56 protein-coding genes, 1 tRNA gene, 1 pseudogene and 1 riboswitch (2 of these 59 cut by a window edge) are annotated in these 55565 nt (G+C 63.4%); of the genes and pseudogenes, 10 read left to right on the plus strand and 48 right to left on the minus strand.

Translation table 11 applies throughout. The annotated features are described in order from the left end of the window. Nucleotides 1-1432 carry the 3' portion of an MFS transporter gene (locus ABQJ48_RS23750; protein ID WP_367840450.1) on the plus strand. The gene continues 44 nt to the left of window position 1, outside the view, so 1432 of the gene's 1476 nt are visible here — the last part of the coding sequence; its start codon lies off the left edge, out of view; the stop codon is at nt 1430-1432. 64 nt (nt 1433-1496) lie between these two features. Here the strand turns inward: ABQJ48_RS23750 and ABQJ48_RS23755 are convergent, their stop codons facing one another. Both ABQJ48_RS23755 and ABQJ48_RS23760 read right to left on the minus strand, forming a co-directional pair. Further along, nucleotides 1497-2090 (minus strand): nitroreductase family protein, encoded by a 594-nt coding sequence (locus ABQJ48_RS23755; protein ID WP_367840451.1) that lies wholly within the window; start codon nt 2088-2090, stop codon nt 1497-1499. Between the two features lie 178 nt (nt 2091-2268). Then, the gene (locus tag ABQJ48_RS23760) at nt 2269-3552 is read right to left on the minus strand and encodes an MFS transporter (protein ID WP_367840452.1); all 1284 of its coding nucleotides are present in this window, start codon (nt 3550-3552) and stop codon (nt 2269-2271) included. 152 nt (nt 3553-3704) lie between these two features. Here ABQJ48_RS23760 and ABQJ48_RS23765 point away from each other — a divergent pair, with 152 nt between their 5' ends. Both ABQJ48_RS23765 and ABQJ48_RS23770 read left to right on the plus strand, forming a co-directional pair. Then, the gene (locus ABQJ48_RS23765) at nt 3705-4355 is read left to right on the plus strand and encodes a TetR/AcrR family transcriptional regulator (protein WP_367840453.1); all 651 of its coding nucleotides are present in this window, start codon (nt 3705-3707) and stop codon (nt 4353-4355) included. 103 nt (nt 4356-4458) lie between these two features. Next, complete coding sequence (locus ABQJ48_RS23770; protein ID WP_367840529.1) at nt 4459-5013, plus strand: DUF1415 domain-containing protein; 555 nt, start codon at nt 4459-4461, stop codon at nt 5011-5013. A gap of 62 nt (nt 5014-5075) precedes the next feature. On the opposite strand, the gene ABQJ48_RS23775 is transcribed toward ABQJ48_RS23770, so the two are convergent. After that, nucleotides 5076-5918, minus strand: coding sequence for a class I SAM-dependent methyltransferase (locus tag ABQJ48_RS23775; protein ID WP_367840454.1), 843 nt, complete (start codon nt 5916-5918; stop codon nt 5076-5078). Between the two features lie 379 nt (nt 5919-6297). Between ABQJ48_RS23775 and ABQJ48_RS23780 the strand changes: the two genes are divergently transcribed. Then, the gene (locus tag ABQJ48_RS23780) at nt 6298-6618 is read left to right on the plus strand and encodes a type II toxin-antitoxin system HicA family toxin (RefSeq protein WP_367840455.1); all 321 of its coding nucleotides are present in this window, start codon (nt 6298-6300) and stop codon (nt 6616-6618) included. Between the two features lie 105 nt (nt 6619-6723). Here ABQJ48_RS23780 and ABQJ48_RS23785 read toward each other — a convergent pair whose 3' ends face one another. Next, complete coding sequence (locus ABQJ48_RS23785) at nt 6724-6933, minus strand: DUF1059 domain-containing protein (protein WP_367840456.1); 210 nt, start codon at nt 6931-6933, stop codon at nt 6724-6726. Nucleotides 6934-7319: 386 nt separating this feature from the next. Here ABQJ48_RS23785 and ABQJ48_RS23790 point away from each other — a divergent pair, with 386 nt between their 5' ends. Further along, nucleotides 7320-8606 (plus strand): TIGR03862 family flavoprotein, encoded by a 1287-nt coding sequence (locus ABQJ48_RS23790; protein WP_367840457.1) that lies wholly within the window; start codon nt 7320-7322, stop codon nt 8604-8606. Nucleotides 8607-8669: 63 nt separating this feature from the next. On the opposite strand, the gene ABQJ48_RS23795 is transcribed toward ABQJ48_RS23790, so the two are convergent. The 8 genes from ABQJ48_RS23795 to ABQJ48_RS23830 form a co-directional block, all read right to left on the minus strand. Then, nucleotides 8670-9794, minus strand: coding sequence for a methyltransferase (locus ABQJ48_RS23795; RefSeq protein ID WP_367840458.1), 1125 nt, complete (start codon nt 9792-9794; stop codon nt 8670-8672). A gap of 821 nt (nt 9795-10615) precedes the next feature. Further along, nucleotides 10616-10691: transfer RNA gene (locus ABQJ48_RS23800), tRNA-Thr, on the minus strand. Nucleotides 10692-10710: 19 nt separating this feature from the next. Continuing rightward, nucleotides 10711-11223: a ClpXP protease specificity-enhancing factor gene (locus ABQJ48_RS23805; RefSeq protein WP_367840459.1), complete on the minus strand. Its 513-nt coding sequence runs from the start codon at nt 11221-11223 to the stop codon at nt 10711-10713. 63 nt (nt 11224-11286) lie between these two features. After that, nucleotides 11287-11898 (minus strand): glutathione S-transferase N-terminal domain-containing protein, encoded by a 612-nt coding sequence (locus ABQJ48_RS23810; protein ID WP_006052302.1) that lies wholly within the window; start codon nt 11896-11898, stop codon nt 11287-11289. Between the two features lie 95 nt (nt 11899-11993). After that, nucleotides 11994-12749: a cytochrome c1 gene (locus ABQJ48_RS23815; protein ID WP_367840460.1), complete on the minus strand. Its 756-nt coding sequence runs from the start codon at nt 12747-12749 to the stop codon at nt 11994-11996. Nucleotides 12750-12770: 21 nt separating this feature from the next. Continuing rightward, a complete protein-coding gene (locus ABQJ48_RS23820; protein ID WP_367840461.1) occupies nt 12771-14150 on the minus strand; it encodes a cytochrome b in 1380 nt (459 codons plus the stop codon). Continuing rightward, on the minus strand, nt 14150-14770 hold the full coding sequence (gene petA / locus ABQJ48_RS23825) for a ubiquinol-cytochrome c reductase iron-sulfur subunit (protein WP_367840462.1): 621 nt from the start codon (nt 14768-14770) through the stop codon (nt 14150-14152). The genes ABQJ48_RS23820 and petA overlap by 1 nt, the downstream gene beginning before the upstream one ends. A gap of 221 nt (nt 14771-14991) precedes the next feature. Beyond that, nucleotides 14992-15738 (minus strand): Nif3-like dinuclear metal center hexameric protein, encoded by a 747-nt coding sequence (locus ABQJ48_RS23830; RefSeq protein ID WP_367840463.1) that lies wholly within the window; start codon nt 15736-15738, stop codon nt 14992-14994. Between the two features lie 19 nt (nt 15739-15757). Between ABQJ48_RS23830 and ABQJ48_RS23835 the strand changes: the two genes are divergently transcribed. Next, nucleotides 15758-16975 (plus strand): Do family serine endopeptidase, encoded by a 1218-nt coding sequence (locus tag ABQJ48_RS23835; RefSeq protein WP_367840464.1) that lies wholly within the window; start codon nt 15758-15760, stop codon nt 16973-16975. A 128-nt stretch (nt 16976-17103) separates the two neighbouring features. On the opposite strand, the gene tatC is transcribed toward ABQJ48_RS23835, so the two are convergent. The 28 genes from tatC to ABQJ48_RS23975 form a co-directional block, all read right to left on the minus strand. Continuing rightward, entirely contained in the window at nt 17104-17886 is a 783-nt protein-coding gene (gene tatC / locus ABQJ48_RS23840; protein WP_367840465.1) for a twin-arginine translocase subunit TatC, read from the minus strand. Nucleotides 17887-17920: 34 nt separating this feature from the next. Next, nucleotides 17921-18439 (minus strand): Sec-independent protein translocase protein TatB, encoded by a 519-nt coding sequence (gene tatB / locus ABQJ48_RS23845; protein ID WP_367840466.1) that lies wholly within the window; start codon nt 18437-18439, stop codon nt 17921-17923. A 39-nt stretch (nt 18440-18478) separates the two neighbouring features. Beyond that, the gene (gene tatA / locus ABQJ48_RS23850; RefSeq protein ID WP_367840467.1) at nt 18479-18721 is read right to left on the minus strand and encodes a Sec-independent protein translocase subunit TatA; all 243 of its coding nucleotides are present in this window, start codon (nt 18719-18721) and stop codon (nt 18479-18481) included. A gap of 245 nt (nt 18722-18966) precedes the next feature. Further along, the gene (locus ABQJ48_RS23855; RefSeq protein ID WP_367840468.1) at nt 18967-19332 is read right to left on the minus strand and encodes a histidine triad nucleotide-binding protein; all 366 of its coding nucleotides are present in this window, start codon (nt 19330-19332) and stop codon (nt 18967-18969) included. Nucleotides 19333-19415: 83 nt separating this feature from the next. After that, a complete protein-coding gene (locus tag ABQJ48_RS23860) occupies nt 19416-19811 on the minus strand; it encodes a DUF4870 family protein (protein WP_367840469.1) in 396 nt (131 codons plus the stop codon). Between the two features lie 70 nt (nt 19812-19881). Next, nucleotides 19882-20277 carry a phosphoribosyl-ATP diphosphatase gene (locus ABQJ48_RS23865; protein WP_367840470.1) on the minus strand — a complete coding sequence of 132 codons (396 nt, stop codon included), beginning with the start codon at nt 20275-20277 and terminating at the stop codon, nt 19882-19884. Next, complete coding sequence (gene hisI / locus ABQJ48_RS23870) at nt 20274-20684, minus strand: phosphoribosyl-AMP cyclohydrolase (RefSeq protein WP_367840471.1); 411 nt, start codon at nt 20682-20684, stop codon at nt 20274-20276. Before hisI ends, ABQJ48_RS23865 begins: the two co-directional genes overlap by 4 nt. A 1-nt stretch (nt 20685) precedes the next feature. Beyond that, on the minus strand, nt 20686-21459 hold the full coding sequence (gene hisF, locus ABQJ48_RS23875; protein ID WP_367840530.1) for an imidazole glycerol phosphate synthase subunit HisF: 774 nt from the start codon (nt 21457-21459) through the stop codon (nt 20686-20688). A 213-nt stretch (nt 21460-21672) separates the two neighbouring features. Beyond that, nucleotides 21673-22425: a 1-(5-phosphoribosyl)-5-[(5-phosphoribosylamino)methylideneamino]imidazole-4-carboxamide isomerase gene (gene hisA / locus ABQJ48_RS23880; protein ID WP_280996493.1), complete on the minus strand. Its 753-nt coding sequence runs from the start codon at nt 22423-22425 to the stop codon at nt 21673-21675. A 214-nt stretch (nt 22426-22639) separates the two neighbouring features. After that, nucleotides 22640-23281 carry an imidazole glycerol phosphate synthase subunit HisH gene (gene hisH, locus ABQJ48_RS23885; protein WP_367840472.1) on the minus strand — a complete coding sequence of 214 codons (642 nt, stop codon included), beginning with the start codon at nt 23279-23281 and terminating at the stop codon, nt 22640-22642. A gap of 116 nt (nt 23282-23397) precedes the next feature. Continuing rightward, nucleotides 23398-23985: an imidazoleglycerol-phosphate dehydratase HisB gene (hisB, locus tag ABQJ48_RS23890; RefSeq protein WP_367840473.1), complete on the minus strand. Its 588-nt coding sequence runs from the start codon at nt 23983-23985 to the stop codon at nt 23398-23400. A 60-nt stretch (nt 23986-24045) separates the two neighbouring features. Next, nucleotides 24046-25116, minus strand: a complete 1071-nt coding sequence (gene hisC, locus ABQJ48_RS23895) for a histidinol-phosphate transaminase (RefSeq protein WP_367840474.1) — start codon at nt 25114-25116, stop codon at nt 24046-24048. Nucleotides 25117-25311: 195 nt separating this feature from the next. Next, nucleotides 25312-26646 carry a histidinol dehydrogenase gene (gene hisD / locus ABQJ48_RS23900; RefSeq protein ID WP_367840475.1) on the minus strand — a complete coding sequence of 445 codons (1335 nt, stop codon included), beginning with the start codon at nt 26644-26646 and terminating at the stop codon, nt 25312-25314. A gap of 52 nt (nt 26647-26698) precedes the next feature. Beyond that, nucleotides 26699-27397, minus strand: coding sequence for an ATP phosphoribosyltransferase (hisG, locus tag ABQJ48_RS23905; RefSeq protein ID WP_367840476.1), 699 nt, complete (start codon nt 27395-27397; stop codon nt 26699-26701). After that, nucleotides 27394-28656 carry a UDP-N-acetylglucosamine 1-carboxyvinyltransferase gene (gene murA / locus ABQJ48_RS23910; protein WP_367840531.1) on the minus strand — a complete coding sequence of 421 codons (1263 nt, stop codon included), beginning with the start codon at nt 28654-28656 and terminating at the stop codon, nt 27394-27396. Before murA ends, hisG begins: the two co-directional genes overlap by 4 nt. A 111-nt stretch (nt 28657-28767) precedes the next feature. Beyond that, nucleotides 28768-29007, minus strand: coding sequence for a BolA family protein (locus ABQJ48_RS23915; RefSeq protein WP_006052280.1), 240 nt, complete (start codon nt 29005-29007; stop codon nt 28768-28770). A gap of 15 nt (nt 29008-29022) precedes the next feature. Next, nucleotides 29023-29787, minus strand: a complete 765-nt coding sequence (locus tag ABQJ48_RS23920) for an ABC transporter permease (protein WP_367840477.1) — start codon at nt 29785-29787, stop codon at nt 29023-29025. Beyond that, nucleotides 29784-30716 carry an ABC transporter ATP-binding protein gene (locus ABQJ48_RS23925; RefSeq protein WP_367840478.1) on the minus strand — a complete coding sequence of 311 codons (933 nt, stop codon included), beginning with the start codon at nt 30714-30716 and terminating at the stop codon, nt 29784-29786. Before ABQJ48_RS23925 ends, ABQJ48_RS23920 begins: the two co-directional genes overlap by 4 nt. 182 nt (nt 30717-30898) lie before the next feature. Beyond that, nucleotides 30899-31192: an STAS domain-containing protein gene (locus tag ABQJ48_RS23930; protein WP_367840479.1), complete on the minus strand. Its 294-nt coding sequence runs from the start codon at nt 31190-31192 to the stop codon at nt 30899-30901. Next, nucleotides 31189-31821 carry an MlaC/ttg2D family ABC transporter substrate-binding protein gene (locus tag ABQJ48_RS23935; protein WP_367840480.1) on the minus strand — a complete coding sequence of 211 codons (633 nt, stop codon included), beginning with the start codon at nt 31819-31821 and terminating at the stop codon, nt 31189-31191. Before ABQJ48_RS23935 ends, ABQJ48_RS23930 begins: the two co-directional genes overlap by 4 nt. Before the next feature lie 113 nt (nt 31822-31934). Further along, entirely contained in the window at nt 31935-32966 is a 1032-nt protein-coding gene (locus ABQJ48_RS23940; protein ID WP_367840481.1) for an MlaA family lipoprotein, read from the minus strand. 11 nt (nt 32967-32977) lie between these two features. After that, nucleotides 32978-33517, minus strand: coding sequence for an outer membrane lipid asymmetry maintenance protein MlaD (mlaD, locus tag ABQJ48_RS23945; protein ID WP_367840482.1), 540 nt, complete (start codon nt 33515-33517; stop codon nt 32978-32980). A 91-nt stretch (nt 33518-33608) separates the two neighbouring features. Next, entirely contained in the window at nt 33609-34376 is a 768-nt protein-coding gene (gene mlaE / locus ABQJ48_RS23950; protein WP_367840483.1) for a lipid asymmetry maintenance ABC transporter permease subunit MlaE, read from the minus strand. Then, nucleotides 34373-35194, minus strand: coding sequence for an ABC transporter ATP-binding protein (locus ABQJ48_RS23955; RefSeq protein WP_367840484.1), 822 nt, complete (start codon nt 35192-35194; stop codon nt 34373-34375). Before ABQJ48_RS23955 ends, mlaE begins: the two co-directional genes overlap by 4 nt. Nucleotides 35195-35287: 93 nt before the next feature. Then, a complete protein-coding gene (gene thiE, locus ABQJ48_RS23960; protein ID WP_367840485.1) occupies nt 35288-36391 on the minus strand; it encodes a thiamine phosphate synthase in 1104 nt (367 codons plus the stop codon). Beyond that, complete coding sequence (locus ABQJ48_RS23965) at nt 36388-37203, minus strand: thiazole synthase (protein ID WP_367840486.1); 816 nt, start codon at nt 37201-37203, stop codon at nt 36388-36390. Before ABQJ48_RS23965 ends, thiE begins: the two co-directional genes overlap by 4 nt. Before the next feature lie 41 nt (nt 37204-37244). Further along, nucleotides 37245-37442, minus strand: coding sequence for a sulfur carrier protein ThiS (gene thiS / locus ABQJ48_RS23970; protein ID WP_367840487.1), 198 nt, complete (start codon nt 37440-37442; stop codon nt 37245-37247). Between the two features lie 20 nt (nt 37443-37462). Then, nucleotides 37463-38623 carry an FAD-dependent oxidoreductase gene (locus ABQJ48_RS23975; protein WP_367840488.1) on the minus strand — a complete coding sequence of 387 codons (1161 nt, stop codon included), beginning with the start codon at nt 38621-38623 and terminating at the stop codon, nt 37463-37465. Between the two features lie 224 nt (nt 38624-38847). Then, nucleotides 38848-38971: riboswitch (TPP riboswitch) on the minus strand. 437 nt (nt 38972-39408) lie between these two features. Here ABQJ48_RS23975 and ABQJ48_RS23980 point away from each other — a divergent pair. Both ABQJ48_RS23980 and ABQJ48_RS23985 read left to right on the plus strand, forming a co-directional pair. Then, nucleotides 39409-41160: an ABC transporter ATP-binding protein/permease gene (locus ABQJ48_RS23980; RefSeq protein ID WP_367840489.1), complete on the plus strand. Its 1752-nt coding sequence runs from the start codon at nt 39409-39411 to the stop codon at nt 41158-41160. 88 nt (nt 41161-41248) lie between these two features. Beyond that, nucleotides 41249-41503: pseudogene (locus ABQJ48_RS23985) on the plus strand (FAD-dependent oxidoreductase); the annotation flags it as partial. Between the two features lie 176 nt (nt 41504-41679). Here ABQJ48_RS23985 and ABQJ48_RS23990 read toward each other — a convergent pair. The 3 genes from ABQJ48_RS23990 to ABQJ48_RS24000 form a co-directional block, all read right to left on the minus strand. Then, complete coding sequence (locus tag ABQJ48_RS23990) at nt 41680-43149, minus strand: glutamate synthase subunit beta (protein WP_367840490.1); 1470 nt, start codon at nt 43147-43149, stop codon at nt 41680-41682. 127 nt (nt 43150-43276) lie between these two features. Continuing rightward, entirely contained in the window at nt 43277-47980 is a 4704-nt protein-coding gene (locus ABQJ48_RS23995) for a glutamate synthase-related protein (protein WP_367840491.1), read from the minus strand. A gap of 292 nt (nt 47981-48272) precedes the next feature. Beyond that, on the minus strand, nt 48273-48980 hold the full coding sequence (locus ABQJ48_RS24000; protein WP_367840492.1) for a transposase: 708 nt from the start codon (nt 48978-48980) through the stop codon (nt 48273-48275). A 187-nt stretch (nt 48981-49167) separates the two neighbouring features. Here ABQJ48_RS24000 and ABQJ48_RS24005 point away from each other — a divergent pair, with 187 nt between their 5' ends. Both ABQJ48_RS24005 and ABQJ48_RS24010 read left to right on the plus strand, forming a co-directional pair. Beyond that, nucleotides 49168-49893: an OmpW/AlkL family protein gene (locus ABQJ48_RS24005; RefSeq protein ID WP_367840493.1), complete on the plus strand. Its 726-nt coding sequence runs from the start codon at nt 49168-49170 to the stop codon at nt 49891-49893. Between the two features lie 342 nt (nt 49894-50235). Further along, nucleotides 50236-50616, plus strand: coding sequence for an ElaB/YgaM/YqjD family protein (locus tag ABQJ48_RS24010; RefSeq protein WP_367840494.1), 381 nt, complete (start codon nt 50236-50238; stop codon nt 50614-50616). A gap of 150 nt (nt 50617-50766) precedes the next feature. On the opposite strand, the gene ABQJ48_RS24015 is transcribed toward ABQJ48_RS24010, so the two are convergent. The 5 genes from ABQJ48_RS24015 to ABQJ48_RS24035 all read right to left on the minus strand — a co-directional run. Beyond that, entirely contained in the window at nt 50767-51972 is a 1206-nt protein-coding gene (locus tag ABQJ48_RS24015) for a deoxyguanosinetriphosphate triphosphohydrolase (protein WP_473094175.1), read from the minus strand. Nucleotides 51973-52047: 75 nt separating this feature from the next. Next, the gene (gene aroB / locus ABQJ48_RS24020) at nt 52048-53124 is read right to left on the minus strand and encodes a 3-dehydroquinate synthase (RefSeq protein ID WP_473094177.1); all 1077 of its coding nucleotides are present in this window, start codon (nt 53122-53124) and stop codon (nt 52048-52050) included. An 8-nt stretch (nt 53125-53132) separates the two neighbouring features. Further along, nucleotides 53133-53684 carry a shikimate kinase gene (locus ABQJ48_RS24025; protein ID WP_367840496.1) on the minus strand — a complete coding sequence of 184 codons (552 nt, stop codon included), beginning with the start codon at nt 53682-53684 and terminating at the stop codon, nt 53133-53135. Between the two features lie 106 nt (nt 53685-53790). After that, a complete protein-coding gene (locus ABQJ48_RS24030) occupies nt 53791-55500 on the minus strand; it encodes a type IV pilus secretin PilQ (protein WP_367840497.1) in 1710 nt (569 codons plus the stop codon). Further along, on the minus strand, nt 55500-55565 hold the 3' portion of the coding sequence (locus tag ABQJ48_RS24035; RefSeq protein ID WP_367840498.1) for a hypothetical protein. It continues 867 nt past the right edge of the window; only the last 66 of its 933 coding nucleotides appear in the window; its start codon lies beyond the right edge, outside the window; the stop codon is at nt 55500-55502. The genes ABQJ48_RS24030 and ABQJ48_RS24035 overlap by 1 nt, the downstream gene beginning before the upstream one ends.

Consider the following 55565-nt stretch of genomic DNA (forward strand, 5'->3'; position numbering starts at 1 on the left):
TGTAGTCGAAACGGATCTGCCCTCGCGGCTCGACCGGCTGCCGTGGGGCCGCTTTCACTCGCTGATCGTCGTGGCGCTCGGCGTGACGTGGCTGCTCGACGGTCTCGAAGTGACCTTGGCGGGCGCAGTCGCGAGTGCGTTGAAATCCAGCCCGTCGTTGCACTTTTCCAATGCCGACGTGGGTCTTGCCGGCAGCGCCTATATTGCTGGCGCGGTCCTTGGCGCATTGGGCTTCGGCTGGCTGACGGACCGGCTCGGCCGGCGCCGGCTGTTTTTCATCACGCTTGCGGTCTATCTGGCGGCCACCGCGGCGACCGCGCTGTCGTGGGGTCTGGGTAGCTTCCTGCTGTTTCGTTTCCTGACCGGCGCGGGGATTGGCGGCGAATATACGGCAATCAATTCGACCATTCAGGAGTTCACGCCGGCCAGGGTGCGCGGCTGGACCGATCTCGGTATCAACGGCACCTTCTGGATAGGCGCGGCGCTTGGCGCGGCGGGCTCGCTGGTGCTGCTCGATCCGCACCTGCTGCCGGCAGACTGGGGGTGGCGCGCGTGCTTCTTTATCGGCGCGGTGCTGGCGCTGGGGATCCTGCCGATGCGCATCTGGGTGCCCGAAAGCCCGCGCTGGCTACTCACGCACGGCGACGCGCGGACCGCGCGCTCGGTCGTGGAAGGAATCGAGGCGCGGTTCCGGCACGAAGGCCACGCGCTGTCCGACGATCAGCTCACCCGTTTGCGCCTGCGCGCGCGCAAACATACGCCGCTGCGCGAGGTGTTCCACACGCTTCTGAACGTGCATCGACGCCGCGCGCTGGTCGGTCTGACGCTGATGACCGCGCAGGCATTCTTCTACAACGCGATTTTCTTCACCTACGCGCTGGTGCTCACGGACTTCTATCAGGTGCCGGGCGAGCGCATCGGCTGGTATCTGCTGCCTTTCGCGCTCGGTAACTTTCTCGGTCCGCTGCTGCTCGGCCGACTGTTCGACGTGATCGGACGACGCAAGATGATCGCGGTGACCTACGGCATGTCCGCGATCCTGCTGACGTTGAGCGGCTATCTGTTCGAACAGCAGTTGCTGAGCGTCGTCACGCAGACGATTGCGTGGATGGTGATTTTCTTCTTTGCGTCGGCGGCGGCGAGTTCGGCCTATCTGACGGTCAGCGAATCGTTTCCGCTCGAAATCCGCGCGCTGGCGATCGCGGTCTTTTATGCGTTCGGCACGGCGCTGGGCGGCATCGTCGGGCCGGCGTTCTTTGGCCGGCTGATCGACACGCACCAGCGCAGCGAGGTGTTCACGGGCTATCTGGTGGGCTCGGGGCTGATGCTCGTGGCGGCCGTGGTCGCCGCAATTTGGGGCGTGGATGCGGAGCGCAAATCGCTCGAACATGTGGCGACGCCGTTGTCGAGCGTCGCGGACGGCGCGCAATAAAAAACGCGCGAACGACGCCGCGCGTTTGGCTTCGCATTCGGTGCGGCAACATGCGCCGAAGAAATCAGAACGCTTTTTTCCAGCCGCCGCCGTAGGCGATCTCCGTGAGCGGCAGACGCTGGCGCACCGACTTCTCGCGTTCGCGCAGCACCGGGTCCAGTTTGTCGATTTCACCGTAATGGCCGAGCGAAATGATCGCGATCACGTCGACGTCGTTCGGCAGCGCGAACGCTGTACGGAACGCGTTCGGATCGAAACCGCTCATCTGATGCGCAGCAAGGCCGAGCGCATGCGCCTGCAAGACCAGCGCCATGGCGGCCGCGCCCGCGTCGTAGCGAGCGCAGCGATTGACTTCGCCCTTGCTGGTCAATGTGTGCGCGGTCACCGCGATCAGCACCGGCGCGCGCGAATTCCACCCCTGGTTAAAAGGCACCAGCGTCGTGAAAGCCTGTTTGAAGGAGACTTCGTCGACGCTGCGATCGAATACAAGAAACCGCCACGGTTGCGAGTTGTATGAAGACGGCGCCCAGCGTGCCGCTTCAAGCAGCATACGCAGGTGTTCGCGGCTGACCGGCTCGCTCGAATACGCGCGCGGGCTCCAGCGGCCTGCAATCAGCTCGTGAATGGCAACGTCGGTGGGGGCAGGTTTGTTTGTCATGCGCTTCTCTCGGTCGGAATTCATGATCGCCGGGCGGCTGCCCAGGGTTACATAGCATAACCGGGCTTGGGGCAGACGCCCCAACCAGCGAGCAGTTTGTTTACCGACCGGCTGCACGAGAAAACGGCCCTTGTCGGGCCGTTGCCGGTTTGCGTTATCGCACTCGCGCTGCCCGGCTTTACACCGCTTGCGGCTGCGGCACCTTCGCCGGCCGGTTGATCCGCAGCACGATCACCGCGGCGACGAGACAAAGACCGCCGGAAATCATCGACGCAACCGTATAAGTGCCCAGGCTTGCGCGCAGCAGGCCCGCGCCGAGCGCCGCGAACGCCGCGCCCAGCTGGTGGCCCGCGACCACCCAGCCGAACACCACCGGTGCCGCTTCCTTGCCGTACACATCGGTGGCAAGACGTACGGTCGGCGGAACGGTGGCGATCCAGTCAAGCCCGTAAAACACAGCGAACAGAGGCAGGCCGAAGAAGTCGATACCGAACGCGTGCGGCAGATACATTAACGACAAGCCGCGCAGGCCGTAATACCAGAACAGCAGCAGACGGCTATTGAAGCGGTCCGACAGCCAACCCGACAATGTCGTGCCAAACAGATCGAAGATGCCCATCGCGGCAAGCAGCGACGCGCCTTGGACCTCGGTCATACCGTAGTCGCCGCACATGGCGATCAGATGCGTGCCGACATACCCGTTGGTGCTCGCGCCGCAGATGAAGAAGCTGAAGAACAGCAGCCAGAAATCGCGCGTCTTGCTCGCCATCGCGAGCGTGCCGAATGCAATGGCGAGCGGATTCTGTTTGGTGACGGTACCCGTGACCGGTGCGTCGTGCGGCTCGCCATACGGGCGCAGTTCCATGTCCGCCGGGCGCTCCGGCAACAGGAATGCGACCAGCGGAATCACGATCGCCGCCGCCAGCGCGACAGCCCACACGACCTGGCGCCAGCCGTAATGCTCGGCGATTGCGGCGAGCATCGGCAGGAACACGAGTTGGCCGGTAGCCGAACTCGCCGTGAGAATGCCCATGACGAGGCCGCGGCGAGTCGTGAACCAGCGTGTCACCACGGTCGCCGACAAGGACAGCGCCGCGACGCCCGTGGAGCCGCCCACCATCACGCCCCAGATCAGGACCATCTGCCACGGATGCGTCATCAGCGACGACAGCGCCACGCCCCCGGCCATCGCGCCGAGCGCCGCGAGCAGGGTGGGCCGCACGCCGAAGCGCTGCATCGCCGCCGCCGCGAACGGGCCCATCAATCCGTACAGCGCGATGTTCACGGAGATTGCCAGCGAGATCGTTGCACGGCTCCAGCCGAATTGATGCTCGAGCGGCACCATCATGACGCTCGGCGTGGCGCGCGTTCCCGCCGCCGCCAGCAGTACGAGAAACACCACCGCGACGGTCAGCCAGCCGTAGTGGAAACGTCCGCCAATCAGTCTCGCTGCCCAGTTCATTGGTTCTCCGGTCGACGCAGCCACCGCGCTTGCATCGTTCGCATTATTACGGTTTGGGTAAAGGACTTGTGACAGATCTGTCACAATAATATTGCAATGTTAGTTACCGATCGGTAACATGTCAAGACATCAGTACGAATCAGGGGTCGATCATGTCCAGCAGCGACATCTCCAAGCCGAGCGGTGAGCCTCGTGTGCCGCGCACGCGCGGCGCACAAACGACCGGAGCGCAGGCGCAGCAGAACTTGCTGCGCGCCGCGAGCGAGTTGTTCTATCGCGAGGGCGTGCGCACGGTCGGCGTCGACGCGGTGGTCGAGCGGGCCGGCGTGAACAAGATGAGTTTGTATCGCCAGTTTTCGTCGAAGGACGAGTTGGTGATGGCTTATCTGGAGCAAAAGGACCAGCAGTTCTTCAGCTACGTCGAAAAGAGCTTCGCAAAACATCCGGGCGACCCGGCGCGCCAGCTTCAACAGTGTTTCGACGACCTCGCGGTGCGAGCGTCGATCGACGACTATCGGGGTTGTCCTTTCGTGAATGTGTCGGTGGAGTTTCCCGACGCCGCGCATCCCGCGCGGCAATTCGTGTTTGCCAACAAGCAGCGGCTGATGGCCCGCCTCGCCGAATTAGCGGCCGCGGCGGGCGCCGACGACCCAGTGGCGCTTGCGAATGCCCTCGGACTGATCATGGAGGGGGTGTATGCGGCAAGTCAGACATACGGTGCGGGATGTGGACCGGTTCTGGCCGCGCCGAAGGTCGCCGCGCAGTTGATCGCCGCCGCGTGCGGCAAGACAGCGGGCAAGTGAACGAAACGCGGCCGCGTTGCCTGGCGCCGCGGTTTGCACTGGCGTGAATCGCTGTGAACCCCGCGCCGTTAAAATGACGCTTTTAGCCGCTGTGCCGCTCACCATGCCGTTGTCCACCGAATCTCACGATATCGTCGTAGCCGCCACCCGTCACTGGCTGACCGAGGCGGTGATCGGGCTCAATCTGTGCCCGTTTGCAAAAGCCGTGCATGTGAAGGGGCAGATTCGCTACGCGGTGAGCGACGCCGTCGACATGCCGGCCGTGCTGACCGATCTCGAAGCCGAGCTACAAACCCTGATCGCCACCGATCCGCAAGCCGTCGACACGACGCTGCTGATCCTGCCGCGCGCACTCGGCGATTTCGCCGATTTCAACGACTGCCTGTTTTTCGGCGACCGGCTCATCAAGCAGCTTCGACTCGACGGGATCGTTCAGATCGCGAGCTTTCACCCGGCTTACCAGTTTGAAGGCAGTGAGCAGGACGACATCGAGAACTACACGAACCGCGCTCCCTACCCGATCCTCCATCTGCTGCGTGAGGACAGCATCGAGCGGGCCGTGCAGGCCGTCCCCGATGCGGAAGATATTTACGAGCGCAATCAGGCGACGCTGCGGCGCATCGGACTCGCCGGGTGGAACGCGGTGATGAAGCGTTGATTCGCCCGGCAGCGGGAGTCATGAAGGTGGCCGCGAAGAGCCAACCAAAACCGCTGGGACCATCACAGAGGCGCAAAAAACCGTTCCTTTAGTTCTTCAATACCGAGTGTTTGCATCACTTCGTTGAGCCGTTCGGCCGGCCTGCGCCGCGGCAAATCCTTGTACTGCGCGATGATCAGTTCGTTTTTCATCGAATGCTCCCACCCCACCAGCTCGGTCACGTTGACCTGATACCCGTGCGCCTCAAGCTGTAAGCAACGCAGCACATTCGTGATCTGGCTGCCGAATTCACGCGTGTGCAACGGATGCCGCCAGATTTCCGCCAACGCATTCGCGAGCGATTTCGCCTTGTTCCGCCGCAGCACGCCGGCCACCTCGGCCTGACAGCACGGCACGACCACGATGTATTTGGCCTGTTTTTCCAGCGCGAAGCGGATCGCGTCGTCGGTTGCGGTATTGCACGCGTGCAGCGCAGTCACGATGTCGATCCGCGCAGGCAAACTCGCCGACGTAATCGACTCCGCCACCGACAGATTCAGAAACGACATGCCCGTGAAGCCGAGCCGCGCCGCCAGTTCCTCGGACTTCCTGACGAGCTCTTCGCGCGTTTCTATGCCGTAAATGTGCGAAGGAGCACTTGCGGCACCCTGAAACTGCTTGAAGAAAAGATCGTAGAGAATAAAACCTAGGTATGACTTGCCCGCGCCGTGATCGACGAGCGTCAGGGCGCCCTGCTGGTCCTTGAGATCTTTGAGCAGCGGCTCGATGAACTGAAACAGGTGGTAGACCTGCTTCAGCTTGCGTCGGCTGTCCTGGTTCATTTTGCCGTCGCGCGTCAGGATATGGAGTTCCTTCAGCAACTCGACGGACTGGTTGGGACGGATTTCGTGGCTTTGGCTGGACATCTTGGGAGCCGTCGTCAGTTGCAGCGCGAACGTGCGACAGATGACGGAAAATGGTAAAAGTTGCTGTCAGTTTACCCAATGTGCGGGTCGCTCACCCGGGAGCCGCACAAAGCAGGTGCGCAAACCGGTCAGTCTGGAACGGCCCATGCTCGAAAGCATCATGGAAACGTTTCGGGAGTGGCCAAAGAACCGGCTTGCAGGACGGCCAAGTCCAATGGCGCAAGCCGTGTCGCCAAAAAGAACTTGCGGGCGTCATCACGTCGACGCAAACGGATTGCAAGCGGGGAGGACCGACCCGGAACACGGGCGACATGTTACGTAACCAGCAGCGCGCCGAGACATCGACCGGACGCGCGCTCGGATGACAGAAGAGGCGGCAATGGACACGGTACCCAACGGAAACGTCGAACAGAAGTTTCAGGAAATGCTGGCGAAGCTCACCGCGACGCCCGTCTGGTCCGAAAAGCAGCAACTGGAACTGGAGATGGCGCGCGATATCTCGACAGAAATGCTTCGTCTGGCCGAAGTCATGCGCGATGGCAAAGTCGATATGGAAACATGTCTGACCCTGCTCAAGTACGCCAAGGTGCTGGACTTCGTGATGACCACGCTCGCGTCGCGGCGCGACATCAAACCGCAAACGCTGCGTGTCATCTTCAAACTGGCTGGGCTAAAGGTGGACGAGGCTTACCCCGGTTGACGATCAGGACGCCCCCGCAAGCCGCCAGACAACGCCCCGACCCGCGAACGGTTTTGCGCCGCTCGCCCAGGCCGGCCGGCGCCGACCGTCACCCAGCACAGTCACTCACGCGCGCGGTGCTTCCACCGGCGGCGTGCCATCATGAAACAACGTCTTCAGTTGCGAACGCAGTTCGGGCGAATCCGCGTGGCTGTGGACAGCGACCGCGTGCTGCACGGCCGCTTCGAGCAATTCGCTCTCGCTGTCGGCGGATAGCGCGACGGTGCAATTCATTTCGCTTGGAAACTCGCGACAGTCGATGTACTTGCGGCTCATGGCAGGCTCCTCGATTCGGATGATCAAACCTTCATGCGGACAGCGCACCCGCGAACCGCGTCGCCGCCGTTGAGCACGGCGGCGATCGCAGGCACCGCCGAATCGGCGGCAAGCAGGCGGTGGACGGGTTCGACGCGGGGGATGACGCGGACGGTGTTCGGTGGAAGGCGCTCTGAAAGTATAGTTCGCCCACGTCAATAACAAAGAAGCGGCTGCGCCCGCGATCGGTGCGAAACCGCCGGGATCCCGCTTGTTTCGGCGATCTGCTTCGGACGCACGTTTGCCCTGCGCCGCGGGCGGTGTGAAAATAGCGCCCTTCGCCCGGCCCATCGTCATTCGATCTGGCCGGCGCGCCGCCTCCTCCTTCCGCTTATCCGCAGGCCCGCATGCCATCTTCATCTGACTCCGCCCGTGTCGCCGTAATAGGCGGCGGCCCCGCCGGCCTGATGGCGGCCGAGGCGCTCATCGGGCGCGGCTTGCAGGTCGATCTGTACGACTCGATGCCGTCTGTCGGCCGCAAGTTTCTGATGGCGGGCAAAGGCGGGATGAACATCACGCATTCGGAACCGATCGAGCCCTTTCTCGGCCGCTACGGCGACCGCCGCGTGAGGATCGCGCCACTGCTGGACGTGTTCGGACCCGACGCGCTGCGAGCCTGGTTGCAGGGGCTCGGTATCGAGACTTTCGTCGGCAGTTCCGGGCGCGTTTTCCCAACCGATATGAAAGCGGCGCCGATGCTGCGCGCGTGGCTGCATCGACTGCGGGAAGCAGGGGTGCGCTTTCATATGCGGCACAAGTGGACCGGTTGGGCGACGGATTCCGGCGCCGGCGGTCCCGCCGCGCACCATCTGCGTTTCACCACACCCGAAGGCGACCGCACGGTGCCCTGCGATGCTGTGGTGTTCGCGCTGGGCGGCGCAAGCTGGCCGCGCCTCGGCTCGGACGCTGCGTGGGTTCCGCTGATGACTGAGCGCGACGTGCCGGTGACGCCGCTGCTGCCCGCCAACTGCGGCTTCGATGTCGACTGGAGTCCGTATCTGCGCGAGCGTTTCGCGGGTCAACCGGTCAAGCCGGTAGCGATTTCGCTCATCGACGTAGACAAAAACGTCCACAATCGACAAGGTGAAATACTTCTGACCGAAACTGGCGTCGAGGGAAGCCTGATTTACGCGATGTCCGCAACGATCCGCGAACGCATTCTGGCCGACGGCGACGTGACGATCACGCTGGATCTGGCGCCAGGCTTGACGGCGGAGCGCGTGGTCGCGGAAGTCACCCGGCCGCGCGGCTCGCGCTCGATGTCGAGTCATCTGCACGGGCGCATCGGCATTGGCGGGGTAAAACTGGCGCTGCTGCACGAGATGCTGTCGCAGGAGGCCTTCGCCGATGCGCACCGCCTCGCGCACGCCATCAAGGCGCTGCCGGTGCGGCTCACGCGCGCGCGGCCTGTCGCGGAGGCGATCAGCACCGCCGGCGGCATCCCGTTCGAAACGCTCGACGCGCAATTGATGATCGAGCAGTTGCCCGGCATGTTCTGCGCGGGAGAGATGCTCGACTGGGAAGCGCCGACTGGAGGCTATTTGCTGACCGCCTGTTTCGCCAGCGGGCTGGTGGCCGGACGCGGCGCGGCTGCGTACCTCGAGGCGCGAAACAGGCGCGGCGCGTCGACCTGACGCGCCGCCGTAGGGCTTCCCGGCTGGCTTCCCGGCTCTACAGCGAATGCACTGTGTTGCCGCTCAGCGCGCCTTGAGGCGCCAGAGCGACGTGACCTCCGCCACCCGCGCCTTGTGGAGTGCGTCGGTCTCATCGGTCGATTTCGGATGGCGAGGGCGGATGTCCTCGCGCCCGACCACGGTCAGCCCGGCCTTTTCAATCCCCGCAAGCAGCCACTCGCGCGTGCGCAAGCCCAGATGCTCCGCGAAGTCCGACAGGATCAGCCACCCCTCGCCGCCCGGCGACAGATGCGCCGCGAGGCCATTCAAAAAACCGAGCAGCATGCGGCTTTCCGGATCGTAGACCGCATATTCGACCGGCGACGCCGGCCGTGCCGGCACCCACGGCGGATTGCAGACCACCAACGGGGCCCGCCCCTCTGGAAACAGGTCCGCCTGCACCACATCGACTTGCTGGTCGTATCCCAGACGCGCGAGGTTCTCCCGCGCACAGGCGAGTGCTCGCGGGTCATGGTCCGTGGCGAAGACCTTCTTGACGCCGCGTTTGGCCAGCAACGCGGACAACACGCCCGTGCCGGTGCCGATATCGAACGCCTTGTTCAGTGACGGCAGCGGCGTGCGCGCGACGAGATCGACATATTCCCCCCGCACCGGCGAAAACACGCCGTAGTGCGGGTGGATTCGCTCGCCGAGGGCCGGAATCTCGACACCCTTCTTGCGCCACTCATGCGCGCCGATCAGCCCGAGCAGTTCGCGCAGCGACACGACCGAGGCTTCGTCGCTCGACGGTCCGTAGGTTTCGAGACACGCCTGCCGCACGTCGGGCGCACGGCGCAGCGGAATACCGTAGGCGGCGTCAAGCGGAATCAGGATCATGCCGAGCGTGCGTGCGCGCTGCGACTGCGCCTGCCGATGCAGATTGAACACGTCGATCGGCGTTTCGCCCTGCTTGCGCGGTTTGCGCTCGAGCCGACGTGTGACCGCCTGCAGCAGCTGGCGAGCGTTCTGGAAGTCGCCGTTCCACAACAGTGCGGTGCCTTCGCAGGCGAGACGGTAGGCGGAGTCGGCGGTAGTGCGGTCGTCCGCGACGATCACGCGTTTGGGCGGCGGCACGGCCGCTTCGGAGCGCCAACGCGCGCTGCGGGGGCCGTCCGCTTCTGGCCAGGTAATGGTGGCAGGGCTGGTCATGGTGAAGTGGGATGGGTGTTGCGGGAGTGACGCGATGAGAATTCCGCATCGTCGGGGGCTTTGCCCGCCGGAGTACCTTGATAGCGATGCCGACTGACGCCCGAATAGTACCTCTGTCGTCAGCGTTGGCGGTGGGCTATTCACGGGCGGCGCGACTTTGCCCATGACGGGCACAGAGAATCTGGACAAAAAAGTCTACTATCGACAAGGTGAAAGAGATATGGCGATTTCACCCTGCTTGCGGGCTCACCGACGCTGCGGCTCTCGATGCCGCCGTAGCATTTCATTCGCCGCAGCGCCTTCGGACTGACAGTACCGAACCGTTGCGTGTTGTCACTGAGCCGTATATCACGAGGGCACGGTCCTCGGGCTATAAACAGGCTCGCGTTCGTCACCGAGAATATGCCAATTGAATAAATAACCTTATTCGTTTTGATTCCGCTCAACATTTCAGCGGTTTTCCTCAATCAGGAAATAGACAGTTCCAGATCTGCTCGGTATAGTTCGCAGCAGCAAACATACGAGCTGACCGAGAGAGCCTGAGAGATCAACAGCGGCGCGGCATGTCAGCGTGTACAGCGCCCACTCAAAACTAAATATTTAGTTGCGGACATTTCCTTGTCCGCAACTCGTTTTTGTCGACCACGATCTTCGTCAATGCGTCATTCGCATTAACTCGATATATCGTATCCTGTTCGCTCAATACCCTCGCGATTCTCTACGCCGCCCGATTCAAATAATCACGCCCGTATCTCAACGACTGACGGCGGCGCAATAAAAAACGGGGTTTCTGACTGAACAGAAACCCCGTTTCGTACTTCTGGTGCCGGCTGCAGGACTCGAACCCGCCACCTCATGATTACAAGTCAAGCGCTCTACCTGATGAGCTAAGCCGGCGTGAGGCCGTGATTCTACTTCATTTCACGATCTTAAGGCGAGCCCTTCCGCCACCTTTTGATCCATCGTCGTCGGGCTGCGAGCCGTCCGTCGCACTTTCGGCCTTCGCGGCAGCCGCATCAGCCTGCTGCGATGTCTCGACCGCACCGGGCGCCGCCGGCGTATTCGTCTCCTCGGCAAGTTCGGCATCCGCGCCCGAGTCTTGCGCTTCGCCGCCCGCCGACTCGACCGGGAACGCCATTCCCTGCCCGTTTTCGCGCGCGTAGATTGCAAGAATGTTGGCGACGGGCACTTCGATCTTGTGTGACTTGCCCGAAAAACGCGCGCTGAACTCGATCCATTCGTTGCCCATCTGCAACTGGCTGGTGGCCTCGAAGCTGATGTTCAGCACGATTTCGTTGTCGCGCACGAACTGGCGCGGCACCCGCGTCTGATTGTCGACCCGGACCGCGATATGCGGCGTGTAGCCGTTATCCGTGCACCACTCGTAAAGCGCACGCAACAGATAAGGCTTGGTGGAAATTTCTTGCATCAACAGTCCTTTTACGGGTGCGAGCCCGCCCACGCGTGCGGCGCCCGCACCCCAAAGCCAAACTCAACGACGCATCACCTTTTCCGACGGCGTTAGCGCTTCGATGTATGCCGGGCGGCTGAAAATGCGCTCGGCGTATTTCATCAGCGGTGCGGCGTTCTTCGACAGCTCGATGCCGTAGTGGTCAAGACGCCAAAGCAACGGCGCGATCGCGACGTCGAGCATCGAGAATTCCTCGCCGAGCATGTACTTGTTCTTCAGGAAAATCGGCGCGAGCTGCGTCAGGCGATCGCGGATCGCAAGGCGGGCCTTTTCGTGATTCTTCTCGGCGGCCTTGCCCTTTTCGTTTTCGAGCGTGCCTACGTGCACGAACAGTTCCTTCTCGAAGTTCAGCAGGAACAGCCGCGCGCGGGCGCGCTGCACGGGATCGGCCGGCATCAGTTGCGGATGCGGGAAGCGCTCGTCGATGTACTCGTTGATGATGTTCGATTCGTACAGAATCAGGTCCCGTTCGACGAGAATCGGCACTTGACCGTACGGATTCATCACGGCGATGTCTTCCGGCTTGTTGAACAGGTCGACGTCGCGGATTTCGAAGTCCATGCCCTTTTCGAACAACACCAGCCGGCAACGCTGGGAGAACGGGCAAGTTGTGCCGGAATACAGAACCATCATGTTTGCGTTTCCTCAAAAAGCTGAAGGGCCAGCGCGCGGAAAAACCGTTCAACAGGTTTTTCCTGGCGCCGGCCCCACGCCGGGTGACGGCGTGATTATTTGATATGTTTCCAGTACGCGGCGTTCAGTCGCCAGGCGAAAAAGCTCAGGATACCGAGGAACAGCAGCACCCACACGCCAAGCTGTTTGCGGGTTTTCTGCGTCGGCTCGGACATCCATGACAGGTACGACACAAGGTCGGCCACAGCAGAATCATAATCTACCGGTGACAGGGTTCCCGGAGTGAGCTGCTGGAAGCCGACAAATTTGTGTACCGTTTCGCCAGTTCTTTCGTCTGTTTCGTCACCGAATTTCGCGGCACGTTGCCCCTGAAGCTGCCACAGCACATGAGGCATGCTCACGTTCTCGAACACCAGGTTGTTCCAGCCGGTCGGCCGCGTATCGTCGCGATAAAAAGTGCGCAGGTACGTGTATAGCCAGTCCTTGCCCCGCGCCCGGGCTTCCACCGACAAATCCGGCGGCGACGCCCCGAACCACGCTTTCGCGTCGTCCGGGCGCATCGCGACGGTCATTGTGTTGCCGATTTTGTCGGTCGTGAACAGCAGGTTCGCCTGAATCTCGCTCGGCGTGATACCGAGGTCGGTCAGCCGGTTGTAGCGCATCAGGTTCGCGCTGTGGCAATTCAGGCAGTAGTTTACAAACAATTGCGCCCCGTGCTGCAAAGAAGCGAAATTGTCCGCGTTATCCGGCGCGCGGTCGAGGGGAAAACTCTCGTCCGCGAAAGCCGGGACGCTCAGCATCGCGAGCAGTGTGGCGCCGATCAGTGCGCACGTCGAAAGCAGTTTTTTCATTCCGTGTTCTCCTGGCCGCGATTAGTGAGGCTTGAACCGCACCCGTTCGGGCGGCTGCTTGAACGTGCCAAGCCGCGTCCAGAACGGCATACCGAGGAAAAACGCGAAGTAGATCAGCGCACATACCTGGGCAATCAGCGTCGACACAGGCGACGGCGGTTTCGTGCCGAGGAAGCCGAGCGTCAGGAAAGCGATCACGAAGATCCCGTAGAACACCTTGTGAAAAAACGGCCGGTAGCGGATCGACTTGACCGGCGAGCGGTCGAGCCAGGGCAGGAAGAACAGCGAGATGACCGCGCTGCCCATCACCACCACGCCCCAGAACTTCGATTCGGTGAACGCCATGGCCAGAATCACCAGCACCGCGAGCACCGGCAGGCCGAGCTTCCACTTGCCACGCGCGCGCACCAGCGCGAGCAGGCCGAGCAGCGCAAAGACGATCATCAGCACGATCTTGAACGGATCGGTAGTCGCGCGCAGCATCGCGTAGAACGCCGTGAAGTACCAGACCGGCGCGATTTCCGGCGGAGTCTGCAGCGAATTGGCGGGCACGAAGTTATTGGCTTCGAGGAAATAGCCGCCCATTTCCGGCGCGAAGAAAATGATTGCCGCGAAGATCAGCAGAAACACCGTCACGCCCATGAAGTCGTGCACCGAGTAATACGGGTGGAACGGGATGCCGTCGAGCGGAATGCCGTCCGGGGTCTTCTTCGCCTTGATCTCGATGCCGTCCGGGTTGTTCGATCCCACTTCATGCAGCGCGACGAGGTGCGCGATCACCAGCCCGATCAGCACCAGCGGAATCGCAATCACGTGAAAAGCGAAGAAGCGATTGAGCGTCACGTCGGAGACGACGTAGTCGCCGCGAATCCACAGCGACAGATCGGGTCCGATGAACGGAATCGCCGAGAACAGATTGACGATCACCTGAGCACCCCAGAACGACATCTGTCCCCACGGCAGCAGGTAGCCGAAGAACGCCTCAGCCATCAGCGAGAGGAAAATGAGGCAGCCGAAAATCCACACCAGTTCACGCGGCTTGCGATACGAGCCGTACATCAGCCCGCGGAACATATGCAGGTACACGACGACGAAAAACATCGACGCGCCGGTGGAGTGCATGTAACGGATCAGCCAGCCCCACGGCACCTCGCGCATGATGTACTCGACCGACGAAAACGCGAGCGTCGCATCGGGTTTGTAGTTCATGGTGAGGAAGATGCCGGTGACGATCTGATTGACCAGCACCAGCAGCGCGAGTGAACCGAAGAAGTACCAGAAATTGAAGTTTTTGGGCGCGTAGTACTCGGAAACGTGCTTCTTCCAGGTGGCCGTCATGGGGAAACGCCGATCGATCCAGCCGGCCAGCCCGGTCGTCTCTACTTCGTGGTCCATCGCCATTACGCTTCTCCTTTCTCGTCCTTCCCGATCACGAGGCCGGTGGCCGACGTGAACATGAAGCGCGGGATGTCGAGGTTCTGCGGCGCAGGTTTGTTCTTGAAGACGCGGCCGGCCATGTCGTAGGTCGAGCCGTGGCACGGGCATAGGAAGCCGCCTGACCAGTCGTCCGGAAGATTGGGCTGTGGGCCCTCCTGAAAGCGCGGCGTCGGCGTGCAGCCCAGATGGGTGCACACGCCGACGGCAACCAGCAGATGCTTGTTCTCGGCCCGGGAGCGGAATTCGTTGTTGCAATACTCCGGCAACGGCATCGAGAAGGGATTTTTGGTGTGGGGGTCGGCTACCAGGTTATCCGCTTTCTGGACGTCGGCGAGCATGCGGTCGGTGCGGTTGACGATCCACACCGGCTTGCCCCGCCAGGCGACGGTCATCATGTCGCCGGGCTTGAGATTGCTGAAATCGACTTCGACCGGGGCGCCTGCTGCCTTGGCCTTTTCGGATGGTGCAAACGAACTCACAAACGGTACGACAATGGCAACGCCTCCGATGCCACTTGCTACGGTCGTCGCTACCAGCCAGTTCCGGCGGCTGCCGTCGACGCGTTCATCTTCTTTGTCTCGCATCACATCGCCCCACTTCTGAGTTGGATTTTTCCTTCACGTCTCTTCTACCGCCGCTAGTTTGCGCGAATGGAGTCGCCATTTACAAGGGCCGATTGCCAAAAACCGTGCGAAGCCTTTGATAAGTCAGGGTTTCTCCGTACGGATCGCAAACTTTTTCGCCACTCCTTTTAAGTACTCTCTGCGTTATTCGTACCTTTTTCTTCCTTAATGGAATTCGCCCTTCAAACGGGGTTCGGGATATCGATAAACAGGTGTTCGATATCGAACTGCTCGGACAGATGTTTGCCCACCGCCTGCACGCCGAAGCGTTCCGTCGCGTGGTGCCCGGCCGCCAGAAACGCGACGCCGCTCTCCGCCGATGTATGCATCACCGACTCCGACACCTCGCCGGTGAGGTAGACGTCGGCGCCCGCGTCGATCGCCGCGTCGAACATGCCCTGCGCGGCGCCCGTGCACCAGGCGACGCGCCGCAGTTCACGCTCGGGGTCGCCGAACACGAGCGGCGTGCGGCCGAGCGTCTGTTCGATTTCGGCGGTGAAGTGGGCAAGCGTGATCGGCATCGCAAAGGTGGCGAGCCAGCCGAGATCGTTCTCGCCGAAACGCGCGTCGCTGATCCAGCCCATCTTCTCGCCGATCTGTGCGTTGTTACCGAGTTCCGGATGGTCGTCGAGCGGCAGGTGGTAGGCGAACAGATTCAGGTCGTTGCCGATCAGCAGTTTCAGGCGCGCATGTTTGCGGCCGGTGATCTGTGGCGCTTCATTGCGCCAGAAGTAGCCGTGATGGACCAGCACGGCGTCCGCGCCCCAGTCGAGCGCCGCCTGCAGAAAAGCCGCCGACGCGGTGACGCCCGTCGCGAGCCGGTTGATCCGGCGACGCCCTTCGACTTGCAGTCCATTGGGGCAATAGTCCTTGAAGCGCGCGGTTTCCAGAAGATTGTTCAAGTACAATTCAAGTTCGATCCGATCCATATAATCCTCTAGTCTTCAGATGCTTAGACGCTTCTGGCTGTTCTTTGCTCAAGCGGTGACTGTACTGTTGGCGCTGATGTTCATCATTGCGACCCTCAAACCGCAGTGGCTCCAGCGTCAAGGGCAATTCGGCAAGCAACTCGCCGAACCGATCGTCGCCTTGCGGGAAGTGGCGCCAGGCATCGGCGGGGGACCGGCACAGACGTCGTATGCGGACGCTGCGCAAAAGGCCATGCCCGCGGTCGTCAACGTGTTTTCCAGCAAGGATGGCTCACTGCCGCCCGATCCGCGCGCGAAAGATCCGCTGTTTCGCTACTTCTTCGGCGACAGGAACAATCGCAAGCAACAGGAGCAACCGGCATCCAACCTGGGCTCCGGGGTGATCGTGAGTTCGGAAGGTTACATTCTAACGAACCAGCACGTCGTCGACGGCGCCGACCAGATCGAAATCGCTTTGGCCGACGGCCGCACCACCAATGCGAAGGTGATCGGCATCGATCCCGAAACGGATCTGGCCGTGCTGAAGGTCAACATGACCAACCTGCCCACTATCACGCTCGGTCGCATGGACCAGACGCGCGTGGGCGACATCGTGCTGGCGATCGGCAATCCGTTCGGCGTCGGGGAGACGGTGACCATGGGCATCGTCAGTGCGCTCGGGCGCAATCACCTCGGCATCAATACCTTCGAAAACTTCATCCAGACCGACGCCGCGATCAACCCCGGCAATTCGGGCGGTGCGCTGGTCGACGTGAACGGCAATCTGCTCGGTATCAACACCGCGATCTATTCGCGCTCGGGCGGCTCGCTCGGCATCGGCTTTGCGATCCCCGTGTCGACTGCGCGCAGCGTGCTGGAGAGCATCATCACGACCGGTTCGGTCACGCGCGGCTGGATCGGCGTCGAACCGCAGGACGTGACGCCGGAGATCGCCGAGTCGTTCGGGCTCGACCAGAAGTCGGGGGCGATCGTGGCCGGCGTGCTGAAGAACGGGCCTGCCGACCGGGCAGGCGTCAAGCCGGGCGACATCCTGACGAACGTGAACGGCCAGGAGATCACCGACACAACGCGCCTGTTGAACGTCATCGCACAGATCAAGCCGGGCACCGCAGCCAAGGTGCATCTGGTGCGCAAAGGGCGCGCGATCGATCTGGAGGTGACCATCGGCAAGCGCCCGCCGCCGCCCAAGCAACCGGACGCCGAGAACGGCGATCAGCCGGACGATGAAGGCGGTTGACGCAAGCAAGGTGAAACCACTCTGCGGGCCATAGCGGCCAACGAAGCCGGGTCGAAACGAAAAGGGCAGTCCACGATGGACTGCCCTTTTGGTTTGCCTGCTGGATCGCGCAAAGCGCCGGGCACCTGTCAAGTCGACGGGGGACTCGCATCCTCGATTACCGCCGGGCGCTTGCCGACGAAGAGCCGCGCCGCGATGATCCCAGCTTCGTACAGCACGATCAGCGGAATGGCCAAGATCAGTTGCGAGAACACATCGGGCGGCGTCACCACAGCCGAAATCACGAACGCCCCGACGATCACATACGGACGAATCTCCTTCAACTTCTTGATGGTCAGCACGTTCATGCGCACCAGCAGCACGACGACGATCGGCACTTCGAACGTCACGCCGAACGCAATGAACATGGTCAGCACGAAGCTCAGGTAATTGTCGATGTCGGTGGTCATTTCCGCGCCGAGTGGCGCGTTGTAATGCGCCATCACGCGAAAGATAGTGGGGAACACCACGAAATACGCGAACGCCATGCCGCACAGGAACAGCGTATAACTGCTCGCCACCAGCGGCCCGACCAGCTTCTTCTCGTGCTGATAAAGCCCCGGCGCCACGAACGCCCAGATCTGGTACAGCACGACCGGCAGCGCGATCACGAAAGCGACCAGCATTGTCACCTTCATCGGCACGAAGAACGAGCCGGTGACATCGGTAACGATCATCTTGCCGTCCTTCGGCAGGTTCTGCATCAGCGGCCGCGCCAACAGCCGGAAAATATCCGGCGCCCAATAAACGAGGCCGATGAACACCACGATGACGGCGAGACCCGCGCGGATGATGCGGTCGCGCAGTTCAACAAGGTGGGAAATGAAGGTCTCTTCGGTGCCTTCGTCCTGGGTTTGCTGGGGGTCGCTCACACCGGCCTTCGGTTAGGAATTGTCGTTGTTGTCATCAGAAGAAGCGCGTCGGACGACGCATCGTGGCAGGCGTGTGCCGCGCGACGCGCGCGGCCCCCGACTGCACGCGCGTACGACGCGTGGTTGCACGCTTGTACCAGGCGGGCATGGCGCTCTGCTTGACGCGCCAGTTCTTGCGCCTGGGCGCCGCGGCGGGCGTGCTGCCGGGCCACGACGAATTGCCGACGTCTTCTAGCGCGCCACCGGCAACGCTCGGCGACACCGAGCTGCCGCTGTTCCACGCGTCGTTCAGTTCGCTTTCGTGCTTGCGCAGATTGTTCTGAACGGCGGTTTCGACATGGCTCGCCGCCGTCTCGAACTCCGACTTCATGCGACGCAACTCGTCGAGTTCGATTTCGCGCGTGACTTCGGACTTCACGTCGTTGATATAGCGCTGCGCGCGGCCGAACAGCGCGCCAGCCGTGCGGGCGACGCGTGGCAAGCGCTCAGGTCCGAGTACGACCAGCGCGACGACGCCGATCAGCGCCATCTTGGTTAGACCGAGGTCCAGCATGAAGTGGAATGTCCGTCAGTAACGCGGCTAAGCCGCGGCTTAGCGGTAATCGCCTGAACGCGGCGCCTTTTCCTTCGCTTCCACATCCACTGCGCCGTTGCGCGGCAGTTCGCGCTGCTGCTGTGTGTCGCCAGCCGGCGTTTCGGCTTCCTTCACGCCTTCCTTGAACCCTTTCACCGCGCCACCCAGGTCAGCCCCGATGTTGCGCAGCTTCTTGGTGCCGAACACGAGTGCGACGATCAACAACACGATCAACCAATGCCAAATGCTTAATGAACCCATGACTACTCTCCTTAACCCCGACACCGCACTGCGATGCGGTAAATTTAATGCGCCTGGCGACGTGACGCGAAGCGTTGGTGCTTCACGGTTACGATGCCGCCGGCTGTTCCGATTTGGCCGGTGGCGCACCCACCGGACCATTGTGGTCCCACAACCGCGTCGGCATTACGACAAGGCCGCAAAAACGACGGCCGAGCTATTGTCTCCGACCAAAAGTCGCGGGTAATTCGCGCCCCTTTTTTGTGTCAGCCCATTCGCTGCCAAGGGCGGGGTCCCGCCAGAATGTGCGCGTGCAGGTGATACACCTCCTGACCGCCGCCCGGACCGGTATTGATTACCGTGCGAAAGCCCGTTTCCCCGCCGGCGTAGGCCACACCGAGCTGATCGGCGAGACGCGCCACCAAAACCAGCATTCTACCAAGTAGCGGCGTATCGCTTTCAGTGCAGTTCGACAGAGTGGGGATATGCCTGCGCGGAATCACGAGCACATGCGTTTCAGCCGCCGGACGAATGTCGCGGAAAGCGACAAACTCTTCGTCTTCGTGGACCTTGGTAGATGGGATCTCGCCGGCGGCGATTTTGCAGAAAAGGCAGTTCGGGTCGTGACTCATCGTATTCCTGACGCGGTATGACTGGAGCGCAAAGCGTGGCACGGCGAGCTTCGAGCCCGAGTCGACGACCGGGCCGGCATGACTCAGACCCAGCCACGCGGATTTGCAAGCGGCTTGTTATCGTACAGATACAGCCAGCCCTTGATAATACGGTACAACATCCAGATGCTGACGGCCCACAGGACCGGAATGCCGATCACCACGAACAACAGCACGCCACCGATCGCATAGCCGAGCAGACAAAGCCAGAAAGAACGGATCTGCCACTCGAAGTGAGCTTCGTACGGCGTGCCGGCGACATCCGCACGCTTCACGTAGTTGATGATGATCGCGATGAGGATCGTCAGGCCGCCTGTCACCCAGTGGACCGCGTACAGCGCGTACAGCACGTGGGTGAGCGTACGCAGGCTGCGTTCGCGTTCGGGCTCCAGGGCGTTGCGATAAACCGGTGGCGGATAGCTCTCGTGCGACTGTTCCATGCTTGCGTCCTCCGGAAGGTGCGCTCCCTGCAATATGGGCGCGGATGTGCGGGACTTCAAGCAGGGTCGCTCAATCGCCGTTCTGTTCGCGCTCGCGACTCTTGCGCAGCGCCTTCTCTTCGATACCGGAGAGGCCTTCCCGGCGCTCCAGTTCGGCGAGCACATCGGCCGGGCCGAGATCGAAGTGCGACAACATCACGAGGCAGTGAAACCACAGGTCGGCGACCTCGCCGACCAGCGCCTTCGGCGCGCCGCCGTGACGCGCGTCCTTGGCGGCCAGCACCACCTCGGTGGCTTCTTCGCCGATCTTCTTTAGCACCGCGTCGTCGCCCTTGTGAAACAGGCGCGACACGTAGGAGATATCCGGATCGCCGCCCTTGCGGCTGTCGATGATCGCCGCGAGGCGCAGCAAGGTGTCAGCGGTGGACGCGGGGTTGGACGACGTGCTTTGCGTGGATTGCGTCATTTGTAGATGTGTTCGGGGTCTTTCAGGACGGGATCGACGGCGAGCCACTCGCCCTCGTCCACCGAGCCTTCGAATTTCTGGAAAAAGCACGAGTGGCGGCCGGTGTGGCACGCGATGCCCGAGACCTGCTCCACCTTGAGCAGCACGACGTCTTCGTCGCAATCGAGCCGCACTTCGTGTACGCGTTGAACATGGCCGGACTCTTCGCCCTTGAACCACAGGCGCTGGCGCGAGCGCGAGAAGTACACTGCGCGGCCGGTCTCGACGGTCTTCGCCAATGCTTCACGGTTCATCCACGCGAACATCAGCACGTCGTTGGTCGACGCTTCCTGCGCGATCGCCGGCACGAGGCCGTTCGCGTCCCACTTGACCTTGTCGAGCCAATTCACTGCCGAGGAATTCGCCACGTCACAACCTCACCGAAATACCTTGATCGGCCATGAAGCGCTTGGCCTCGCCCACGGTGTGCTCGCCGTAGTGGAAGATGCTCGCGGCCAGCACCGCGTCGGCGTGGCCGCTCCGGATGCCGTCGGCCAGATGCTGCAGGCTGCCCACGCCGCCCGACGCGATCACCGGGATCGGCACCGCGTCCGACACCGCGCGCGTGAGCGCCAGGTCGAAGCCGCTTTTGGTGCCGTCGCGGTCCATGCTGGTCAGGAGGATTTCGCCGGCGCCGAGCTCGGCCATCTTGCGCGCCCACTCAACCGCTTCCAGCCCGGTGGCCTTACGGCCGCCGTGCGTGAAGACCTCCCAGCGTGGCGGCTTACCGTCTGCGGAAACGCGTTTGGCGTCGATCGCGACGACGATGCACTGCGAGCCGTATTTGTCCGTCGCGTCTTTCACGAGTTGCGGATTGGCGACCGCCGACGAGTTCATGCTGATCTTGTCCGCGCCGGCATTCAGCAGGCGCCGCACGTCTTCGACGGCGCGCACCCCGCCGCCCACCGTCAGCGGAATGAACACCTGTGAGGCGACCGCTTCGATGATCGGCAGGATCAGGTCGCGCTGGTCGGAGGTGGCGGTGATGTCGAGGAACGTCAGTTCGTCGGCGCCCTGCTCGTCATAGCGGCGGGCGATTTCGACCGGATCGCCCGCATCGCGCAGTTCGACGAAATTGACGCCCTTGACCACGCGTCCAGCCGTGACGTCGAGACAGGGGATGATGCGTTTAGCTAGAGCCATGATCTTGCAATTCTGCCAATACCGCTGATGAGGCCGCGTGCGCGTGGCAGGCGGCACAGTCCAGCGCGATGAGCCGGGCCGCGGGTGGGGCCGCGGGTGGGTCGCGAATGAGTCGCGGCTTTGCGCTCGGCGCGCTGTCGTAATGGAGCCTGCGCCCGCCGCGCCGCACAATCCAGCCATTGCGGCGCGAGGCGCGAGTCTTCATGCAATAACTTAAGCGTCGTCCGATTCCCGCAAGCGGTCGGCCAGCGTCTGGGCCGCGGTGAAGTCGAGATCGCCCGAATAGATCGCCCGGCCGCAGATCACGCCTTCAATGCCTTCGTCTTCGACCTCGCACAGCGACTCGATGTCGGTGAGGTTCGACAGACCGCCGCTCGCGATCACCGGAATCTTGACCGCACGGGCCAGGCGCACCGTCGCTTCGATGTTGATGCCTTGCAGCATGCCGTCGCGGCCGATATCGGTGTAGATAATCGATTCGCAGCCGTAGTCTTCGAATTTGCGCGCGAGATCGGCCACTTCGTGACCGGTCAGCTTGCTCCAGCCGTCGGTGGCGACCTTGCCGTCTTTCGCATCCAGCCCGACGATGATGTGGCCGCCGAACGCCGTGCAGGCATCCTGCAGAAAGCCCGGATTCTTCACCGCCGCCGTGCCGATGATCACGTACGACAGCCCGTCGTCCAGATAGCGCTCGATCGTGTTCAGGTCGCGGATACCGCCGCCCAGTTGCACGGGGATCTCGCCGCCCACTTCCTCGATGATGGCCCGGATCGCGTCTTCGTTCTTCGGCTTGCCGGCGAACGCGCCATTCAGATCGACGAGGTGCAGACGGCGGGCACCACGGTCGACCCAATGTCGGGCCATCGCCGCCGGTTCCTCGGAAAATATTGTCGCCTGGTCCATATCGCCTTGTTTGAGGCGTACACACTGACCGTCTTTCAGGTCGATGGCGGGGATCAGCAGCATAGCAATCGGGTGTTGTCTGGGAAGGGGTTGAAGGTCGGCGGCAGCGGCTGGCGAGCCAGTGCGCCAAAACGCCGTTTCGCTAGTTTAGTACAACTCTTTCGACGCCCTTGCCGAGCGCCGTGGGGGAGCGAAATCGCAGTGCTGCTATCGCGGCGCGCGGCAAGCGCTCCGTTCATGGCGGAATAACGCGCGACAAGGGGACGAAAAAAGGCGCTCACGGGTTCCAGTGCACGAAATTGCGATACACGCGCAGTCCGGCTTCGGCGCTCTTTTCTGGGTGGAATTGGGTGGCGAAGATGTTATCCCGCGCCACCGCCGAGGTAAAGGCAACACCGTACACCGTTTCGCCAGCCGTGTGGACGGCATGGTCCGGCTGCACGTAATAGCTGTGCACAAAGTAGAAAAACGCGTGGTCCGCGACACCGTCCCACAGCGGATGCGCCTGCGCCTGACGCACACGGTTCCAGCCCATTTGCGGGACCTTGAAGCGCGAGCCGTCGTCCTGCACCCGGCCTTCCAGGTCAAAGCGCAGCACCTTGCCGGGCAGCAGGCCCAAACCCGGCGTATCGCCCTCGGCGCTCCAGTCGAACAGCATCTGCTCGCCCACGCACACGCCCATTAGCGGCTTGCTGCGCGAGGCCTCGATCACCGCTTCCTGCAGGCCGGACTCGCCGAGACTGCGCATACAGTCGGGCATTGCACCCTGGCCGGGCAGCACCACGCGGTCCGCCGCGCGTATCGCCTCGGGGCGGTCGACGATCGCCACCTCCGCTTCCGGCGCGGCCCTGCGCAATGCCTGGGCAACCGAACGCAGGTTGCCCATTCCATAATCCACAATCGCTATCGAAGTTTTCATTTCAGGTTTGGCGGCGACGCCGTCAAGTCATCGACGGTGATAACCAGCGCCGCACGACGGTTGACGGGCGCGGTTCCGGTCGATGAGTCGTCTAGCGTTGAACGGCCTGGTCCGGTTTAGAGGCTGCCCTTGGTCGAGGGGATCTGTCCGGCCGCGCGTTCGTCCATTTCAGTGGCCATGCGCAAGGCACGGCCGAATGCCTTGAACACCGTTTCCATCTGATGGTGGGCATTCAGGCCGCGCAGGTTGTCGATGTGCAGCGTGACGCCGGCATGATTGACGAAGCCGCGAAAAAACTCGATGGACAGATCGACGTCGAACGTGCCGATCCGCGCGCGCGTAAACGGCACGTGAAACTCGAGGCCCGGCCGGCCGGAAAAATCGATCACGACACGCGACAGTGCTTCGTCGAGCGGCACATAGGAATGGCCGTACCGGCGGATGCCCTTACGGTCGCCGATCGCCTTCGCGACAGCCTGGCCCAGCGTGATGCCGGTGTCTTCGACCGTGTGGTGGTCGTCGATATGCAAGTCGCCATGAGCTTCAATGTCGAGGTCAAACAAGCCATGCCGTGCGATCTGGTCGAGCATGTGGTCCAGAAACGGCACGCCGGTGGCGAGCTTCTGCTGACCGGTGCCGTCCAGATTGATCTTCACACGGATCTGCGTTTCGCTGGTGTTGCGAACGACTTCCGCAAGGCGCATGGTATTCCTCGGATCTAGCCAGAAAGCGATAGTAAGTGTTGGGGGGAAACGGCAGGCCGCTCAGTGCAGCACGAGTTTCAGTCCGGCGAGCAACTGGGCGTTTTCTTCGGGCGAACCGACGGTCAAACGCACGCAATTAGCCAGCAATGGATGCATTTTACTCACGTTTTTGATGAGAACCCGCGCTGTGAGCAGGGTTTCGAACAGGACGGATGCGTCGGGCACGCGAACCAGCAGGAAGTTGCCGGCGCTCGGGAACACCTCGGCGCCCGGCAGCGCGGCCACGGCGCGCGCGAGTTTCGTGCGTTCCTCGCGCAGTTGCGCGGCCTGTGCGTCGAGTACGTCGACGTGGTCGAGCAGGAAATCGGCGGCGGCCTGCGTGAGCACATTGGTGTTGTACGGCGGCCGCACCTTGTCGAACTCGGTCAGCCACGCCGGTTTGCCGACCAGGTAGCCGAGGCGGATACCCGCCAGGCCCAGCTTGGACACGGTGCGCATCACGACCACGTTGTCGAACGCATCGGCGCGCGGCAGCCAGCTTTGCTGCGCGAACGGCTGATACGCCTCGTCGATCACCACGAGGCTCTTGTTGGCCGCGGCGATGATGCGCTCCATGGCCGCCTCGTCGAACAGCGTGCCGGTGGGGTTGTTTGGATACGCGAGGTAGATGATCGCCGGTTCATGCTCGGCGATCGCCGCGAGCACAGCGTCTGCGTCGAGCGTGAAATCGGCGTTCAGCGGCACGCCGATGAATTCGAGATTCGCCAGCGTCGCCGACATCTGATACATCACGAAACCCGGCACCGGTGCAAGCACCTTGGCGCCCGGCTTCGCGCATGCGACCGACAACAGGCTGATGATTTCATCGGAGCCGTTGCCGAGCAGCACCTCGCAGCCGGCCGGCACGCCCATCACGCGCTTGATCTTTTCGATCAGCGCGTGCGGGCGCGGTGCCGGGTAGCGGTTCAGCGCGACGCCGGCCAGATGCTCGCCGAGCTGCGCGGCGAGTGCGGGCGGTAGCGGAAACGGGTTTTCCATCGCGTCGAGCTTGATGTAGCCCGTGGCGTCCGGAACCGGATAGCTCGTCATCGCGAGCACGTCGCGGCGGATGATCTCTTGAGGTGTCGTCATAGCGCTTTGGAGCGGGCCGCGAGGAAGATGCCGGCCGGGCATCGGCGGCGCACGGGGCCGCCCTGGTTGGTTTGTATTGTCTCGGTGAACGCGAACCTGAAGGGTCGTGCGCGCAATCCATCGCAGAAGTTCACAGGCGCCGGCGGCGCTGCCGCCTGCTTCTCTTTCGCGTCAGGTGCGTCGCGCCCGCGGCTTCTAGCTGCGATCGTTGCCGTGTTGCCGCATCCGGTATTCCGCGCTGCGCGCATGCGCCTGCAGGCCTTCGCCATACGCGAGTTCGGCGGCGATTTCGCCTAGCGTCTGTGCACCCTCGGCGCTGACTTCGATCAGGCTGGAGCGCTTGAAGAAATCGTAGACGCCCAGCGGCGACGAGAACCGTGCGGTACGAGACGTTGGCAGCACATGATTCGGTCCCGCGCAGTAATCGCCGAGACTCTCGCTGGTATAGCGGCCAAGAAAGATCGCGCCGGCGTGTCGAATCAACTGGCCCCACTGATGCGGCTCCAGCGCGGAGATTTCGAGGTGTTCCGGCGCAATGTCGTTGGCGATCGCGCAGGCTTCCGCCATGTCGCGCACCTTGATGAGCGCGCCGCGGCCTTCGAGCGACGCGCGGATCACATTCTGGCGCGGCATGCCCGGCAGCAATTCGTTGATCGCGTCGTGCACGCGGGCGATGAACGCGTCGTCCGGGCACAGCAGGATGGATTGCGCGAGCTCGTCGTGCTCGGCTTGCGAGAACAGGTCCATCGCGACCCAGCGCGGGTCGGTGGTGCCGTCGCACAGCACGAGGATCTCCGACGGTCCCGCGATCATGTCGATGCCGACCGTGCCGAACACGCGGCGCTTGGCCGACGCGACATACGCGTTGCCGGGGCCGCAGATCTTGTCGACTGCCGGCACGGTTTGCGTGCCGTAGGCCAGTGCGCCCACCGCCTGCGCGCCGCCGATCGTGAACACGCGATCCACGCCGCCCAGCAGCGCGGCCGCGAGCACCAGCGGATTCTTCACGCCATCCGGCGTGGGCACGACCATGACGATTTCCCGCACGCCGGCCACGCGCGCCGGAATCGCGTTCATCAGCACCGACGACGGGTACGCTGCCTTGCCGCCCGGCACGTAAATACCCGCGCGATCGAGCGGCGTGACCTTCTGACCGAGCACCGTGCCGTCCGCTTCGGTGTACTGCCAGCTATGGCTGCCGCACTCGATCTTCTGCTTTTCGTGGTAGCCGCGCACGCGCGCCGCCGCCGCTTCGAGCGAAGCACGGCGCTTGGGCTCCAGGCCTTCCAGTGCCGCTTCGAGTTCGGTCATCGGCAATTCGAGCGCCGCGACGCTTTTCGCGTCGAGCCGGTCGAAGCGGTTCGTGTACTCGAGCACCGCCGCGTCGCCGCGCGCCTTCACGTCGCTCAGAATCTGCGCGACCGAGCGCTCGATTGCTTCGTCTTCGCTCGCCTCGAACGCGAGCACCGCATGCAGCGACTTCTGGAACTCGGCAGCGGTGGAATCGAGCTTGCGAATCTTGATAGACATACGTTATCCGTTTCGGTAAGGCGCGCTTTGCAGCATGGTCGCGCTGACGCCGTCAGGCCGCCGCGGAGTCGGTTTTCGACGCGCGTTCGAACGCGTCGAGAATCGGCCGCAACGCGGCGCGCTTGAGCTTCAGCGCTGCCTGGTTCACAACGAGGCGCGACGAAATCTGCATGATCTCCTCCACCTCGACCAGACTGTTGGCGCGCAAGGTATTGCCCGAACTCACCAGGTCGACGATCGCATCGGCCAGACCCACCAGCGGCGCCAGTTCCATCGAACCGTACAGCTTGATCAGGTCGACGTGCACGCCTTTGGCGGCAAAGTGCTCACGTGCGGTTTCGACGTACTTGGTCGCCACGCGCAAACGGGCGCCCTGACGCACGGCGTTCGCATAATCGAAACCTGCCGCGACCGCAACCGACATCCGGCAACGCGCAATATCCAGATCGACCGGCTGATACAGACCGCTGCCGCCATGCTCGAGCAGCACGTCCTTGCCCGCCACGCCGAAGTCCGCCGCGCCGTATTCGACATAGGTCGGCACGTCGGTGGCGCGCACGACGATCACGCGCAGGTTGGCGTCGGTGGTCGGCAGGATCAGCTTGCGCGAGGTTTCCGGATCTTCGGCCACTTCGATGCCGGCTGCCGCGAGCAGCGGCAGCGTTTCTTCGAAGATACGCCCTTTCGACAAAGCCAGCGTGAGCGGCGCGCTCACCCCCGGCGACGTCGACGTTTGCGGCATCGAACTCATGCGTGGCTCCCGGACACGCGGCGCACCTTCGCGCCGATCGCGTTGAGCTTGGTCTCCATCCGGTCGTAGCCGCGATCCAGGTGATAGATGCGGTCGATCAGCGTCTCGCCTTCCGCGCGCAGTGCAGCGATCACGAGACTGGCGGACGCGCGCAGATCCGTGGCCATCACCATCGCGCCGGACAGCTTGTCGACGCCGCTCACGAGCGCGGTGTTGCCGTCGATCGTGATGCTGGCGCCCAGGCGGTTCAGTTCCTGCACGTGCATGAAGCGGTTCTCGAAGATCGTTTCAACGACCTGCGAGGTGCCTTGCGCGATCGAGTTCAGCGCCATGAACTGCGCCTGCATGTCGGTCGGAAACGCGGGGTATTCGGATGTGCGGAACGTGACGGCACTCGGACGCCGGTCCATGCGCACGCGCATCCAGTCGTCGCCCTCTTCGATCGTGACGCCGGCTTCGCGCAGCTTTTCGGTCACCGCTTCGAGAATCAGCGGACGCACCTTGCGCAAAGTCACGTCGCCGCCCGCCGCCGCCACGGCGCACAGGAACGTGCCCGCCTCGATGCGATCCGGAATCACCGTATGCCTGGCGCCATGCAGCTTGTCGACGCCCTGGATCACCAGCCGATCCGTGCCGATGCCTTCGATCTGCGCGCCCATCGCCACCAGCAGATGCGCGAGGTCGCCCACTTCGGGTTCGCGTGCCGCGTTCTCGATGACCGTTTCCCCTTCGGCCAGCACTGCGGCCATCAACAGGTTCTCGGTGCCCGTCACGGTGATCATGTCGGTGACGATGCGCGCGCCCTTCAGGCGCTTCGCGCGCGCTTCGATGAAGCCGTGCTCGATCGTGATCTCGGCGCCCATTGCCTGCAGGCCTTTGATGTGCTGATCGACCGGGCGCGCGCCGATTGCGCAACCACCCGGCAGCGACACGCGCGCATGACCGAAGCGCGCGACGAGCGGGCCGAGCACCAGGATCGACGCGCGCATGGTCTTGACCATTTCGTACGGCGCGACGACGTTGTCGACCTTCGACGCGTCCAGTGCCACGCGCCCTTCGCTGCTCTCGATACGCACGCCCATCTGGCCGAGCAGCTTCAGCATGGTGCGCACGTCCTGCAGGTCGGGCACGTTTTCCAGATGCACGGACTCCGCGCTGAGCAGAGCCGCGCACAGGATCGGCAACGCCGCGTTCTTCGCGCCCGAGACGACGACTTCACCCGACAGCGGGTAGCCACCTTCAATGACGAGTTTATCCATGCCTGTCAGTTCCTGATTGACCCGGACTTCGGCCGGGGCTGCGTTGACCGTATTCGACGCGCCGCTACCGGTGTCGCGTCCTTCTTGAGTAATTCGCACAAAATTTCCAGATTACGCGTTCTGCCATTCGGCGGGCGTCAGCGTCTTCATGCTGAGCGCGTGGATTTCTTCACGCATGCGGTCGCCGAGCGCCGCATACACGAGTTGATGCCGCTGGATCAGACGCTTGCCTTCGAAGCTCGGCGAAACGATGGTCGCAAAGAAATGCTGGCCGTCGCCTTCGACTTCGAGATGCTGGCAAGCGAGCCCAGCCGCAATGTATTGCTTGACCTGTTCGGGAGTCGGCAACATGAGAGAAGCTCCTGATCAGTGGCGCAGTTTGTAGCCGGACGCGAGCATGCGCATCGCCACCACAGCCAGCACCACGAAGAAACCGGCGACGATCGCGAGGCTCGCGAGCGGATTGATATCCGACATCCCGAAGAAACCGTAGCGAAAGCCGTCGATCATGTAGAAAAAGGGATTGAGCCGCGACACTTCGCGCCACACCGGTGGCAGCGTGTGCGTCGAGTAGAACACGCCTGAGAGGAACGTGAGCGGCATAATCAGAAAGTTTTGAAACGCGGCCAGCTGATCGAACTTTTCGGCCCAGATGCCAGCGATCAAGCCGAGCGTGCCGAGAATCGCCGCGCCGAAAATGGCGAAGCCAATGATGTAGAGCGGCGCGCTGAAGCTGACCGGCACGAACCAGATGGTCACGATGAAAACGCCGAAGCCGACCGCCAGTCCGCGTGCTACGGCGGCGAGCACATACGCGCCGAACATCTCGTAGTGCGATAGCGGCGGCAGCAGCACGAACACCAGGTTGCCGGTGATTTTCGACTGAATCAGCGACGACGAACTGTTGGCGAACGCGTTCTGCAACACGCTCATCATCACGAGGCCAGGAATCAGGAAGCTCGTATATTCGACCCCCGGATAGACCTGCACATGACCGCGCAGCGCATGGCCGAAGATAGTCAGATAAAGCAGCGCGGTGATGACCGGCGCAAGCACGGTCTGAAACGCCACCTTCCAGAAGCGCAGCAGTTCCTTGTAAAACAGCGTGGTAAAGCCACTGTAGCCGCTCATGCAAGTCCCTCGATCACTTCCGGACCGTTCATCACCTGAACGAACACATCTTCGAGGTCGGCCTTGCGGACCTCGATTTCTTCGAACGTACATCCCGCCGCGCGGCACTGCGCGAGAATGCGCTCGACATCGTCGTAGCTCGACAGGCGCAGTAGATGCTGGCGGCCGTTAGCATTGCCCGCGCCGCCCTCGGCTTCCAGCGAACGCAGTTCCACGGGCAGCACGCCCTGCGCGAAGCGCACGAACAGCTGCATGCCGGCAAAGCGTTGCAACAGCGCGCTCGTGCGATCCAGCGCGACGACTTCGCCACGCCGCAACATCGCGATGCGATCGCACAGCGACTCGGCTTCTTCCAGATAGTGCGTGGTCAGCACGATGGTGTGGCCTTCGCGATTCAGGCGCGAGATGAACTTCCACAGCGTTTGACGCAGCTCGACGTCGACGCCCGCGGTCGGCTCGTCGAGCACGATCACCGGCGGCCGGTGCACCAGCGCTTGCGCAACGAGCACGCGGCGCTTCATGCCGCCCGATAGCGCGCGCATGTTGGCGTCGGCTTTGTCGGTCAGGTCGAGATTGGCCATGATCTCGTCGATCCACGCGTCGTTGTTGCGCAGCCCGTAGTAGCCGGACTGGATGCGCAAGGTTTCGCGCACGGTGAAGAACGGATCGAACACGAGTTCTTGCGGCACTACGCCGAGCGCCCGGCGCGCATTGCGGAAGTCGTCCACGACGTCGTGGCCGCGCACCGCGATGCTGCCTTCATCGGCGCGAGCGAGGCCCGCGAGAATGCTGATGAGCGTGGTCTTGCCCGCGCCGTTCGGACCGAGCAGTCCGAAGAACTCGCCTTCTTCGACCGTGAGGCTGACGCCCTTGAGCGCCTGCAAGTCCTTGTAGCGCTTCTTGACGTTACGAATTTCTATGGCTGACATGACTGTGGGCCGCGTGCGTCACGGCGCCTGGAGGAGCCCGTAAAAGGCGCGCAAATGCTGGAAAGGAACGAAATTGGGGCGGCTTAGCCGCCGCAAAAAACGTTTGATTATAGGGCAAAAAGCGGATGCCCCGGCCGGGGCCGGGTGCTTGGGAGCGACGCGCTTACCTGATCGGTGCGGCGTCAGTGTCGCGCCGACAGAAGAGTATCGACGCCGTAGGCTTGCGCGAGGCTGGCGAGGTCAGGCGGCAGATTGGAAATTGCGAGCCCGACGCCGCGAGCGTGGGCGGCACGCTTCCACGCGAGCAGCACGGCTAGCGCAGACGAGTCGAATTGCACGAGCGGTGAGCAGTCCACGCCGTCCGCGCCCGCCGCGATGCGTTGCAAACCCGCCGCGAGCGCGGCTGTCGCGCTCGCATGGGTGAGTGTCGCGCCGCTTTCGAAACGGTGGGCGACCGGAGTCAGCACTTCGCTCACGACTGTTTGCCCGCGGCGAGTTGCTGGTTACGCTGCGTGAGGAACTGGATCAGTCCGTCCACGCCCTTTTGCTGGATCTGCTCGTTGAACTGCTGCTGATAGGCCTGAATCAGCCATGCGCCGAGCACGTTGATGTCATACACACGCCAGCCTTGCGGCGTCTTGTACAAACGGTAGTCGAGTTCGATCGGCGAGCCGTTGTTCAGCACGACCGAGCGCACGACGGCGTCGGTGTCGTCGGGATTCATGCGGAACGGCTTGTACTGGATCTGCTGGTCCCGCACCTGCGCGAGCGCGCCAGAGTACGTGCGAATCAGCAGCATCTTGAACTGCTCGACCACCTCGTTCTGCTGCTCGGGCGTGGCGGTGCGCCAGTTGCGGCCCATCGCCAGTTGCGTCGTCCGGCGGAAATCCGTGTACGGCAAGATCTTTTCGTTGACCAGACGGGTGATGTGCGCGATGTCGCCTTGCTGAATGGATTTATCGGCGTGGATCGCGTCGATCACCTGCTGGGTGATGGTCTTGACCATGGCGTCCGGCGCACTGGTGTCGACGGTTTGCGCCGATGCACCCACGCTGGCAAACGAGAACAACGCGGCGAACAGCGGAATCAGGAAAAATTTTTTCATATCGAACCTAGCCTCAAAGATAGTGCAAGCGTTTGAGCGGACCTTAACACGTGAGTTCGACGGCATCCATGCGCAAACTGCCAGAGTCGTATCGATCTGTTACGGCGTCACGCTCAATGCAATTTCAAAGACGGAAAATTGAAACGCGCGGGGGGCACCAGCTCGCCTGCCGGAATCTGCGTTGTAGCCGGACCGCCGTTCAGATCCGTCGGCGCCGTTTCGCTGGCGCCGGATGCAGCTTCCGGGGCGGCGGCCGACGCAGCCTGCGGCGGCGTTGCAGGAGCAGTGCCGGAGGCCCCGGCCGCCTTGGCAGCATCACCCTGCGTGCCCGCGGCACCCGCCGTGCCGGTGACAGCGCCGGCCGGCGCTGCGGCCGCGCCGGAGTCGACGTCGTAGTTGGGCAACGGTGCTTCCTGATCATAATTCGGCAGCGCCGCCGAACGCCGGCCATCCGACAACAGATACTGGCGGCGTTGCAGATAGGCGTTGCGCACGAACGAGTATTTGTCGAGCGCGGCGCCTTCCAGCACATCGCTCGCACCGAGCAGGTTCGCGCGCACGTTGACTATGTTCAGGCCGTACAGCGCCCAGCTCAGACCCGGCGGATCGATGTAGCTCAACGGGTTCACATAGTAGTTGCCGAGCGAGCCGACTGCGTCGCGCACCGTGCTCGGTCCGAACAACGGCAGCACCAGATAAGGCCCTGACGGCACGCCGTAGTGGCCTAGCGTCAGCCCGAGGTCATTGTCGTGCTTCGGCAGCTTGGCGAGGGTGGCGACGTCGAACAGCCCGCCCACGCCGAACACGGTGTTGATCACGATCCGCATGATGTCCTGCACGCCGTCGGTGATCTTCAACTGCAGCAGGTTGTTCGCCGCAATGTAGACGTCGCCGATGTTCGAGAAGAAGTTCGTCACGCTGTCGCGCACCGGCTGCGGAGTGACGAACACATAGCCTTTGGCAACCGGCTTCAGCGCGTATTGATCGATCTTGTCGTTGACCGTGAAGACCGTGCGGTTGAAGCCTTCGAAGGGGTCGCCCTTGGTCGGCGTCTGCACGGTGGTGCAGCCGGCCAGCAGCGCCGCCGCCACCGCCACCTTGCCTAGCTGGAAGGGGCGTGGGACCCCGATGCTCGAACTGTGCATCCTTATTCTCCTTATTGGCCCGCGGCGCCAGAGGCGGGCAAACCCGGTGCCGGTGCCGCCGGCGCGGGTGCGGACGCAGCGGGCTTCGAGGCCCCCGAATCCGCGGCCTTGCTATAGAGGAATTGGCCAATCAGGTTTTCCAGCACGATCGCCGATTGGGTCATCGCGATCGTATCGCCGGCCTTCAGCGTTTCCGTGTCGCCACCGGGTTCCAGTCCGATGTACTGCTCGCCGAGCAGGCCCGAGGTGAGGATCTTGGCCGACGTATCCTTCGGAAACTGATACTGCCTGTCGATATCGATCGTGACCAGCGCCTGATATGCGTTGCTGTCGAAGCCGATCGACGCGACCCGGCCGACCGTCACGCCCGCGCTCTTCACGGGCGCGCGCGCCTTGAGTCCGCCGATATTGTCGAATTTGAGCTTGACCGGATAGGTTGCCTGGAAAGACAACGAGCTCATGTTGCCGGCCTTCAGCGCGAGAAAGAGCAGCGCCACGAAACCCAACACCACGAACAGGCCGACCCAGAAGTCGAGAGCAGTCTTTTTCATCGTCATCCCAAAGTGAATCCGCCACGCCGTCTGCCTTTGCGGCGCGGCGCGCGCCGCGCCGAGGCGCCGGTGGCAAATCTGCAGTGCAGTGTTAGCTGAACATCAATGCGGTCAGCAGAAAATCGAGGCCGAGCACCGCCAGCGACGCGTAGACGACGGTCCTGGTCGTTGCCCGCGACACGCCTTCCGGCGTCGGCTTGGCTTCGTAGCCCTGAAACAACGCGACGAAGGTCACTGCGAGGCCGAACACCACGCTCTTCACGACCCCGGCGCCGACGTCGCGCCACACATCGACGCCGCCTTGCATCTGCGACCAGAACGCGCCGGCATCGACGCCGATCAGCAGCACGCCCACCACGTAGCCGCCCAGCACGCCCACCGCGCTGAAAATCGCCGCGAGCACGGGCATCGCGATAATGCCGGCCCACAGGCGGGGCGCGACGACGACCTTGACCGGATCGACGGCCATCATTTCCATGGCGGTGAGTTGCTCGCCGGCCTTCATCAGGCCGATCTCGGCCGTCAGGGACGTACCGGCCCGGCCGGCAAACAGCAGCGCCGTGACCACCGGTCCGAGTTCGCGCACGAGCGACAGCGCGACCAGCAGCCCGAGCGCCTGTTCGGAGCCGTAGCGGTTCAGCGTGTAATAACCCTGCAAGCCCAGCACGAAGCCGACGAACAGCCCCGAGACGGCGATGATCACCAGCGAATAGTTACCCAGGAAGTGGATCTGCTTCGTCACAAGGCGCGGACGGCGGAGCATTGGGAAAAACTCGAGCAGCAACCTGAAGAAAAAGCGCGTGGCGTAGCCGGCCGAGCCGAGCCCGTCGATCACCGAGCGACCGATCAGACTGATCATGACGGCTCTCCGCCGATGCCGAAATCCGCCGCCAGCGGCGCATTGCTCGGGTAGTGGAATTTGAACGGCCCGTCCGGCGCGCCGTCGATAAATTGCCGCACGGTCGGATCGCTCGACGCGCGCAGTTCGGCCGGCGTGCCCTCGGCATGCAGCCCGCCATTGGCGAGAAAGTACACGTAATCCGCAATAGCGAACGATTCCGGCACGTCGTGCGTAACAAGGATGGAGGTCGCGCCGAGCGCCTGATTCAATGCGCGAATGAGGTTCGCCGTGATGCCGAGCGAAATGGGATCGAGGCCAGCAAACGGCTCGTCGTACATCATCAGCTCGGGGTCGAGGGCGATTGCGCGGGCGAGCGCCACACGCCGCGCCATGCCGCCCGAGATCTCGGACGGCATGAGGTCGCGGGCGCCGCGCAAACCGACCGCGTTGAGTTTCATCAGCACGAGGTCGCGCAGCAATTCTTCCGGCAGGTCGGTGTGCTCGCGCAGCGCGAACGCGACGTTTTCGAACACCGACATGTCTGTAAACAGCGCCCCGAACTGGAACAGCATGCCCATCTTGCGGCGCAGTGCGTAAAGCCCGTCGCGGGTCTGCCGGCCAACGTCCTGACCTTGGAAAAGAACCTCGCCGCGCTGCGCGCGCACCAACCCGCCGATCAGACGCAGCACCGTGGTTTTGCCGCAACCCGAGCCGCCCATGACCGCGACGACCCGGCCGCGCTTGAAGCGCAGATTGAGGTTCGACAGGACGAGCCGGTCGCCGTAACCGAAGTCGACGTCGCGCAGCTCGAGTAGGGTCTCGGGAGAGGAAGACACGAACAGACAGTCCTTTTACACGGAAGGCCGAATTATAGGGCCATCATGCAAAAGTTGCCGTGAGCCGCCCTGTCCCTTAACGTTGCCTGACCATTATCGCCCAAACCCTTGCTGCAGCGCAGAAACGGCGGCGGCCGGATCGGCAGCTTCGGTCACGGCGCGCACCACCGCAGCGCAGCCGACGCCGGTAGCCAGCACGTCGGGCAGCACTTGCAGGTCGATGCCGCCGATCGCCACCAGCGGCACGACGCCGTCGAGCAATCGCACGTAGCGGGCCAGACGCTTGAGACCTTGGGGAGCGGTCGGCATGACCTTGGTCGTGGTCGGGAACACGGCGCCCAGTGCAATGTAGCTAGGCCGGAAATGCAGCGCCTTCAGAATCTCGTAGAAACCATGCGTTGACAGACCGAGCCGCACGCTAGCTGAGGCCAGCGCCGACAAGTCGGCGGTATGCACGTCTTCCTGGCCGAGATGCACGCCGTATGCCCCGGCCTCGAGCGCGGCCCGCCAGTGGTCGTTGATGAACACCTGGGCGTCGTGCGCGCGACCGGCGGCTACGCAGCGCGCGATCTCGCGCTTCAGTTCGTCGGCAGGTTCGGCCGACTTACGGCGCAGTTGCACTGTCTTCACCCCAAAGCCCACGACCCGTTCGACCCACTGCGCGCTCGGCAGCACCGGATAGAGACCGAGCCGCTCAGGACAGCGTGCGAACGCCTGCGCCGGCGCGGTGGGCAAGCCAGCGACACGCGGAAAGCGCGCGAGATCGGCCGGGAACGGGTCGTCGGCGCGGGTTTCGTCGCCGTCGCGCCATGCCAGCGCCAGCACCAGCGCATCGTGCGGATCGAAGCCGCAGTCGAGGAAAGCGGCCAGCGCGGCGATCCAGTCTTCCGCCAAGTGGCCTTCGAGACGGTATTTCTCGCCGCCCAGATGCAACGTGACCTTGTTCTCGGCCGCCTCGATCACGCCGGCGCCCTGCACCAGCCAGCGCGCGACCTGCTCGCCGTGCTGCTGCGCGTCGGCGACCAGGATCAGGTCGCCGCCGTTGGGCTGGTCCGGCGCGCTCAGGCAGATGCGCCACGGCGCGTGCGTCGGCGGCCAGTCGCCGAGGCGCGCGCGGATACGCTCGGCGGCTTCGGTGAGCTCGTCAGCGGGCGGCCAGAACAGGTCGCGATCCTTCAACGTCAAAGTCTGTGTCATGCGACGCTCCCATCCTGATGCCAGAACGGCATGCCGACTACCGGCGTGCTCGCGTGCGCGCTTTCGCGCTCGGCCATCGGCCCGGCCAGATAGGCCGCGCGGCCCGCTTCGACACCCAGCGCGAACGCGCGCGCCATTGCGTCCGGACGCGTCGCCTGCGACACCGCGGTGTTCAGCAACACGCCGTCAAAGCCCCACTCCATCACCTGCGCCGCGTGCGAGGGCACGCCAAGCCCGGCGTCGACGATGAGCGGCACGTCGGGCAGCCGCTCGCGCAGCACGCGCAGCCCATACGGATTGATGACGCCCTTGCCCGTACCGATCGGCGCGCCCCACGGCATCAACGCTTCGCAGCCCGCGTCCAGCAGCCGGCGACCGATGACCAGATCTTCGGTGCAATACGGCAGCACCTTGAAGCCGTCCTTGACGAGCCGCGCGGCTGCTTCGATCAGGCCGATAGGGTCGGGCTGCAGCGTGTAGTCGTCGCCGATCAGTTCGAGCTTGATCCAGTCTGTCTCGAAGATTTCGCGCGCCATGTGCGCGGTGGTCACGGCCTCGCCAACGCTCAGGCAACCCGCCGTGTTCGGCAGCAGCGGCACGCCGTGGCGCTTGAGCAAATCGAAGAAGCCGGCTTCCGCGCCGCCCTGGTTCATCTGCCGGCGCAGTGCGACGGTCACCATGCCGGGCCGCGCCGCGTCGATCGAATCGGACAGCGACTGCAGCGATGGATAGCGCGAGGTGCCAAGCAGCAAGCGGCTTGCGAAAGTGTGGCCGTACAGCGTGAGCACGTCGGCGGTTCGGGGGGAAGTCATCTGCATCATCCTGGTCTCCGGCAATACGGGGCGGGCGGCGCTCAGCCGCCGGCCACGGGTTGCACGACATCGAGCCGGTCGCCCGGCCGCAGCGCGCGCGCCGCATGCTGGGTGCGCGCGACGAAATCGCCGTTGAGCGCCACCGCGAACGGTGGCCGCGCGCCGTAAGCGGCGAGCGCATCGGCGACGGTCGCGCCTTCGGGCAACGACAACGGCTTCTGGTTGATATGAATGTCCATGGTGTTCAAACACGGTTCAGTCAATGGCGAACAGCGGCCCGGCGCGCGAAGCTCGCGCCGGTTGCCGTGCAGTCCAGTTGGAAAAGTTCGCTCCAGCGCGCATCGCGGCGCCAGTCGGCAAACGCGTCGGCGTCGCCGATGCGGCCGTCGAGCAGCGCCGACGCGAAGCGCACGGCTTCGTCAGCGACCTCGGGCACGATCATGTAGCCGTGCCGGTATAGACCGTTCACGCGCAGCGTCCGTGCGCCATCCCAGAGGAGCGCGGGACGGTGGTCGGGAAAGGTGGGGCGGCACTGCGAATTCAGTTCGAGAATGCGCGCCTCGCCGAAGCCCGGATGCACGGAAAACGCAGCGCTCAACAGTTCGAGCGCCGAGCGCACGCTGACCGGCGACATGTCCTCGCCTTCGACTTCGGTGGCACCGATCACGTAAACGTCGTTCTGCTTCGGCGCGATATAGAGCGGATAGCGCGGATGGAGCAGCCGCACCGGGCGCGTCAGGTTGATGCCGGGCGCATGCACGCGCGCGACTTCGCCGCGAATTCCCCGCAGCGTGGGCAGCACGGGCTTCGCGCCCAAGCCCCGGCAGTCGATGATGACGCGCGCGGGCGGCAGCGCGTGGTCGTCGACGGGTGTATTCCAATGGGTTTCGGCACCGCGCTGCGCAAGACCCGCGGCGAGCGCGGACAGCACCTGGCGGTTATCCAGTTGGCCTTCGCGCGGCAGAAGCCATCCCTGACTGAAGCGGCCCGCCAGCGCGGGCTCGGCGGCGCCGAGTTGCGCGCCTGCCAGCGTCACGAAACCGCCATCGAGGAGTTCGGCCGGCGCGTTAGAGCGCACGCGGCGCTCGAACAGCGGCGCCTCGGTGCGGTCGGCGTGATGCCAGACGACCAGCGTGCCATTGCGTTGGAAGAACACCGGCTCCGGCAATTCGGCCAGCACTTGCGGCCAGCTTTCGAGCGAACTCGCGCCGAGCCTTGTGATCAACAATTCGGCGCTGGCGGCTTCGGCCAGCGGCGCCAGCATCGCCGCGGCGACCCACGCGGCGGCCTGCGACCCCGCCGCGTCGCCGCGCTCGTAAAGCGCCACGCGATGTCCTTGCGTGGCGAGCCGCCAGGCGACGAGGCGGCCGCAGAGGCCGCCGCCGAGAACCGCGAAGTCGGGGTGTGCCGGGTGGTTCATCGCGCGCACTCCCAGTCCGACCGGCGACGGCAAGCAATGTTGCCGCGCGATGCGCGAACGGCGCCGCGGCGCGAGGTGGAACACATGTCTGAAGAATAGGCGGTCATCGAATCCTTTCCGTACGGCCAAAAGCGCACGTACCCAGGACGAAACCGGCGGGTGAAGCCGGCCGGACGATGCGCGCGTACCGATGTACGGACGCCGCCCGGCGGGGAATGGAAGACTGACTGCTTCCGGAAACTTCCCGCGCCGGTATTACCCGGATCGGGTGCAAAGGGTGTCTCTCAGCCTCGCCGCCGCGGCGTGAACATCACGCCGCCTGTGGGCGAAGCACCCCTGTTTCGTCGCAGACCATTAGACCATAAAAGCCGCGGCGGCCGCAAACCAGGCGCTCGTCGACTCGGCCTGAGCTTGCTCCGACACCTCGTTTGTGCGCGCTGATGTGAGCGGCCTCGGCCGCTCTGGCACAATGCCAGGATCGGATGCCGTAACAGAGTGCGATTGGACGGCTAGCGTGTTCACACCCACTCAGCGGCAGCATCGACGGCACGCGTTTAAGCGAAAATTAATGTCCGCTTAAGGGGGTGCCGCCAGAATCAGGCGCTCGCCCGGACGCGCGTTTGGCGAAATGCGACGTCCGGTAAGTACCGCATCCCGTCGCACGACGGCCGAATATGGGGGAGCTTTGGGCGGGACAGTCCGACGCGGACCGGCCCGCCCGGGGCACGCCAGATGGGCCAACGCTTCAGACCATCACTTCGGGCCAGCACTTCATCAGGACGCTCATGACACCAAACACCTCTGCCAGCCCCGCGCTGCCGGTCGACGACAAAGTCTCCGCCTGGAGCCTGATCAAACCTTATTGGGTCTCCGAAGAGCGCAAAGTAGCGTGGGGTCTGCTCATCGCGATCATCGTGATGAACCTGCTCGTCGTGTGGATCAACGTGCGCCTGAACCGCTGGAGCGCCGACTTCTACAACGCGCTGCAAACCAAGAACGTGCGCGATTTCCCGCACCTGCTGATGGTGTTCTCGGGACTCGCGTTCGGCTTCATCATCCTCGCGGTGTACGGGCGTTATCTGCGCCAGATGCTCGGCTTCCGCTGGCGCCAGTGGCTGACCACGCGCTACCTGAACGAGTGGCTGCACGACAGCGCCTTCTACCGGATCGAACGCGACCGGCTGACCGACAACCCCGATCAGCGGATCAGCGACGACCTGCAATCGTTCGCCACTACGACGCTGTCGCTGACACTGGATCTGCTTTCCACGGTCGTCACGCTGGTGTCGTTCATCACGATCCTGTGGTCGCTGGCCGGCGCGCTGACCCTCTCGCTCGGCGGCATGCCGCTGCAGATTCCCGGATACATGGTGTGGGCCGCGGCACTGTACGCCGTGGTCGGTTCGCTTGTCATCCAGAAGGTCGGCCATCCGCTCGTGCCGATCAACTACCAGGCGCAGAAGGTCGAGGCGGATTTCCGTTTCGGCCTGATCCGTCTTCGGGAGAACGCCGAGCAGATCGCCTTCTACAACGGCATGGAAACCGAGAAGACGAACGCCCACTCGCTGTTCAGCCGCATCCGCGACAACTGGTGGCAGGTGATGAAGTACACCAAGCGGCTCACCTTCGTGCTGAGCTTCTATGGGCAGATCGCGATCATCTTTCCGCTGGTCGTCGCCGCGCCCCGCTACTTCGCCGGCGCGTTCACGTTCGGTGTGCTGATGCAGATCTCGAGTGCGTTCGGCACGGTCAGCGATTCGTTTTCCTGGTTCATCAACAGTTATGCGAGCCTCGTCGAATGGCGCGCAACCGTGAACCGGTTGCGCGAATTCCGCCGCGTCGTGCATGCGCCGCGTCTGAAGGAATCGGTCTCGCCTGCCACCGAGCACGGCGGCATCAATCTGCATTTGGTCGACTCCAATCAGCTGTCCACCGGCGGCCTCACACTCGCGCTGCCGAACGGCGATCGGCTATCCCGTATCCGCGATATCGCGATTCAGCCGGGCTCGCGCTGGCTGGTGCGTGGTCCGTCGGGCTCGGGCAAGAGCACGCTGATGCGTGCGCTCGCCGGGTTGTGGCCGTTCGGTGACGGCTCGATCGACGCGCCGGTCAACGCACGCATGATGTTCATCCCGCAGGTCAGCTACATGCCGATCGGCACGCTCAAAGCCGCGCTCGCCTATCCGTCGGCAGCCGACACCTACAGCGACGAGGAGTGCCGCGAAGCGCTCGTCGTCTGCCACCTGTCGGATTACGCCGACCGCTTGCAGGAATCGGGGCACTGGACGCGCATGCTGTCGCCAGGTGAACAGCAGCGGCTGGCCGCTGCCCGTGTACTGTTGCACAAGCCCGACTATCTGTTCCTCGACGAAGCCACCAGCGCGCTGGATGCGGAAAACGAAGCGCGTCTGTATCGTCTGTTCATGGAGCGGCTGCCGCGGGCGGCCATTGTCAGCGTCGCACATCGCGAATCGCTGGCGGCGTTCCACGACGAGACGCTCGAGGTCGAACGCTCTGGCGAAGCGGTCGCGGCCTGAGCGTCAGCATGACGAATATCCGCCACTCGACAGCGCCCGCCCGGCGCCTGTCGTGCTGATTATCAGCGCGGGGGCCAATCGCAGGTTGGCGCATTTCCAGGTCGGCAGCCATCCGATGACACCTGATGGCGCACCGCTGCCTGGTCCCTCGGGCGTCGCCAATGTGTGGCTCAACGTCGGGCACGGCTCGACGGGTTGGGCGATGTCGGTGGGCTCGGGGCGAGTGGTCTCGGATTTGATCGCGCAGCGGGAGCCGGAGATGGATCTCGACGGGCTGACGTTGACGCGGTATCGGACTAACAGCGCTCCTGTCATTCGCAATCCGCACTGCGGCGGACGTTAAAAAGCCGGGTCCGCCCTCTCGGGTGGCCCGGCTTTGTTTTTCACCGCCTTCACATGGCGCTCACGCACCGACTTGCGGCACATTGTCGTCTCCACTTCTTCCCGCAAGCAGCGACCGGTTTCCCTGCGTCACGCCAACCCATAGCGAAATCAACGAGGCAACCGGCCCAAGACGTTTTAGCGCGGCAGTTCCGAATGACCCATCAGGAACGCATCGACCGAGCGTGCGCACTGACGGCCTTCGCGGATCGCCCACACGACCAGCGACTGGCCGCGACGCATGTCGCCCGCGGTAAACACCTTGTCCACCGACGTGTAATACGCCTTGTCACCTTCGGTCGACGCGCGCACATTGCCGCGCGCATCCTTGTCGACGCCGAACGCTTCGAGCACCGGCGATACCGGCTGCGTGAAGCCCATCGCGAGCAGGACCAAATCGGCCTTCATTTCGAATTCCGAGTTCGGCACTTCCTGCATCTTGCCGTCCTTCCATTCGACACGCGCCGCGATCAGCTTCTCGACCTTGCCGTTCTTCCCTTCGAGGCGCTTGGTCGCAACCGACCAGTCGCGCTCGCAGCCTTCGTCATGCGACGACGACGTGCGCAGCTTGATCGGCCAGTACGGCCACACGAGCGGCTTGTTTTCTTCTTCCGGCGGTTGAGGCAGCAGCTCGAATTGCGTGACGCTCTTCGCGCCATGACGATTTGACGTGCCCACGCAGTCCGAACCCGTATCGCCGCCGCCGATCACGACCACGTGCTTGCCCTTCGCGAGCAACTGGTTCGGGACTTTGTCGCCGGCATTGACCTTGTTCTGCTGGGGCAGGAATTCCATCGCGTAGTAGATGCCTTCCAGTTCCCGGCCCGGCACCGGCAAATCGCGCGGCGTTTCCGAACCACCCGCGATCACCACCGCGTCGAACTGTTCCTTCAGCTCGGCCGGCGTGATGGTTTCCTTCGCCGTGTTGCCGATGTACTGCGGCAGGGAGCCTTCGCGGCCGATGAACACGTTGGCGCGGAACGTCACACCTTCGGCTTCCATCTGACGCATGCGACGGTCGATCAGCCACTTCTCGAGCTTGAAGTCGGGAATGCCGTAACGCAGCAGGCCGCCGATGCGGTCGTTCTTCTCGAACACAGTAACATCGTGCCCCGCGCGCGCGAGTTGCTGAGCGGCGGCCAAACCAGCGGGGCCGGAACCGACCACGGCGACCTTCTTGCCAGTCTTGTGCTTGGGCGGCAGCGGCGCCACCCAGCCTTCGGCCCAGGCTTTATCGATGATCGCATGCTCGATCGACTTGATACCGACCGGGTCGTCGTTGATGCCGAGTGTGCACGCCGCTTCGCACGGCGCCGGGCAGATGCGGCCCGTGAACTCCGGGAAGTTGTTGGTGGAATGCAGCACCTCGATTGCGTTCTTCCAATCCTGATGGAACACCAGGTCGTTGAAGTCCGGAATGATGTTGTTCACCGGGCAGCCGTTGTTGCAGAACGGAATGCCGCAGTCCATGCAACGGGCGCCTTGAATCTTGGCTTCGTCGTCGGTCAGTGCCGCGACGAATTCCTTGTAGTGCTTCACACGCGTGAGCGGAGCTTCGTACGCCTCGTGGAGGCGCTCGAACTCGAGAAAACCGGTTGCCTTGCCCATGTGGTTCTCTTCTCTATCTGTATCAGGTGGGGTGATCTACGCCCGCCGCGCGTCGAATCTTCGAGACGCGGCGGGCACGGCTAAATGTGGACGTGCGCGGGTGACGCAGCGCACCGGCTGCGTCCTGTCAAGCGGCGAGCACTTCCTTGCTCGCCTTCTTCGCAGCCAGCTCGCCGAGCGCGCGCTTGTATTCGGTCGGGAACACCTTCACGAATTGACGGCGCGACGCATCCCAGTTCTCGAGCAGCGCTTTGGCACGCGGAGAACCGGTGAACTGAAAGTGGCGCTCGATGAGTCCCTTGAGCAGCGCTTCGTCCGTCGTCGCGCAATGCCACAGGCCCTTGTCGACCGTGCGTTCCTGTTCGGCCTGTTGCAGAACAGGGTCGAGCGCGACCATCGACTTGTTGCACTTGCTCGCGAACATTCCATCCGGATCGAACACATAGGCGATGCCGCCCGACATGCCGGCCGCGAAGTTACGGCCCGTTTCGCCAAGCACGATCACCGTGCCGCCCGTCATGTATTCGCACCCGTGGTCGCCTGTGCCCTCGACAACCGCCGTCGCGCCAGAGTTACGCACGCAGAACCGCTCGCCCGCAACACCCCGGAAGAACGATTCGCCTTCGATCGCGCCGTACATCACCGTGTTGCCGCAGATAATGTTCTCTTCCGACTTGCCGCGGAAATCGTTGGTTGGCCGAATGATGATGCGACCGCCCGACAGGCCTTTGCCGACATAGTCGTTGCCGTCGCCGACCAGGTCCAGCGTGACGCCCTTCGCGAGAAACGCGCCGAAGCTTTGACCCGCGGTGCCTTTCAACTGGATATGGATCGAGTCGTCGGCGAGGCCGTCGTGTCCGTACTTCTTGGCGATCACGCCCGACAGCATCGCGCCGACCGTGCGATTCACGTTGCGCACCGGCTGGATGAACGAGACGTGCTCGCCCTTCTCGATCGCGGCCTTCGCCTTTTCGATCAGCGTGTGGTCGAGTGCCTTGTCGAGGCCGTGGTCCTGAACGTCGACGTGCTTGCGCGCCACCTCGGCCGGCACTGGCGGCAGATAGAACACGCGCGAGAAGTCGAGACCCTTCGCTTTCCAGTGCTCGATGCCCTTCTTCGTATCCAGCAGTTCAGCGCGGCCGATCAGGTCGTCGAACTTGCGGATACCGAGTTGCGCCATGATCTCGCGCGCTTCTTCCGCAACGAAGAAGAAGAAGTTCACGACATGTTCCGGCTGACCCTGGAACTTCGCACGCAGCACAGGATCTTGCGTGGCGACGCCGACCGGGCAGGTGTTCAGATGGCACTTGCGCATCATGATGCAGCCTTCGACGACGAGCGGCGCCGTCGCGAAGCCGAACTCGTCCGCGCCGAGCAGCGCGCCGATCACGACATCGCGTCCGGTCTTCATCTGTCCGTCGGCCTGCACGCGAATGCGGCCGCGCAACCGGTTCAGCACCAAGGTCTGCTGCGTTTCGGCCAGACCCAGTTCCCACGGCGTACCGGCGTGCTTGACCGACGACAGCGGCGAAGCGCCCGTGCCGCCGTCATGGCCGGCGATGACCACGTGATCGGCCTTCGCCTTCGCGACGCCTGCGGCAACGGTGCCGACGCCCGATTCGGACACCAGCTTCACCGAAACGCTGGACACCGGGTTGACGTTCTTCAGATCGTGAATCAGCTGCGCCAGGTCTTCGATCGAGTAGATGTCATGGTGCGGCGGCGGCGAAATCAGGCCGACGCCCGGCACCGAATAACGCAGCTTGCCGATGTAATCAGACACCTTGTGACCCGGCAACTGACCGCCTTCGCCGGGCTTCGCGCCCTGGGCCATCTTGATCTGGATCTGATCGGACGATGCCAGGTATTCCGCCGTCACGCCGAAACGGCCCGAGGCCACCTGCTTGATCCGCGAGCGCAGCGAATCGCCTTCCTTCAACGGAATGTCGACGACCACTTCGTCGCCAATCACGGACCTCATCGTGTCGCCGGTGCGGATCGGAATGCCGCGCAGCTCGTTGCGATAGCGGTTGGGGTCCTCGCCGCCTTCGCCGGTGTTCGACTTGCCGCCGATCCGGTTCATGGCGACGGCCAGCGTGGCGTGCGCTTCGGTACTGATCGAGCCCATCGACATCGCGCCCGTCGCAAAACGCTTGACGATTTCCTTCGCCGGTTCGACTTCGTCGAGCGGGATGGCCTTGGTCGGGTCGAGCCTGAATTCGAACAGGCCGCGGAACGTCATGTGGCGCTTGGTCTGATCGTTGATCAGATGCGCGTATTCCTTGTACGTCTGGTATGAGTTGCTGCGCGCCGAATGTTGAAGCTTGGCGATCGCATCGGGCGTCCACATGTGTTCTTCGCCGCGCACGCGGTACGCGTACTCGCCGCCCGCGTCGAGCATGTTGGCGAGAATCGGGTTGTCGCCGAACGCATCGCGGTGCAGACGGATCGCTTCTTCGGCGACGTCGAACAGACCAATCCCGCCGACCTTCGACGAGGTGCCCTTGAAGTACTTCTGCACGAGGTCTTCAGCCAGCCCAACCGCTTCGAAGATTTGCGCGCCGGTGTACGACATGTAGGTCGAAATGCCCATCTTCGACATGACCTTCTGCAGGCCCTTGCCGACTGCCTTGGTGAAGTTGTAGACCGCCTTCTCCGCCGACAGGTCGCCCTTCATGCCGGCTGCGAGCTGGCCGAGCGTTTCCATCGCGAGGTACGGGTGCACGGCTTCCGCACCGTAGCCCGCGAGCAGCGCGAAGTGGTGAGTTTCGCGCGCCGAACCCGTTTCGACGACCAGACCCGTGCTCGTGCGCAGCCCTTGTTGCACGAGGTGCGTATGGATCGCGGCGGTAGCCAGCAGCGCAGGAATCGCGACGTTGTCGCGGTCGGTCTTGCGGTCCGACACGATCAGCATGTTGTAGCCGGACTTGACCGCGTCGACGGCTTCCGCGCACAGCGACGCGAGACGCGCTTCGATGCCTTCCTTGCCCCATGCCACCGGATAGCAGATGTTCAGTTCATACGAGCTGAACTTGCCGCCCGTGTACTGATCGATCGCGCGGATCTTTGCGATGTCCTTGAAATCGAGCACTGGCTGCGACACTTCGAGACGCATCGGCGGGTTGATGTTGTTCGTGTCCAGCAGGTTCGGCTTGGGACCGATGAACGACACCAGCGACATCACCAGGTTTTCGCGGATCGGGTCGATCGGCGGGTTCGTTACCTGCGCGAACAGCTGCTTGAAATAGTGATAGAGCGTCTTGTTCTTGTTGGACATGACCGCGAGCGGCGAGTCGTTGCCCATCGAGCCGACCGCTTCCTCGCCGGCCTGCGCCATCGGCGCCATCAGGAACTTGAGGTCTTCCTGGGTGTAGCCGAACGCCTGCTGGCGATCCAGCAAAGCAGCGGCTTCACGGCGTTCCGTCGCGACGTCCTCTGCCTTGGCCTCGATCTCGTCGAGCTTGATCCGGACCGCGTCGATCCAGCTCTTGTACGGCTTGGCGTTGGCGAGGTTGTCCTTGAGTTCCTTGTCGTCGATGATGCGGCCGTGTTCCATGTCGATCAGGAACATCTTGCCCGGCTGCAGACGCCACTTCTTGACGATCTTCGACTCGGGAATAGTCAGCGTGCCCGCTTCCGACGCCATGATGACCAGGTCGTCCTCGGTGACGAGATAGCGCGCCGGACGCAGACCATTACGGTCGAGCGTCGCGCCGATCTGGCGGCCGTCCGTGAACGCGATTGCCGCGGGGCCGTCCCACGGCTCCATCATCGCGGCGTGGTATTCGTAGAACGCGCGGCGGTTGTCGTCCATCAGCGTGTGCTGCTCCCAAGCTTCCGGGATCATCATCATCATTGCGTGGACGAGCGGGTAGCCGGCCATCACCAGCAGTTCGAGACAGTTGTCGAACGACGCGGTGTCGGATTGCCCTGGATAGATGAGCGGCCACAGTTTCGGCAAGTCGTCGCCGAGCACGTGGCTGGCGATCGCGCCGGTACGGGCGTTCAGCCAGTTGACGTTGCCCTTCACCGTGTTGATTTCGCCGTTGTGGGCGATCATCCGGTACGGGTGAGCGAGTTCCCACGCCGGGAACGTGTTGGTGGAGAAGCGCTGGTGCACCAGCGCCAGCGCCGAGACGGTGCGTTCGTCCTGCAGGTCGCGGTAGTACACGCCCACCTGCCCGGCCAGGAGCAGGCCCTTGTAGACGACAGTGCGCGCCGACATGGACGGCACGAAGTATTCCTTGCCGTGTTTGAGCTTGAGCGCCTGGATGCGGTGGCTCGCGGTCTTGCGGATCACGTACAGCTTGCGCTCGAGCGCGTCGGTCACCATGATGTCCTTGCCGCGGCCGATGAAGATCTGACGGATCAGCGGCTCGCTCGCTTTCACGGTGGGCGAAATCGGCATCGTGTGGTCGACGGGCACGTCGCGCCAGCCCAGCACCACCTGGCCCTCGGCCTTGACCGTGCGCTCGAGTTCCTGCTCGCAGGCAAGGCGCGATGCATGCTCCTTGGGCAGGAACACCATGCCGACGCCGTACTCGCCGTTCGGCGGCAATGTCACGCCCTGCCTGGCCATTTCATCGCGATAAAAGCCGTCCGGGACCTGGATCAGGATCCCCGCGCCGTCGCCCATTAGCGGATCGGCGCCCACAGCGCCCCGGTGGTCGAGATTCTCGAGAATCTTCAAGCCTTGCTGAATGATGTCGTGGCTTTTCTGGCCCTTGATGTGAGCGACAAAGCCGACGCCGCAGGCGTCGTGTTCGTTTTGCGGGTCGTACAGACCTTGGGCGGCGGGAACCGGGTGAATCGGTTGCTGGGGGTCGTTCATGGGGACACCGTCTGTGTGGGGGCCGGACAGGCCGTTAAACCATTTTTCTATTGCCGCGGTGTGCGCTGCAACCGCGACGGCGTTTCCGAGCGGCGCGCTGCGCATATCAAAAACGCCGGAATTCGGAATATACGCGACGAATCAATTGAATAGCAAATAAAACGTGGTGATACGTCCCCCATTATCAGATTGGTGCATTGCGGTCTGCATTAATTAGTGCCATATCGAAACGGAGCAAAAGAAAACGGCATTCGAGATGCCGTTGGCGCCCAGCCTTTTGATGCGAAACGCTTTATGAAGTGTGCGGCGTCTCGCGCACCTTGCGCGGCCGACCGCGCGGCAGCGGCGAAACGCGCCGGTTGGCGGCCCGCGCCGCCCATTCCCGGTATGTTTCGCTGCCCAGAACCCAGCCTTTGAGCGTGGCCTGCTGGAGCTGACTCGCTTCGCGCTCGTCGAGCGGTTGTTCGCACAACTCGCGATACGCCCGCTGCCGCTCGAACGGCGTATTGCCTAGCGACCAGTACAACGGATGGTCCGTGATCAGGCTGTCGAGCGTGAGGCCGATGTGGTGCCGGTAGCTCGACCAGCGATAGTCCTCGGGCGCACTGACGAGCTGCGCGCGCACCGGGCACATCTCGACCACACGGCTCGCCAGCAGGAAGTAGCGTTCGCCCTCGATTACCGTGGCCCGGTAACGGCCCTCCCACAGCGTGCCGCGGCGCGCATAGCGTCGATTGAAGTGGGCGACGTAGCGACGCCCGACGGCCTGCATTGCTTTGGGCAGACTCGATTCTTCGGTGGGCGTGACGAGCAGTTGCACGGCGCCCGGCATCAGTGCATAAGCGTGGATCGATAAGTGATGGTCGCGTGAAGCCGCTTTCAGACAGTCGATGAAGAGTTCGTAGTCCTGGTCGTCGACGAATGCGGGTTGCTGGTCGAGCCCGCGCAGGATGACGTGCTGCGGCTGGTCAGGGACATAAAGACGTGCAAGCCGTGCCATGCTGGAGTATCCGATAGTCGCGTTGGTACATACCCGAAGGTCCGAAGAACCGCGTGCGCCGGAGCTTCGGCGCACAGCGGCAAAGCCAGAAACCGCGCGGCGCTTAGGGAGAAAGCTCTAGCCGCCGCGTATGGTTTGTTGCAATCGTTCTCGTCATAATGGGCGGGCCTTTTTTGGAGGAGCACATATGAAATTAAAACAGGCCGTAACGGGGATGGCGGTGCTTGCCTGCATGACAACGGCAGCACACGCACAATCGGCCGGTAGCATTTACGTCACGACGGGCTGGTTCCATCTGGCGCCTCAATCGAGCAGCGACCCATTGAGCGTCACGAGCATTGGCGGCAGCCCGACTAACATTACCGAAGCCAACACAGGTGCATCACTCGGTTCAGCCGACACCATCGGCCTTGCCGCTGGCTACTTCATTACAGATCACATCGCAACAGAATTCGTGATGGGCTACCCGCCCACTTTCGACCTCAACGGCACGGGTAGCCTGGAACAGTTCGGCAAGCTCGGCCAGGCGAAGCAGTGGAGCCCGACTCTGCTGTTCAAGTACTACTTCAATGCGCCGACCGCTGCGTTCCGTCCATATCTCGGCCTTGGTGTGAGCCGCATCTGGTTCACCGACGAACACATCTCGAACAGTGCATTCGAAGCTAACGTCCTGCATGGTCCGACCAGCGTCACAACGGATAGTTCGTGGGAGCCGGTGTTTAACGCCGGCTTCACGTACGCGTTCAACCAGCACTGGTTTGCGGGCCTGTCGGTCTCCTACCTGCCGCTCAACACGACCGCCAAACTGACCACCGCGGCCGCCACACCGGTCGGCACGCTCACCGTGCAGTCGCAAACCAAGATCAAGCTGAACCCGATCGTCACCTACGTCAACATAGGTTACCGTTTCTAACGCTCCGGGAAATGGGGGCTGTAGAGCTAGGTTAGTCGAATTTTGGTGGCTTGGACAACGCCGTCGTCTATGCGATTACGGCGTTCCCTCAGGCACGCACGCAAGTCAGGTTCGACGGAAAGACCTGCACATTTGCAAGTTATTCCCCATAGGCGTCGACTTGTGCAATTTCTGCCAACGTCTTAACAGGTGGCGCCCCCGTGCGGAGAGGCTTGCGCCTCTGGCATTGAAGTTGCGTCGATACGCTGTTTCCCGCGTTGCGTCGCGCTGCTCTCGATTCGTCGCAAGCTCAGGGCTGGCGCGACAGCACATGGGACCTTTCCCCTCACTGAAGGAGCGACCATGACAGCACTTCCGAATACAAAAGATGCTCTCGGCGAATCCTGGAACACCACGGGGCGCCGCGCGCGGCGCATCGCTCGCCATAGCCGTCACGCGGTCGAAGACATTGCGGGCGAACTGCGCACGCTGTTGTCGGAACTCGAGGCCACGCTCGCCGACGGCACCCAGGCCGACGCCGTGGCATTGCGCGGCACGATCGGCAAGCAACTCGAAGCGGCGCGGACGCGCCTCAACGATACTCGCGATGCCGTGCGCGAACGCGCGGCGGGCGCGATCTCCGACGCTGATCACTACATCCATGAGAATCCGTGGCAGACCATCGCGATCGTCGGCGGGGTGGCGCTGATTGTGGGTGCACTGTTCGCGTCGCGGTTGCGCTGAGTTGCGCTGAGTTGCGCCACGTTAAGCGATCGCAAACGCGGCCGCCACCGATTCGAGGGCCCGGATCGTAGCTCTGAATGCGCGCCGGCACCGCGCGGCGCTGCGCTATCCGCTGCGTGCGTGTGAACGGCCGGCGCGCACTCGCGCCGCCTAGCTGTCGTCGATCACGAAGAGCCGCTGGTATTCCTTCAGCGCGTAGCGATCCGTCATGCCCGCGATGTAGTGCGCGATCAGACGCGGTTGCTCAGCCCGGTCTGCCGATTGATAGTCGGGCGGCAACAGCCGCGAATCTTCCGTGAACGCGTCGAACAGGCCGACCACCACGCGACGCGCTTTGTTGGCCATGCGCATCACCCGGTAATGCCGGTACAGGTTTTTGAACAGGAAGCGCTTGAGCGTAGCGGCCTGCGCGGCAATCGCATCGCTGTGCGCGACCAGTGCGGGCGCTGCACGCACGGCCTCGAGCGAAGCAGGCGCGCAGCGGATCAGGTTTTGCCTCGTCGTGTCGATGAGATCGACCACCAGCGTATTGATGATACGGCGCACCGTCTCATGAATAAGCCGGCGCCCGTCGATCTGCGGAAACTCGCGGCGCGCGGCGTCGTAGTGCGTCTGCCACAACTCCACTTCGGCGAGCTGCTCGATTGTCAACAACCCCGAGCGCAAACCGTCGTCGACGTCGTGGTTGTTGTACGCGATCTCGTCGGCAACATTGGCGATCTGCGCTTCGATAGACGGCTGCCGTCCTTCCAGAAAACGCTCGCCGAGCGCGCCCAGCCGCCGTGCGTTCTCGCGGGAGCAATGCTTGAGGATGCCCTCGCGCGTCTCGAAGCACAGGTTCAAGCCATTGAACGCACCGTAGTGCTCCTCCAGGTCGTCCACGACCGCGAGGCTTTGCAGGTTGTGCTCGAAACCGCCGTGCTCGCGCATGCATTCGTTCAGCGCATCCTGCCCGGCATGGCCGAACGGCGTATGACCGAGGTCGTGCGCGAGCGAGATTGCTTCGACCAGGTCTTCGTTGACGCGCAGATTGCGCGCCACCGAGCGCGCCAACTGCGCGACTTCGAGACTATGGGTGAGGCGTGTGCGAAACAGGTCTCCCTCATGATTCACGAACACCTGAGTCTTGTACTCGAGCCGCCGGAACGCCGTCGAGTGCACGATGCGATCGCGATCCCGCTGGAACTCGGTGCGCGCGCTGGGCGCGGCTTCCGGGTAGCGGCGGCCGCGCGACTGCGCGCAATGCACCGCATAGGGCGCGAGATGCGCTTCGAGGGCGTGCTGCGTCGGCGCGGCGATTGCCGCGACGTCTGCCGCCGGGTCATGCTGTAGATCATCGCTGCGCCTGTCGGTCACAGGGGTTCTCCGAAACATGGGCGGCGCCTCGTGACGCTGGTGCGTGATGCGTGGCTGAAATTGCTTCGTCGTTTTCTAGACAGCGGCGGCCAGCGTGGCGTGCACTGCGTCGTCGGGCGCCCGGGTGATCAGCGTCTCACCGAAACGCTTGAGCAAAATGAATTTGATCGCGCCGGCTTCCGCTTTCTTGTCGACCTGCATCAGCTCGACGTAACGCGCTTCGCCGAGCGCCGGCGCGCGGGTCGGCAAGTGCGCGGCGACGATCAGGTCGACCAGACGCCGGCGCGACGCTTCGTCCAGATAGCCCATGCGCACGGACAGATCCGCCGCCATGGCCATCCCGCAGCCGACCGCCTCGCCGTGCAGCCACTCGCCGTAGCCGAGGCCGGCCTCGATTGCGTGGCCGAACGTGTGGCCGAAGTTGAGAATCGCGCGCAGTCCGCCTTCACGCTCGTCGCGCGCCACCACCGACGCCTTGATTTCGCACGAGCGCTTGACCGCCTCGATCAGCTCAGCGGCTTCCCGGCGATTCAGCGCCTCGATGTTGGTTTCGATCCAGCTGAAGAAATCGGCGTCGGCAATCGCGCCTGTCTTGATCACTTCCGCGACGCCCGCCGCCAGTTCACGCGCGGGCAGCGTGCCGAGCGCGCCGATGTCGGCGATCACCGCCTGCGGCTGGTAGAACGCGCCGATCATGTTCTTGCCGAGCGGATGATTGATGCCGGTCTTGCCGCCCACCGACGAATCCACCTGCGATAGCAAGGTGGTGGGCACCTGAATGAACGGCACGCCGCGCATATAGCAGGCCGCGGCAAAGCCAGTCATGTCGCCGATCACGCCACCGCCCAGTGCAATCAGCGTGGTCTTGCGATCGGCGCGCGAGCCGAGCAGCGCGTCGAAAATCAGGTTCAGCGTTTCGAGATTCTTGTGCGCCTCGCCGTCGGGCAACACGACCGTCGACACCTGCTTGCCGAGCGGCGCCAGCGCGGCGCGCAGCGTGTCACCGTAAAGCGGGTTGACCGTGGTGTTGGTGACGATGGTCACCGAGCTGCCAGCGATGTGCGGCGCGAACAGGGCGGTCTGGCCGATGAGGCCGGCACCGATATGAATGGGGTAGGCGCGTTCGCCCAATTCGACATTGACGGTAATCATACGGTCCATTATGACGCAGGATGTTTGGCGACGCCGGCCATCTCGAGCTGCATCAGAACCATGTTGACGAGTCCGTTGACAGAGGGCCGGCCGGTTTCTATCACGAAATGCGCGCATTCGCGGTAGAGCGGATCGCGCACTTCGTAAAGCGCTTCGAGGCGCGCCTTGGGGTCTTCGGTCTGCAACAGCGGGCGATTCTTGTCGCGCCGCGTGCGCAGCCACAAATCGTGCGGATTGGCGCGCAGATAGATCACCACGCCGTTGTTCTGCAGCGCTGCCCGGTTTTCCGGCCGCAGCACCGCGCCGCCGCCGGTCGCCAGCACGATGCTGTCGCGCCCGGTCAGCTCTGCAATCACGTTCGCCTCGCGCTCGCGGAAGCCCGCTTCGCCTTCCAGCTCGAAGATGACCGGGATGCGCGCGCCGGTGCGCGCCTCGATTTCATGGTCCGAATCGAAGAACGGGCGATCGAGACGGCGCGCAATGGCCCGGCCCACGGTGGTTTTCCCTGCCCCCATGAGCCCTACAAAAAATACGTTGGCGTGTGCGTCCCGCGCTTGCAACGGTGTCCTCTGGCTAATCCGGTATGGTTCGTGCCGCAGCTTACTGGCAAAGCGGCTGCCTTGTCGAGCCTGTGCACCGCCGCGGGCGAACGGCGGCCGCCGGCTCCTAATTTATCGGAACCACGCGCGGCGTGATGAACACAGCCAGTTCGCTGCGCGCGTCGCGATGCGCGCGATTGCGGAAGAGCGCGCCCAGAATCGGTATTTTGCCCAGGAAAGGCACCCTGCTCACGTCGTCCCGGTCGTCCGTCGCGTAGATTCCGCCGATCGACACCGTACCGCCATCCTCGACTTCCACGCGTGTTTGCACGTGTTTCGTGTTGATCGCGGGCCCAGCGTCGGTCTGCTCGCCGACGCTGTCTTTGGCGACATCGAGGTCGAGCACCACCCTGCCGTCCGGCATGATTTGCGGCTCGACTTCCAGTTTGAGCGTGGCACGGCGAAACTGCACCCCCGACACGCCCTGCGCAACCTTCGCCTGATACGGTAGCTCGGTGCCCTGCTCGACCACCGCTTTCATCCGGTCCGCGGTGACGACCCGCGGACTCGAAACGATTTTGCCGTGCCCTTCGGCTTCAAGCGCGCTCAATTCCACGTTCAGCAGCCGCGTCGCGCCGGCGGCGAACAGCGTCAGGCCAGCGGTGGCGGCGTCGAACCCGGAAATCGGCCGGGCGGCCAGGTCGTAGAGCGTGCCGTCGGTGCCACCGTGCAGGCCCTTTGCCGTACCGTCGGTACTGGTGGCCGCCAGCGAAAGCCGCGCGCCGAGATTGCGCGAGAAGCCATAGTCGCCCTCGACGATCCTCGCTTCGATCAGCACCTGACGAGTCGGGCGGTCGACGGACGCGAGCAGCGCCGCGATCTGCTCCAGGCGAGCGCCGAGATCGGTCACGAACAGCAGATTGGTGCGCGGGTCCGCCGTCACGGCGCCGCGCTTGGACAGCACGCGCTGGGTTCCCGAGCCGGTCAGCAGACGCCGCACGTCCTCCGCGTGCGCGTAGTGCAACTCGAACGTGCGGCTTGCGAGCGGCTCGAGATCGGCGCCCCGCGCGTGCGCTTCGAAGCGTTGCCGCTCGCGCGCGGCCAGCTCCGCCTGCGGCGCGACCCAGATCACGTTGCCGTGACGCTCCATGGCCAGATTGTTGACGTCGAGCAGGGTATCGAACGCAGTGCGCCAGGGAACCTTGTCCAGCCGCAGCGAAACGACGCCACGCACCCGTTCGCTCGCGACGAAGTTCAGCCCCGTGAACTCCGCGAACGCCTTGAGTACGGCGCCGAGTTGGGCGCGCTGGAAGTTCAACGAGATCGGCTTGTCGTCGGCGCCGCGTGCGGTGCCAACGACGTCGGCGGCGCTGTTCGGCGTGTCGCTCAGGCGCGTGCGCGGCGGCAGTGGCACCGGCGGGCCTTCCAGTGCACTCGAGCCGCCGGCGTCGTCACCCGCCGCAGCGGCCGATTGCTTGGCGAGTGGCACGGAACCGTCGACGGCGGCGGCGAAGTCGTCCGCATTGGCATTGCGTGACCGCGTGGCCAGTCGGGACGCGCCCGAGTCGTCTGGCGCGTCGTCGCGAAACGGGTTCGCCACCTCGGTGGATCGAGCGCGCGGCAGCGGGACTGCGCGGTCCTCAGTGTCGGCTGCAGCGACGGCGTCGTCGAAGGGCATGTAGCTCGGCAGCGGCGGCAGCGCAGCGCGCGCAACACTGGCGCTCAGTGCAGCGCTCACGTAAAGGCCGATACACACCCGAACGTAGATGCCCGTTCTAGCAGAAGCGCGAGTTTCGGGGCGTGAGGACACGGTGCGCAACGGCGTTGCAATGCTCATCACGAAGCCTCCGTCAGCGCGAGAATGCGCGTCACGCCGCCGTTATCGACGAGCGTAACGCCGAG

Source organism: Paraburkholderia suaedae, assembly GCF_040812055.1.
In the GTDB taxonomy this organism is placed as follows: domain Bacteria; phylum Pseudomonadota; class Gammaproteobacteria; order Burkholderiales; family Burkholderiaceae; genus Paraburkholderia.

Coding starts and splice junctions, on each gene's coding strand:
- ABQJ48_RS23755 (WP_367840451.1), bottom strand. CDS start 2,090: ATGACAAACAAACCTGCCCCCACCGACGTTGCCATTCACGAGCTGATT.
- ABQJ48_RS23760 (WP_367840452.1), bottom strand. CDS start 3,552: ATGAACTGGGCAGCGAGACTGATTGGCGGACGTTTCCACTACGGCTGG.
- ABQJ48_RS23765 (WP_367840453.1), top strand. CDS start 3,705: ATGTCCAGCAGCGACATCTCCAAGCCGAGCGGTGAGCCTCGTGTGCCG.
- ABQJ48_RS23770 (WP_367840529.1), top strand. CDS start 4,459: ATGCCGTTGTCCACCGAATCTCACGATATCGTCGTAGCCGCCACCCGT.
- ABQJ48_RS23775 (WP_367840454.1), bottom strand. CDS start 5,918: ATGTCCAGCCAAAGCCACGAAATCCGTCCCAACCAGTCCGTCGAGTTG.
- ABQJ48_RS23780 (WP_367840455.1), top strand. CDS start 6,298: ATGGACACGGTACCCAACGGAAACGTCGAACAGAAGTTTCAGGAAATG.
- ABQJ48_RS23785 (WP_367840456.1), bottom strand. CDS start 6,933: ATGAGCCGCAAGTACATCGACTGTCGCGAGTTTCCAAGCGAAATGAAT.
- ABQJ48_RS23790 (WP_367840457.1), top strand. CDS start 7,320: ATGCCATCTTCATCTGACTCCGCCCGTGTCGCCGTAATAGGCGGCGGC.
- ABQJ48_RS23795 (WP_367840458.1), bottom strand. CDS start 9,794: ATGACCAGCCCTGCCACCATTACCTGGCCAGAAGCGGACGGCCCCCGC.
- ABQJ48_RS23805 (WP_367840459.1), bottom strand. CDS start 11,223: ATGCAAGAAATTTCCACCAAGCCTTATCTGTTGCGTGCGCTTTACGAG.
- ABQJ48_RS23810 (WP_006052302.1), bottom strand. CDS start 11,898: ATGATGGTTCTGTATTCCGGCACAACTTGCCCGTTCTCCCAGCGTTGC.
- ABQJ48_RS23815 (WP_367840460.1), bottom strand. CDS start 12,749: ATGAAAAAACTGCTTTCGACGTGCGCACTGATCGGCGCCACACTGCTC.
- ABQJ48_RS23820 (WP_367840461.1), bottom strand. CDS start 14,150: ATGGCGATGGACCACGAAGTAGAGACGACCGGGCTGGCCGGCTGGATC.
- petA (WP_367840462.1), bottom strand. CDS start 14,770: ATGCGAGACAAAGAAGATGAACGCGTCGACGGCAGCCGCCGGAACTGG.
- ABQJ48_RS23830 (WP_367840463.1), bottom strand. CDS start 15,738: ATGGATCGGATCGAACTTGAATTGTACTTGAACAATCTTCTGGAAACC.
- ABQJ48_RS23835 (WP_367840464.1), top strand. CDS start 15,758: ATGCTTAGACGCTTCTGGCTGTTCTTTGCTCAAGCGGTGACTGTACTG.
- tatB (WP_367840466.1), bottom strand. CDS start 18,439: ATGCTGGACCTCGGTCTAACCAAGATGGCGCTGATCGGCGTCGTCGCG.
- tatA (WP_367840467.1), bottom strand. CDS start 18,721: ATGGGTTCATTAAGCATTTGGCATTGGTTGATCGTGTTGTTGATCGTC.
- ABQJ48_RS23855 (WP_367840468.1), bottom strand. CDS start 19,332: ATGAGTCACGACCCGAACTGCCTTTTCTGCAAAATCGCCGCCGGCGAG.
- ABQJ48_RS23860 (WP_367840469.1), bottom strand. CDS start 19,811: ATGGAACAGTCGCACGAGAGCTATCCGCCACCGGTTTATCGCAACGCC.
- ABQJ48_RS23865 (WP_367840470.1), bottom strand. CDS start 20,277: ATGACGCAATCCACGCAAAGCACGTCGTCCAACCCCGCGTCCACCGCT.
- hisF (WP_367840530.1), bottom strand. CDS start 21,459: ATGGCTCTAGCTAAACGCATCATCCCCTGTCTCGACGTCACGGCTGGA.
- hisA (WP_280996493.1), bottom strand. CDS start 22,425: ATGCTGCTGATCCCCGCCATCGACCTGAAAGACGGTCAGTGTGTACGC.
- hisH (WP_367840472.1), bottom strand. CDS start 23,281: ATGAAAACTTCGATAGCGATTGTGGATTATGGAATGGGCAACCTGCGT.
- hisB (WP_367840473.1), bottom strand. CDS start 23,985: ATGCGCCTTGCGGAAGTCGTTCGCAACACCAGCGAAACGCAGATCCGT.
- hisC (WP_367840474.1), bottom strand. CDS start 25,116: ATGACGACACCTCAAGAGATCATCCGCCGCGACGTGCTCGCGATGACG.
- hisD (WP_367840475.1), bottom strand. CDS start 26,646: ATGTCTATCAAGATTCGCAAGCTCGATTCCACCGCTGCCGAGTTCCAG.
- hisG (WP_367840476.1), bottom strand. CDS start 27,397: ATGAGTTCGATGCCGCAAACGTCGACGTCGCCGGGGGTGAGCGCGCCG.
- murA (WP_367840531.1), bottom strand. CDS start 28,656: ATGGATAAACTCGTCATTGAAGGTGGCTACCCGCTGTCGGGTGAAGTC.
- ABQJ48_RS23915 (WP_006052280.1), bottom strand. CDS start 29,007: ATGTTGCCGACTCCCGAACAGGTCAAGCAATACATTGCGGCTGGGCTC.
- ABQJ48_RS23920 (WP_367840477.1), bottom strand. CDS start 29,787: ATGAGCGGCTACAGTGGCTTTACCACGCTGTTTTACAAGGAACTGCTG.
- ABQJ48_RS23925 (WP_367840478.1), bottom strand. CDS start 30,716: ATGTCAGCCATAGAAATTCGTAACGTCAAGAAGCGCTACAAGGACTTG.
- ABQJ48_RS23935 (WP_367840480.1), bottom strand. CDS start 31,821: ATGAAAAAATTTTTCCTGATTCCGCTGTTCGCCGCGTTGTTCTCGTTT.
- ABQJ48_RS23940 (WP_367840481.1), bottom strand. CDS start 32,966: ATGCACAGTTCGAGCATCGGGGTCCCACGCCCCTTCCAGCTAGGCAAG.
- mlaD (WP_367840482.1), bottom strand. CDS start 33,517: ATGAAAAAGACTGCTCTCGACTTCTGGGTCGGCCTGTTCGTGGTGTTG.
- mlaE (WP_367840483.1), bottom strand. CDS start 34,376: ATGATCAGTCTGATCGGTCGCTCGGTGATCGACGGGCTCGGCTCGGCC.
- thiE (WP_367840485.1), bottom strand. CDS start 36,391: ATGACACAGACTTTGACGTTGAAGGATCGCGACCTGTTCTGGCCGCCC.
- ABQJ48_RS23965 (WP_367840486.1), bottom strand. CDS start 37,203: ATGACTTCCCCCCGAACCGCCGACGTGCTCACGCTGTACGGCCACACT.
- thiS (WP_367840487.1), bottom strand. CDS start 37,442: ATGGACATTCATATCAACCAGAAGCCGTTGTCGTTGCCCGAAGGCGCG.
- ABQJ48_RS23975 (WP_367840488.1), bottom strand. CDS start 38,623: ATGAACCACCCGGCACACCCCGACTTCGCGGTTCTCGGCGGCGGCCTC.
- ABQJ48_RS23980 (WP_367840489.1), top strand. CDS start 39,409: ATGACACCAAACACCTCTGCCAGCCCCGCGCTGCCGGTCGACGACAAA.
- ABQJ48_RS23990 (WP_367840490.1), bottom strand. CDS start 43,149: ATGGGCAAGGCAACCGGTTTTCTCGAGTTCGAGCGCCTCCACGAGGCG.
- ABQJ48_RS23995 (WP_367840491.1), bottom strand. CDS start 47,980: ATGAACGACCCCCAGCAACCGATTCACCCGGTTCCCGCCGCCCAAGGT.
- ABQJ48_RS24000 (WP_367840492.1), bottom strand. CDS start 48,980: ATGGCACGGCTTGCACGTCTTTATGTCCCTGACCAGCCGCAGCACGTC.
- ABQJ48_RS24005 (WP_367840493.1), top strand. CDS start 49,168: ATGAAATTAAAACAGGCCGTAACGGGGATGGCGGTGCTTGCCTGCATG.
- ABQJ48_RS24010 (WP_367840494.1), top strand. CDS start 50,236: ATGACAGCACTTCCGAATACAAAAGATGCTCTCGGCGAATCCTGGAAC.
- aroB (WP_473094177.1), bottom strand. CDS start 53,124: ATGATTACCGTCAATGTCGAATTGGGCGAACGCGCCTACCCCATTCAT.
- ABQJ48_RS24030 (WP_367840497.1), bottom strand. CDS start 55,500: ATGAGCATTGCAACGCCGTTGCGCACCGTGTCCTCACGCCCCGAAACT.